The sequence below is a fragment of the Actinoallomurus sp. NPDC052308 genome (assembly GCF_040679195.1).
GTDB classification, from domain to species: Bacteria; Actinomycetota; Actinomycetes; order Streptosporangiales; family Streptosporangiaceae; genus Actinoallomurus; species Actinoallomurus liliacearum.
In genome coordinates, this window is record NZ_JBFAUM010000035.1 from 1 (window position 1) to 56643 (window position 56643).

A 56643-nucleotide genomic window follows, 5' to 3' on the forward strand; every position below is an offset into this window, starting at 1 on the left:
CCAACAACCTGCTCTCCAAGGTCATGATCGAGGCGGCCCATCCCGTACGGGTCCGGGGCCGCCGCCGTACCGGTGATCTCTAGGGGACCCGGACGACGAAGGTCGTCGAGGCGGCCCCCGCACTGGAGTGGACGGTCGCGGTCACGGTCGCCACGCCGGATCCGGCGGTGCGGATGACGCGGTCGCCCTCGATCTTGACCACCCGGGGGTCGTCACTGCGGTAGCTCACCCGCACCCCCGCGGGCAGCGGCGTGCTCTGGCCCTTGGTGACGTAGCCGTAGACGCTCTCGTCCTTCATCGACACCGTGAGCTGCGGGTCGATCACGGCGCCCTTGTCGAAGGTTACCCGCTGGACGATGCCCTGGGCGGCGTCCCCGGCCTGGGCCGGCTTGGCGGTGACGACCGACGGCGACGGCTTGAGGGTGCCGTCGACCTTGACGTCGGCCTTCGCCGCGACGTCCCCGCTGGAGTCGCCGAGCCGCAGCTCGTACGTGCCCGGGTCGACCACGTAGCGGTTCGACGCCTCGTCGAAGAACGCGAGCTTGGACGCCGGGAACGTCAGGTGAACCGTCTTGCTCCGGTGCGGGCCCACATCGACCTTCTGGAACGCCTCCAGCCGCTGGACCGGGCGCTCCTTGGCGGCCGGCTCGAACGGCGTGCTCGCGTACAGCTGCGGCACCGTGGTGCCCCGCGTGTCACCGTGGTTGGTGACCTTCGCGGTCGCGTGAACGGTGCCGTTCGCGTCCACCTTCTTCTCGACGTGCACGTTCGAGTAGGAGAACCGCGTGTAGCTCAGGCCGTACCCGAACGGGTACGTGACGTCCCCGTTGAAGTACATGTAGGTGCGGCCGTGACTGGTGGACGTGGGCCGGATGCCGTAGTCGCCGATCGCGGGGATCTGGCTCTGGTCCGTGTACCAGGTGAACGGCAGCCGCCCGCTCGGGTCGGTGTTGCCGAGCAGCACGTCGGCGAGCGCGGCGCCCTGCTCCTGCCCGTTGTAGGAGCTCCACAGCATCGTCGGCACCTGCGACTGGAAGCTGCCCGTGTCGACCTGACCGACGGTCTCCATGTACGCGATGGTGCGCGGGTTGCGCGCCGCGACCTGGCTGATCAGCGACGCCTGCGCGCCGGGCAGCGCCAGGGTGGTGCGGTCGACGTCCTCACGTGAGTTGCTGGAGTTCGTGCCCGCGATGACGACGACCACGTCGTACTTGTCGGCCGCCGCGACGGACGCGTCGTCGATCGTGTTCAGGGTGCTGCCGGTGACGCCGGGGTAGTAGTCGACCGTGGCGTCCGGGTTGAGCTTCTGGATCGCGGCCTTGATGCCCTGGTAGGGGTTGACCTGCTTGGCGACGCCGGAGGGGCCCTCGTAGGTGGCGTACCCGCCGAGGAAGAGCGAGGACGGGTTGGCGTAGGCGCCCATGACCGCGACCTTGTAGGAGCCCTTGGCGGGAACCTTCAGCGGCAGCAGGCCGTCCTTCGCGCCGGCGGCCGGAGAGTTCTTCAGCAGCACGAGGCTCTGCTCGGCCGCCTGCTGCGCGAGCGCGATCCGCTCCGGGGTCTGGGTGACGGCCTTGTTGGCGTCGGAGTTGACCCAGGGGGTCCCGCCCAGGCGGGCGCGGGCGTCGCGGACCCACGGAACCTGGCCCTCCTGGTCGAACTCGCCGGTCTGGATCCGTGCGGAGAACAGCCGGACGAGGGAGACGTCGACGTCGTTCTCGTTGAAGACGCCGGTCTGGGTGGTGATGTGCTTGGCGACCGCGTCCGGGACGGTGTTCCCATAGTTGTACGCGTCGCGGTAGCCGCCGTTGCAGTCCAGGTCCTCACCCGCGGTGATGGCGTAGGCCGTCCGGCCGTACTGGTCCAGCGGGGCGGACGCGCCCGGCGGCTGCCAGTGGTGGCCGCCCTGGATCTCGTACACCGCGTCGCAGTCGGAGGTGAAGTACCCGCCGAAGCCCCAGGTCTGCCGGGCCAGCGTGTCCATCAACTGGACGTTCGCGGCGGCGGGGACGCCGTTGACCCGGTTGTACGAGCTCATGATCGAGCCGGGGTTGGAGCTCTCGATGATGTTGCGGAACTGCGCGGTGTAGTACTCCCGCAGCGTCCGCTGGTCCATGTCGGACGTGCCGGTGCGGCGGTTGTACTCGCTGTTGTTGGCCGCGAAGTGCTTGAGCGTGGCCACCGCCTTGAGGTAGCCGTTCGCCGACTTCGGCAGCCTCCCGTTCTCGTCCTGGCCCTGCAGACCGTTGACGAACTGGCCGGCGAGGTCGGCGGTCAGCGTCGGGTCCTCGCTCCAGGTCTCGTCGTTGCGGCCCCAGCGCGGGTCGCGGCCGAGGTTGACGGTGGGGGAGTAGAAGTCCAGGTTCTCGGTGTTGTTCGGCATCACCTCGCGGGCCTCGTCACCGATGGCGCTCGCGACCTTGTGGACCAGGTCGGGGTTCCAGGTGCTGCCCATCGCCAGGTCGACCGGGTAGGACGTCGTGTTCGTGGCGGGAGGCGGGTTCGACGTGCTGGTGGTGATCGCGGCGACGCCGTGCGACGCCTCGTTCCACCAGCCCCACGACGCGACACCGAGCCGGGGGACCGCCGGCGCGATGTTGCTGTTCATCTGCTGGGCCTTCTCGGCCAGCGTGAGACGGCCGACCAGGTCCGCGGCGCGCTCGGCGGGCGAGTAGTGAGGGTTGAGGTAGATGGGCGTCGGCGTGCTGTCGTCCGCCGACGCGGCGGGCATGCCGGTCGCGACGACGGCGCACAGCGCCGCCCCCGTCGCGATCAGCGCGAGTGGTCTTCTTCTCACAGATACTCCCAGGACGCACGGGGTGTGTCACGACCGTTCACGCTCTGGTCACTGACACCTGGCGGGACTGTAGGAACGGCGGTTTATCAGCGTCAAGGAATAAAAAAGGCCGACAGCGGCCACCATTAATCCGGAATCCGGACGAACCTATATAGTGCCCCCATGCCGGAAGCTCCAGGGTCACTCACCTCTCTTCGGTCGCGGAACCGCCTGCTCGTCGTCGAGACCGTGCAGCGGCGCGGCCGGATCAGCAGGGTCGGCATCGCCCGGGCCACGGGCCTGTCGCGCACCACGGTCTCGAGCCTCGTCGCGGACCTGCTCGCCGAGGGCGTCCTGACCGAGGCCACCGACGGAGCCGGACACCGCGCCTCGCCCGGCGGCGGCCGCCCCGCCACCCCGCTCACGCTCAACCCGGAGAGCGGCGGCGTCCTCGGCGTCCACCTCCGCCACGCCGGGATCCGGGTGCTGTTCGCCGACCTGTCCGGCGGTGTGCTCGGCGAGCGGTACCACGAGATCGACGTCGACCACCGGCCGGACGACGCGCTCGCCTACGTCGCCGACACCGCGCTCGACCTGGTCGCGGCGGTGGGGCACGACGTCGGCCGCGTCTTCGGCATGGGCGTCGCGGTCTCCGCCCCGATGCAGTCGCAGTCGCACACGCTGCGGGCCCCCTCGGTGCTGGCCGACTGGACCGGCGTCGACATCGCCGCCCGTCTGCGAGAACGCGTCGGGCTGCCCGTGCACGTGGGCAACGACGCGAACCTCGGCGCGCTCGCCGAATGGACCTTCGGCGCCGGCCAGGGCGCCGACGACCTGATCTACGTGATGCTGTCCGACGGCGTCGGCGCGGGGCTGATCCTGGGCGGCGAGCTGTACGAGGGGGCCACCGGATCGGCCGGCGAGCTCGGGCACATCCCCGTGGTCGACGGCGGGTACGTCTGCCGGTGCGGCAACCGGGGCTGCCTTGAGACGGTGGTCGGCCTGCGCGCGCTCACCTCCGCGTTCACGCACACCCGCGGACCGGACACGACGATCGCGGACGTCGTGGCGCTGCTCGCGGCGGACGACCCCGGCGCGCAGCGCGTCACCGCGGACGCCGGGCGCATGGTCGGTCGCGCCCTGGTCGGCATCTGCGCGATGCTCGAACCGCGGCGGGTGGTCGTCGGCGGCGAGGTCGCGGCGGTCGGCCGGTCCCTGCTGGAGGGCGTCCGCGACACGCTCGCCCGGCAGCTGCCTCCATCGATCGGTCAGGAGGTCACCGTCACCGCGGGCCGCCTCGGCGATCGTGCCGAGGCGCTGGGCGCCATCGCGCTCGCCACCCACAGCACGTCGGCGCACCTGCTGACCTCCTGAGCCGTGGAGCCGTGGAGCCGAGGGCGCGGCCCGGTTTCGGTTACCGCGTGCCCGGCTTCGGTTACGGCGGTCCGGTCTCAGGTACGCCGGCTCCGGCTCCGGCTGTGGCCCCCGGACCCCGGCTGCGGCGGCCCGGATCCGGCCGCGCCGGAGCGGCCTCTACGATCGATCTGGACGATCAGGAGGTCGGCAGGATGAAGGTCTGGGTCCCGGACAAGGAGATGGCGGAGGCGCTCGCGGACGTCGCCGGGGCGGAAATCGAGGTCTACCCGGGCGGAGACGATCTCCCCGGTGACCCGGCCGAGGTGGAGTTCTACGTCCCGCCGTTCGTCCCGACGCCGCAGAGCCGCACGATCCTGGCCCGGATGCGCGGGCTGAAGGTCCTCCAGCTCCAGATCGCGGGCGTGGACGCCTTCCGGCCGCACGTTCCGCCCGGCGTCGTGCTGTGCAACGGCCGGGGCGTGCACGACGCGAGCACCGCGGAGTGGACGGTCGGAGCCATCCTCGCCGCGCAGCACGACTTCCCGCGCTTCGCGGCCGCCCAGCGGGAGGGCCGCTGGGACTGGCACATGACGGACGCGCTCGCCGACCGCACGGTGCTGATCGTCGGATACGGCTCGGTGGGCGCGGCGATCGAGCGGCGCCTGCTCCCCTTCGAGACCGAGATCGTCCGGGTGGCCCGGACGCCGCGAGAGGGCGTCCACCCGGTGAGCGCGCTGCCGGAGCTGCTGCCTCAGGCCGACGTCGTCGTGCTGATCGTGCCGTTCACCACGGAGACGACCGGTCTGGCCGACGCGGAGTTCCTCGCGCGGATGAAGGACGGCGCCCTGCTCGTGAACGCCGCCCGTGGACCCGTGGTCGACACCGACGCGCTGGTCGCGGAGGCGTCCCGGGGGCGGCTGCGCGCCGTGCTCGACGTCACCGACCCGGAGCCCCTGCCCACCGGTCACCCCCTCTGGTCCGCGCCGGGCGTCTTCATCACCCCGCACGTCGGAGGCTCGACGCCGGCCTCGCGGCGGCGCGCCGTCGCCCTGGTGCGCCGACAGCTGGAACGTCACATAGGGGACGAACCTCTACATAATGTGATAACTGGATCCTACTAATCTGGTAAAGGCTTCTGTCCAGTGGTTTTGCCGTTCCGAACGGAATTCGGACCGGGGCTTTGCCGATCGGGGGCGATCGCAGCGTGAAAGCGCCCCGAAGCGCTCGGTGTCCGATTACACAACGTCGCGAGTTGTCGCCGGGTGGACGCCCAGCCTCAATCGCTCCGTGACCTACGGACCGTACATTGAGGATCGAGGCTGACCAGAGTGACCGCCGCGTGGACGCTGCCGGAGATCCCGACGCGTCCGCGTTCGGTGCGATCCACCCGGTGGCGTCCCATCCGTGGGCCGTCACCCGTACCGGATGACACGGCATTCGACAGGCAGGTATACGCCACACCTGAGACGGCCTGGTGCCGTCGCCCGAAAAGTCATGCGTTCGGCACCCGGCGCGCGCTGTGCTCCGGAACAATCTGATCAAGAAACTTAGAGAGCGAGTAAGTGATGACCGGCGATCGGACGGAGCGGCGACGCTGGGGGATTCCGGCGGCCGCGCGGCCGTTCTACCCGGTGTTCGCGCTCGCCGTCGTCCACGCGATCGCCTTTCTGGCCGGCCGGGGGATCGACGGCGCCTGGCTCAGCGCCTGGGCGGCGGCGACCGCGGCCACCTCCCTCATGTTCGCGATGCGGCGGACGCCGCAGACCCCCGCGGGGAAGGTCGACCGGGACACCTGGCGCTGGTTCGGCCTGGCGGGGATGGCCTGGTCCGCCGGCGCGGCGGTCCAGGCGATCTCGCGGATCGTCTTCAGCCGGTCCGCGGTGGCGGTCTCCCCGGCGGACCTGTTCTTCCTGATCGCCCTGGGCACGATGACGGCGGGGTTCGTCATGCCCATCGGCCTGCCCCGCAGCGCCCGCCCCTGGCTGCGCTACCTCGCCGACACGTACGTCTGTGCCTGCGCGCTGTTCGTCGTCGCCTGGGTGGCGGTGTTCGACCGGCTCTACCGGATCTCCGGGGAGGGCTGGGCGCAGTTCCTCATCGAACTGCGCTATCCGCTGCTGGACGCCGTGCTGGTCTGCGGGCTGCTGCCGATGGCGGTCGGCGCGCTGCGCGGGCACCGCCGCTCGGCCATGGTCGCCTACTGCGCGCTGGCCGTCCTCACCGCGGCCGACGTCCTGTACGTCGTCGGCCGGCTCAACGGCCGCGGACCGTACGGCACCACCGCCGACCTGGCGCACCTGGCCGGGCTGCTCCTCCTCGGCGCGGCCCCGTGGATCCTGCGCGGGGGCCACGGTGAGGCGACCCGGCGACGGCTGGTCGGGCCCGGACTCGCGCCGAGCGCTACGGCCGCCGCCGCGGCGATCTTCGTGGCCGGGCACACGCTGACCGGCGCGCACGGCCTGCGGCCGGTCGTCCCGATCATCGCCGGCTCCGCCGTCCTCGTCGTCCTCGCCCGGCTCGGCGAACTCGTCCACGACAACGACCGGCTGCGGCACGCCGCCCGGACCAGTGAGAAGCACTTCCGGGCGCTCACCGAGAGCATCAACGACGTCGTGGTCATCTGCGGGCTCGACGGCGTCATCGAGTACGTCAGCGCGGGGGCCCAGCCGTCGTACCACTACACGGCCGAGGACCTGCTCGGCCGGTCGGTGACCGACGTCATCCACCCCGAGGACCTGCCCAGGGTGGTGGCGGCGGTACGCCGGCTGTTCCGCGAGAAGAACGACGAGGTCGTCCGCCTCGCCTGCCGGGTCCGTGCCGCCGACGGAACCTGGCTGCCCACCGAGTGCACGATCTGCCGGTACGGCTCGTCGGGCGGCGGATCCGCGGACCGGCTCCTGGTCACCGTACGGGACTTCAGCGAGCAGGCCGCGCTGCAGCGGCAGGTCACCCACCTGACCTTCCACGACGGGCTCACCGGCCTGCCGAACCGCGCCTACTTCGAAGAACGCGCCCGCGAGCTGGTGGAGCGCTCCCAGGGCACCGTCGCGGTGATCTTCGTGGACCTCGACGGTTTCACCGCCGTCAACGACTCGATCGGCCACGCCGGCGGGGACCAGGTGCTGGCGCAGGCCGCCCGCCGGTTGCGGGCCGGCGTCCTGGCCGACGACACCGTGGCCCGCTGGGGGAGCGACGAGTTCGCGGTGCTCGTGGAGAGCGCCACCGAGGTGCAGACCGTCGTCGACCTCGGCGAGCGGATCGTCCGGACGCTGGCGAGCGGGCCGTACCGCGTCGGCGACCGCAGCATCGTGCTCACCGCCAGCGTCGGCGTCGCCTTCACCGAGGACGGCATCGGCGGCCTCGAACTGATCCGCAACGCCGATGTGGCGCTGTCCCGGGCCAAGGACCTCGGCGGGGGACGGGTCGAGGTGTTCGCCGCCAAGATGCACGCCGACGTCGTACGCCGGCTCGAGCTCGGCGGCGAGCTGCAGCGCGCCCTCGCCGAGCAGCAGTTCACGGTGGAGTTCCAGCCGGTCGTCGAGCTCGGCACGTCGCGGGTCACAGGCGTCGAGGCGCTGGTGCGGTGGTGGCGCGACGGGGAGTTCGTGCCGCCCGAGGAGTTCATCGGCACCGCCGAGGAGTCGGGCCTGATGATCCCGCTCGGCAACTGGGTGCTGCGCGAGGCCTGCTGCCAGGTGGCCCGCTGGCGCGCGTCCGGCTGGGACATCGGGCTGTCGATCAATCTCCGGCCACGGGAGATCGCCGCGCCGCGGTTCGTCGAGTCGGTGGCGACCGCACTCGACGACAGCGGCCTGTGCCCCGAGATGCTCACCCTCGAGGTCGAGGAGGAGGTCCTGGTCGACGGCGGCGACGAGCTGATCGCCCGGCTGTCCGCGCTGCGCGACCTCGGCGTGCGGCTGGCCATCGACGACTTCGGCACCGGCTACGCCTCGCTGGCCTTCCTCCGGCAGTTGCCGGTCGACGTGATCAAGATCGACCCGTCGTTCGTCGCCGGCCTCGGCCGGGACGAGACCCTGACGCTCCTGACCCGCACGATCGTCCGGGTCGGCCGTGATCTCGGGCTGAGCGTCGTGGCCGAGGGCATCGAGCGACCCGAACAGCTCGAACTCCTCAAGGAGATGGGCTGCCCGCGCGGTCAGGGCTTCCTGGTCGCCCGCCCGATGGCGGCCCAGGGGGTCGAGGCGCTCGTGCGCACCAACCCGCGCGGCGAGGCGTCCATCCCCCTCCACGGGTCCGCCCTGTCCGCGGGCTGACCGTTCGCGGTCGACCGTGCGGCAGTCGGCGACGCCGCGGTCGCGTAGTTCGGCGCGAACCCGATGGATCGGGAGATCTGATCCATCGGTCTCTCACTCTCCCAATCGATCGATTGATTGGTCTGTTCGAAGCCCGTAGTCTCCGTCCATGTCTGCGCCTGAGTCCGCGGCCGACGGGAGCCGTGACCGCATCATCGCCGCCGCGACCACCCTGTTCGCCGACTACGGCTATGACGGCACCGGGACTCGCCGGATCGCCGCCGAGGCCGGGCTCAACCTGGCCACCGTCGCCTATCACGTGGGCGGCAAGGCCGACCTGTACCGCGAGGTCATGCGCCGAGCTCACGAGACCGAACAGGCGGTGCTCCACGAGGCCCTGGCGGTCTTCGCCCGCGACGCGATCGAAGATCCGGTCGCAGCCGTCACCGCCTTCGCCGAGCGCTACCTGGACTTCTGCCTGGAGCAGCCGCACATCCCGGCGCTATGGATGCGGCGTTGGCTGTCCGACGCCGCCGAGTTCGCCGATCTGGAGGAGCGCTATGCGCGGCCGCTGATCGAGACCGTGCGGGACGCGGTCGTCGCGGCGATGCCCGCGGTGCCGGAGAAGACGGCGGAAATGGCTGTTTGGACGGTGCTGTGGACCACCCACGGATTCTGCCGCTCGCCGATCCGCGATCAGGTACCTCGGTTCCGCTCCCACTTGCGGGAGCTGGCGATCAGCATGCTCGTACGGCCCCAGTCCCCTGACCTGAACCCTCATCAGGAAACGGAGAACGCTCCATGACCGCGACTCACCCGGGCCTGCCCGAGACCGGCCGGGCGGCCGCCGACCTGCTGGCCGACCTCGCGGCGCTGACCGCGGCCGACCTGCCCACTCGCGGCGAGCGTGTCTCGGCGTACGTCTACGACACCGGCCGTCCGGCGGTGCGACAGGCGGCCCACGAGGCGTATCTGGCGATGCTGGAGGTCAACGGACTGGACCCGACGGCCTTCCCGAGCGTCGTGGCCCTGGAGCGGCAGGTGATCGGGGCGACGGCCACCCGCCTCGGAGGCTCCGACGCCACCCCGGGCATCTTCACCAGCGGCGGCACCGAGTCGATCATCTTGGCGGTGAAGGCCGCCCGCGATGCCCGCTCCGACATCGCCGAGCCCGAGATCGTCGTCCCGATCACCGCGCACGCCGCGTTCCACAAGGCGGGGACGTACCTTCGCGTCCGCGTGATCGCCGTGCCGGTCGACCCGACCACCTTCAAGGCCGACCCGGAGGCCATGGCCGCCGCCTGCACCGATGCCACCGTGCTGGTGGTGGCTTCAGCGCCGTCCTACGCCCACGGCGTGATCGACCCGGTCGAGCGCATCGCCGCCGACGCCGCCGCGCGCGGCATACCGTGCCACGTCGACGCCTGTGTGGGCGGCTACCTGCTGCCCTGGCTGGCCGAAGCCGGCGCGGACGTGCCGCCGTTCGACCTGTCCGTCCCGGGTGTCACGTCGCTCACGGCCGACCTGCACAAGTACGGATACGCGCCCAAGGGCGCGTCGGTGCTGCTGTTCCGCGACGAGGCCATGCGCCGCAGCGCCTACTTCGTGTGCGCGTCCTGGCCCGGCTACCCGGTCGTCAACTCCACGGTCCAGAGCAGCAAGGGGGCCGGGCCCCTCGCAGGAGCCTGGGCCACGATGCAGGCCCTCGGCGCCGAGGGCTACCGCGAACTGGGAAGAAGCACGCTGTCCGCGACCCGGCGCCTCATCGCCGGCGTGGAGGCGATCGATGGCCTGGTCGTCCTCGGCAAGCCGGAGGCGGCCCTCGTCGCCATGGGCGCCGACCCGGCCTCGCCGCTGGACCTGTGGGCGCTGGCCGACGAGTCCCGGTCTCGTGGCTTCTTCCTCCAGCCGCAGCTCAGCGCGGCCGGCCTGCCCGCCAGTCTGCACCTGACCCTCACCGGAGCGAGTGAGCAGGGGATCGAGGAGATACTGGCGGTCCTGCGAGCGAGCGCTGACGCCGTCCGCCCGCTCGGTCCCGGTACGCCGCCGGCGGACTTGATCGCGTTGATCCACGAACTCGACTTCAGCACGTTGGACGACGCGGGGTTCGCGGCTCTCCTGCCGATGGCCGGGATCGAGGTGGGTGGGGAGTCGTCCGGCCGGATGGCCGGGGTGAACCGGCTACTGGACGCGCTGCCGGTGGAAGGGCGGGAGCTGATCGTCAACCGGTTCCTTTCCGCGCTCTACAGCCCGTATCTCGGGCAGTGAGCCGCCCAGAGGACCAGCGTCGTCGTCGGTGGAAATTTTCCATTCGATCACGGTTGCGGAAAGTTCTTGTCTCCGGCTGGGCCCTCTGAGATCGTTACGGCGACTTCACCCCGTAGCGCGGAGGCTGCCGATGAGCCTGCGAGGTCGTACCCTCGTCGCGGCGACCGTGGTCCTGGCCGGTCTTGGCACCGGACAGGCCCACGCCCAGCAACACGCCGGTCCTTCTCCCACCACCCGCCAGCAGGTCTACGCCCAGGCGGCGCAGACCTACCACGTCCCCGAGAACCTGCTGCTCGCCGTCTCGTACCTGGAGTCCCGCTGGGACGCGAACCAGGGGCGGCCGAGCACGAGCGGGGGCTTCGGGCCGATGCACCTCGTCGACGGCACGCTCGTCCCGAGCGCCGAGCACCTCGCCGGCGGCCAGGAAGATCCGCGTGGTGACACCGCGCGCCCGGCCCTGCACCCCACGGCCCCGGCGGCCGCCGCCCGGACCACGCGGACCGCCCAGACGCTGCAGGAGGCGGCCCGGATCACCGGGGACTCGCCGAACGCGCTGCGCACCGACCCCGCCGCCAACATCCGGGGCGGCGCCGCGCTGCTCGCGCGTTACCAGCGGGACCTGGGCAGGTCGCTCAGCGCCGACCCGGCCGCCTGGTACGCGGCCACGGTCCGGTACGGCGGCGGCGACTGGTTCGCCGGTCAGGTCTACGACGTGATCCGTACGGGCGCGTCCCGGACCACCGACGACGGCCAGCGGGTCGCCCTGGCCGCCGACCCGGCCGTACGGACCGAGGCCAAGGCCGCAGGCGACCCCGAGACCGAGTGCCCGAAGGACCTCGGCTGCGAGTGGCTCCCGGCGCCGTACCAGCTCCTGGACCCGAACGACCAGACGAACTACGGCAACCACGACCTGGGCGACCGGCCGAAGAGCCAGAAGATCGACTACATCGTCATCCACGACACCGAGGGCTACTACCCCAACGACGTCCAGATGGTGCAGGACCCGACGTACCTGGGCTGGAACTACACCGTCCGGTCCGCCGACGGGCACGTGGCCCAGCACCTCAAGGCCAAGGACGTCGGCTGGCAGGCCGGCAACTGGTACATCAACTCCAAGTCCATCGGCATCGAGCACGAGGGCTTCCTGGCCCAGGGCGGCACCTGGTACACCGAGGCGATGTACCGCAGCTCGTCGGAGCTGGTGCGCTACCTCGCCCGGAGGTTCCAGATCCCGCTGGACCGGGCGCACATCATCGGTCACGACAACGTTCCGGGGACCACCCCGAGCGGCGTGTCGGGCATGCACGAGGACCCCGGCCCGTACTGGGACTGGGCGCACTACTTCGACCTGCTGCACCGGCCGCTGCACGCGACCGCCGGCAAGAACTCCGGCGAGGTGATGATCCTCCCCGACTACGACAAGAACGTCGTGCCGTACACCGGCTGTGACAGCAAGAACCCGTCGGCGCTCTGCCCGCCGCACGGCGGCGGCTCGATCATGCTGCGCACCGAGCCCAGTGACGACGCGCCGCTGGTCAAGGACATCGGCAAGCACCCGACGACCGGCGGGACCGCGACGATGAGCGTGTACGACCACAGCGCGCGCGCGGCCACCGGCCAGAAGTACGCCGTGGCGGACCGGCAGGGCGACTGGACGGCGATCTGGTACCTCGGCCAGAAGGCGTGGTTCCACAACCCCGCGCAGCAGCGCACGGCCGTGGGCGTCCGCGGCCTGGTCGCCGTGGCCAAGCCGGGGGCGACGTCGGTCCCGGTCTACGGCCGCGCCTACCCGGAGCCGGAGGCCTACCCGGCCGGCGTCCCCGTCCAGAGCCTCACGCCCATGCAGTACACCTTCGCCGCGGGACAGGCGTACGCCGTCGTCGGCTCCGAGCGCGGGGAGTACTACTACGCGAAGAACTTCGACCGGTCGGGTTCGACGGTCGTCAGGGGCGAGCTGAAGTACTACGAGATCCAGTTCGGCCACCGGGTCTACTTCGTCAAGGCGGACGACGTCGACCTCAAGCCGGTCTGGTAGCGGTCCTCAGGTCCGCGCCCACTTCGGGAGCCACGCATCGGGCCCCGAGGTGGGCGCGGCCGTCTCGGGCAGGTGGTCGCGCAGCGTTCCCAGCGCGGGGTGGCGATTGACCGAGTGCCACGCCAGCGACCACGGGTAGATGGGCGTCGGGCGGCGGATCGGAATCCGCCGCAGTTCGTGCCGCTGGGGCCACGCGATGCGCATCCGCGGGCCGATGAAGGTCGTCAGGGTCGCCGAGTCGGTGATGGTGTCGAGCAGGTGCTCCATCCCGAAGTCGGGCCCCGTCGCGTCGATGCCGATCCGGAAGTCCTCGGCCATCGCCTCGTAGTAGTCGCCCCACTCGGTGCCCACGACGATGCCGGGCACCCACACCCGGTACGCCGCGAGGTCGACCAGGCGGATCTCGCGGGCGGTGGCGAGCGGGTGCCGGGGCCCCACCAGCAGTTCCAGCGGCTCGTCGTGGACGCGTCGATGGGAGATCACGGCCGGCAGGGCGCTCGCGTCGCGGACACAGCAGAACGCCGCGTCGATCGAGCCGTCGAGGAGCGCGTCGAAGGCCGCCTGCGCCCCGCCGAGATCGACGAGGTCGATCTCCACCTCGGGGTGGCGCCGGTGAAAGTCCAGCACGAGATCGGCGGAGACCAGGCGCCGCCTGAGAACGTCGACGCGGAGGGCGCGCCGGTCCGGCTGGACGGACTCGACGGCGCCCCGCACCGCCAGGAGCACCGCCTTGGCGTGCGGCAGGAAGGCGCGGCCGTCCACGGTGAGCTCCGCTCCGTGCCCGCCCCGGGTGAACAGCGGCACGCCGAGGAACCGCTCCAGCGCGGCGATCCGCTTCGACACGGCCTGCTGGGTGACGCGAAGCTCGGCGGCCGCGTCCTGGAACCGGCCGTGTTCGGCGATGAGGACGAACGCCCGGACCGCTTCGATGTTCACCGAACGGAGCGTACAACCGCCGGTTCTGCCGACGACCGCACGGTTGTTTGTGGCATGGCGGTCCGCGGGTGTTGGATCGCTGGCGGTCGGCGAGGGCCTGCGGCGAGGGGAGTACGGGATGGCACGGGGCGAGGGGCTGGGACGGGACTTCGCGTGGCTGTGGCGCGCCTTCGCGGTCAGCACGCTGGGCACGTGGTTCGCGTTCGACGCCTTGCCCATCCTCGCCGTCCGGGTCGTCCACGCGAGCGCCGCGCAGGTGTCCCTCCTCGCCGCGGCCGGTGGAGCGGCCGCGGCGGCGCTCGCGGTCCCACTGGGGCCCTGGGTGGAGTACCGGCCGAAACGGCGGCTGATGATCCGGGCCGACCTGGTCCGGTTCCTCGCGCTCCTCACCGTGCCGATCGCGTACGCGACGGGAACGCTGTCCTACCTTCAACTGGTGTGCGTGGCCGTGGTCGTCGCCGTGGCCGACATCGTCTTCACCGCGGCCGCCGGCGCGAACCTCAAGGCGCTGGTGCCCAGACGGGACCTGCTGGAGGCCAACCGCCGCTTCGAGACCGTCTCGTGGGTCTCGACGGCCATCGGTCCTCCGGCGGGCGGGGCGCTCATCGGAGTGCTCGGCCCCGTCGTGACGGTCGTCCTCGACGCGGTCAGCTACCTGCTGTCGGCGCTGGGGATCCGCACCATCTCCAAGTCCGAGCCCGCGCCTCCCGCCCGGACGGGGAGCGGGTCGCGCCTGGCCGAGATCGGGGAGGGCTGGCGGGCGATCGCCGCCGACCGGGAACTGCGGCTGTTGTTCGCCAACAACGCGCTCGTCGGGGCGCTGATCATGGCGACGGGCCCGCTGCTGATGTACCTCATGCTGCACGACCTGAGGTTCAGCACGCTGGAGTACGGGCTCGCGTTCGGCGTGCCCTGTCTGGGCGGCATCCTGGGCGCCAGGCTGGCCGTGCCGCTGACCCGCCGGTACGGGCAGCGGAGGATCCTGCTCGGCTTCGGCGTCGCGAGGGCCGTCTGGCTCGTAGGACTCTCCTTCACCGGGCCGGGCACGGCCGGCCTCCTCGTCGTGATGGCGACGGAACTGGGGATCATCACGTGCATGGGGGTGTACAACCCCGTCATGGCCACGCGCCGTCTCGAACGGACCGCCGACGACAGGCTGGCCCGCGTCCTCACCACCTGGCGGGCCGGCTCCCGTACGGCCACCGCGGGGGCGACCGCCCTGTGGGGCGCCCTGGCCGGCCTGACGAGCGCCCGGACCGCCATCGCCACGGCGGGCGTCCTACTGATCGCGACCTCGATCCTCCTGCCGTGGCGCGCGGGGGAGGAGCCTCCCGTCCAGGGCGCCGAGGGTCACGACCCGGCGGGTGTCGCGGGTGCGGCGCAGAGACAGCAGGCCTCGGCGAAGACGCGCACGGCCTCCCGGTAGTCGCCGGCCCGCCAGACGACCGCGAGCTCGCCGGGGGACAGGCCGCTGACCGGCCGGTAGACGATGTCGTCGCGGCGGTGGATCTCGGCGTTGCCCGCCGCGAGCAGCACGACGCCGAGACCGGACGCGACCGCCTCGAACGTCTCGTCGGCGGTCTCCACGGCTGCGGTGACCCGGGGCGGCGTCGCCCGGTGGTCCTCGGCGAGCCAGAACCCGCGCAGCGCCCCCGCCTCGGGCGGGAGGGCGATGAACGGCTCGTCGACGAGGTCCGCGAACGGCACGACCCGCAGCGCCGCCAGCCGGTGACCGGCCGGCAGCGCGACCCACCGGTCCTCCCGGGTGATCACCTTCCAGGCGAAGGCGTCCTCCGGCACCGGCAGCCACGCGACGGCGACGTCGACGCCGCCGTTCGCCAGTCCGGCCGTGGGGTCGGACCAGGCGACCTGGCGGAACCGCAGGCGCCAGCCGGGCAGGAGGCGGGCCATCGTCGCCCGCACGGCGGGGATCAGCCCGCGGCCGATGCTCGTCTGGAAGCCCACCGTCAGGACGGCCTCCTGCGCGGACGCGGCGTCGGCCACCGTGTTCCGGGCCTGCTCCCACTCCTCGATGAGCCGCCGGGCGTGGGGGAGCAGGGCGCTGCCCGCCGGGGCCAGCGCGACCGACCGCCGGTCCCGTACGAAGAGCGGGGTCCTGAGCTCCAGCTCCAGGCGGTGGATCTGCTTGCTCAGCGCCGGCTGGGAGACGAAGAGCCGCTCGGTCGCGGCCCGGGTGAAGCTGAGCTCCTCCGCGACGGCGACGAAGTACCGCAGATCCCGCAGGTGGACGTCCATAGCCAGAGGTTATGACAGCAGGTCTTGGACGGCCGGAGGGATCCTCCGGAAGCCTGTGGGCGAGGACGCGGCCGGTGGGCCGTGGCGAAACCGGGGGCGCCGCCCCCTGTTCGAGCAGGAGTGACATGCGAGCCGTTGTTCATGATCCCGAGGCCTCGGCCGGCCTGAGCCTGAGGACCGTCCCGGACCCCGTCCCGCGCCGGGATCAGGCGCTGATCGAGGTCCGCGCCGCCTCGCTCAACTTCGTGGACATCGGGTTCCCGGCCGACCGGGGCCGGCCGTGGAGCGTTCCGGGAATGGACGCCGCAGGGGTGGTGGTCGAGGCGGCGGCCGACGGCTCCGGCCCGCCGCCCGGCACCCGTGTCGCGAGCTTCGGCTGGGAGGCGGGCGCCTGGGCCGAGCTTCGCGCCGCCGACACGGCGGACCTCGCCGTCGTCCCCGACGCCGTCGACCTAGGGGCCGCGAGCGCGCTCCCGGCCGCGGGCGTCACCGCGCTGCGCGCGCTGCGGGCGCTCGGCCCGGTGGTCGGCCGCAGGGTGCTCGTCACCGGGGCGTCGGGCGGCGTCGGCCGGTTCGCCGTCCAACTCGCCGCCCGCGCCGGCGCGTACGTCATCGCGGCCGTGGGCGGACCGGACCGCGCCGCGGGACTGCGCGAGCTCGGCGCCGACGAGGTCGTGACCGACCTGCGGGACGTCACCGCGCCGGTCTTCGGGGTGCTGGAGAACGTGGGCGGCGCGCTCCTCGCCGAGGCCTTCGGCCTGGTGGAGCCCGGCGGATGCGCGCAGAGCATCGGCATGGCCTCCCGCGAGCCGACGACCATCGACTTCGAACAGGAGCGTCTGGCCGGCGGGCGGAAGCGGCTGGAGCCCTTCAACGTCGGCCGGGAGGCGTTCGGCCCCGACCTCGCCTACCTGGTCGATCTCCTCGCCCAAGGCGCGCTCGACCCGCAGATCGGCTGGCGCGGGTCCTGGGAACGCGCTCCCGAAGCCGCTGAGGCACTCCTCGCCCGGCGGGTGCGGGGCAAGGCCGTGCTCGACATCGGATCCGCGTAGCCAGGCCGACGGGTCGTCAGTGCTCCTCCTCGTTCTTCTCGATGACCAGGTCGGCGATCTCCGCCAGCAGGGTGACCTGACCGGGCGTGAGATGGTCCAGGAAGTAACGCCGGACGTCCTCCACGTGACGTGGTGCGGCGGCGGTGATCGCCGACCGGCCCGCGGGGGTGACGACCACGAACGCCCCACGCCGGTCGTCCGCGCATTCCTCGCGGGCGACCAGGCCGCGCTTCACCATGCGGGCGAGGTGGTGCGACACTCTGCTCTTCTCCCAACCCAGGAGCTGAGCGAGCTCCTGGATGCGCAGCCGGTCGTCGGGCGCCCGGGTCAGCTCGGCCAGAACCGTGTAGTCGGTGGCGGACAGCCCGAATCCCTCCTGCATCGACCGGCCGGCCCGGTTGACCAGCAGATCGTGCATCCGCAACAGGCCGCGCCACGCTCGTTCCTCGGTCATCGTCAGCCAGCGGGCTTCTGCGCTCATGAGCCCACCGTACGGGGAAGTTGACGTGTCACGCACTGTCTTCCGGGGGGAGCGTCCATCACCGGGCCCGCGCGAGTGTCGTGCGGGCCGTGGCGCGGGCCGGGCGGGCCGGGCGGGCCGGATGTCGGCCGGCCCGGCCGCCGCGGTCAGACCTGGGCGGCGCCGCCGTCGACGTAGAGCTCGGTGCCGGTGACGAAGCTGCTCTCGGACGAGGCGAGGAAGACGGCGGCGGAGGCGACCTCCTCCGGCCGGCCCATGCGGCCCAGGGGCACGGTGCTAGCCAGGTGGCCCCGTAGCTGCGCGGCCTGCTCGTCGTCGGGGGCGAGCCCGTCGATGCCGGGAGTCTGGATCGGGCCCGGGGCGATGGTGTTGACGCGGATGCCGCGGCTCTTGAGCTCGTTGGCCCAGGTGCGCGCGAAGGACCGCACCGCCGCCTTGGAAGCGCCATAGACGCCGAACGCCTCGCTGCCCGCCGTCCCCGCGATGGATCCGGTCAGGATCACCGACGCGCCGTCGTTCAGCAGCGGCAGCGCCTTCTGGACGGTGAACAGCACACCCTTGACGTTCGTGCCGAACGTCGCGTCGAAGTGCTCCTCGGTGACCTGTTCGAGCGTCGCGAACTCACCGCCGCCGGCGTTGGCGAACAGGACGTCGATGCGCAGTCCCTGGTCGGCGACGGTCGCGTAGAGGCGGTCCAGGTCCGCCAGGTCGGCGCTGTCGGCCTGGACCGTGGTCACCGGCCCCCCGATGGCGGCGGCGGCCTCGTCCAGGGCCTCCTTGCGGCGCCCGGTGATGATGACGCGGGCGCCCTCCTGCGCGAACCGGCGGGCCGCGGCCAGTCCGATGCCGCTGGTGCCGCCCGTGACGACGGCGGTCTTTCCGTCGAGCTGTCCCATGGTTCTCTCCTGTTCCGAAGTCGACCCGGTCCGGGTCGTTCAACTTTCAATTAACGTACGCGTGGTTAGGTGACGTGTCAACTAACTCGCATCCCCGACGAACGGGCAGTTCGCACTGTTCAGTTCAAACTGGACAGTTTGGACTGAAGGTTCTAGCGTGGTCGGCATGACAGAGATCGATTCGGTCGTCTCCGAATCGGCCGTCCGCGCGGCGCGCGAGGTCCGCGTGGTGGTCGGCCGCCTGCGCCGGCGGTTCAGGGAGACCTACGACACGGAGGGGCTCACTCCGTCCCAGACGTCCGTGCTGAGCAGGATCAGCAAAGAAGGGCCGGCGTCGACGAGCGACCTGGCCGCCGCCGAGCGCGTCCGGCCGCAGTCGATGGCCGCCACGCTGGCGGTGCTGGTGGAGCGCGGCCTGGTCGAGCGCCGGCCGGACCCGGGCGACGGCCGCCGGCAGTTGCTCTCGGTGAGCGAGGCCGGCCAGGTGTACCTGGAGGACAAGCGGCGCGCGGGCGAGGAGTGGCTGGCCCGCTCCCTCCAGGACCACTACACCGAGGACGAACGGCAGACCGTGCTCGAGGCGCTGGCCCTGCTGGACCGGCTCACGCGCCAATGACCGAGCGCAGCGAGGGAATCGAGAGCGCAGCCCTTACGGGTCGCCCCTCCGACGAAGGAGGATCCCCGAGCGATACGGAAGTCGACCGCTCGGGGAGCGCCGGCGGCGGGAGCGGCCCGCGCGACGCCTTCGACCGCAGGCTGCTCGCCCCGATGATCCTCGGGTCGATCCTCAACCCGGTCAACTCCTCGATCGTCTCGGTCGCGCTGGTGCCGATCGGCGCCGCGTTCGGGGCGCCGCCGTCCCAGACGGCCTGGCTGGTCTCCGCGCTCTATCTCGCCACCTCGATCGGGCAGCCCGTGGTCGGGCGGCTGATCGACCTGTACGGGCCGCGCCGGCTGTTCCTCGCCGGCACCACCCTGGTCGGGGTCGCCGGACTGGTCGGCGTCCTCGCCCCGAACCTGGGCGTGCTCGTGGTCGCGCGGGTGCTGCTCGGGTTCGGGACCTGCGCGGGCTACCCCGCCGCGATGTACCTCATCCGCAGCGAGGCCGAACGCACCGGCAGGGGAAGCCCCGCCGGCGTACTGACCGTGATCGCGGTCAGCACCCAGACCATCGCCGTCATCGGCCCTACCCTGGGCGGGCTGCTGATCGCGGTGGGCGGCTGGCGAGCGACCCTCGCCGTCAACATCCCGCTCGCGGCGGCCGGTCTGATCATGGGCATGTGGCGGCTGCCGAGGACGCCCCTGCCCGAGCGGACCGGGCAAGGGCGGCCGGTGGCGAGGCTGGACCTGTCGGGCATGGTCCTGTTCGCCGCGACGCTCGTCGCGCTGCTGCTGTTCCTGATGAGCCCGAAAGCCGGTCACTGGTACCTCCCGGCGCTCGCCGTCGTGGCGGCGGCCGGGTTCGCGTTCCGGGAGTCGCGCGCGGCCGAGCCGTTCATCGATCTCGGGGTGCTGGGGGGCAACGTTCCCCTGCTGCTGACCTACCTCCGCGCGCTCCTCGCCTACGTCGTGTCGTACTCCTTCCTGTACGGCTACACGCAGTGGCTGGAGGACGGACGCGGGCTGTCCGCCTCGCAGACCGGGCTCGCGTTGTTGCCGATGTTCCTGACCGGCATCGTCGTCTCCTCCCTGACCGGACGCCACAAGGAGATCCGCGGCAAGCTCCTCGTGGGCGCGGCCGGCCAGGTCGCCGCCTGCGCCCTGCTCCTGCCGCTCCACCGGGGCAGCGCGGTGTGGCTGCTCGTCGCCGTCGCGATCGTCTGCGGCGTCCCGCAAGGGCTGAACAGCCTCGCCCTGCAGAACTCGGTGTACTACCAGGCCGACCCGGCGCGGATCGGCTCGTCCGCCGGGCTGCTGCGCACCTTCATGTACCTGGGCGCGATGGTCTCCTCCGCCGCCTCCGGCGCCTTCTTCTCCCGCCGCGCCGACACGGGCGGGCTGCACCATCTGGCCTGGTTCATGCTCGCGGTCGGGGGCGTGTTCCTCCTGATCACCGTGCTCGACCGCTCGCTGCGCAGGGCCGGTACCGACAAGGACGACATCTCACCTCGGTCCGGCGCCGGCCGGGCCTGATCTCGGAACTGGAAACGGAAAAGACACCATGAAGAACGCCGCCCTGCTCGTGATGGACGTCCAGCACGGCATCGTGAGCCGCGTGCCGGACGCCGACTACCTGCCGCGCCTCATCCGCGCGCTCGACGCGGCCCGTACCGCCGGCGTCCCCGTCATGCACGTCGTCATCGGCTTCCGCTCCGGACACCCGGAGACGACCGACCGCAACAAGGCGTTCGGGGCCCTGCCGCCGGGAGCCTTCACCGCGGAGGACCCCGGCGCGGCCATCCACCCCGACGTCGAGCCGCGGCCGGAGGAGGTCGTGATCACCAAGAGGCGGGTCAGCGCCTTCGCCGGCAGCGACCTCGAGCTCGTCCTGCGGGCCCGCGGGATCGACCACCTGATCCTCACCGGGATCGCCACCAGCGGCGTCGTCCTGTCCACCCTCCGTCAGGCCGCCGACCTCGACTACCGGCTCACGGTCCTGGCGGACGGCTGCGTCGACCCGGACCCCGAGGTCCACCGGGTCCTCACCGAGAAGGTGTTCCCCCGGCAGGCGGACGTGGTCACCGTGGACGAGTGGGCGTCGGCCCTGGCGTGAACCGCGACCCCGGCCGTCGGACGCGTCGATGGCGCGTCCGACGGCCGGGGTCCGGCGGGCGCGGTCACGGTGGGCGAACCACCGCATTCATCTCGTATACTGAGACATACCGTCCAGGGATTTGACGCGGGCCGGGAAACCCACCATGGTTGACACCATGAACCGCAACCTGATTCTCGTACTTGGTCGGCGCGCAAGCTGACCGAGTAGATCGCTTGCGCGCTCCCCTCGACCGCCATCCGGCGCGAGGGGTTTTTTGTTGGCCATAACCCCGGCCCCGCGCACCGCGTCCCGGACGGCACCGTCCGCACGGGCACGCCAGGGGCAGAGCCCAGCGCTCAAGACCACCAAGGATGAAGCAGATGACCGAACGGATGACCGGATCCCAGGCGCTCATCAGAGCCCTGGAGGAGGTCGGCGTCGACACCGTCTTCGGGATCCCCGGCGGGGCCATCCTCCCCGCGTACGACCCCCTCTTCGACTCGCAGAAGATCCGCCACATCCTTGTACGGCACGAGCAGGGCGCCGGGCACGCCGCTCAGGGTTACGCGCAGGCGACCGGCAAGGTGGGCGTGTGCATGGCGACCAGCGGTCCCGGGGCGACGAACCTCGTGACGCCGATCGCCGACGCGTACATGGACTCGGTGCCGATCGTCGCGATCACCGGCCAGGTCGCGAGCGGCGCGATCGGCACGGACGCCTTCCAGGAGGCGGACATCTCCGGCATCACGATGCCGATCACCAAGCACAACTTCCTCGTCACCGACCCGGCCGAGATCGGCCGGACGATCGCCGAGGCCTTCCACATCGCCTCGACCGGCCGCCCGGGTCCCGTCCTCGTCGACATCTCCAAGGACGCGCTGCAGAACCAGGTCGACTTCGTCTGGCCGCAGCCGATGCAGCTGCCCGGCTACCGGCCGGTGACGCGGCCGCACGCCAAGCAGGTGCGGGAGGCCGCCCGCCTGCTGATCGAGGCGAAGCGCCCCGTGCTGTACGTCGGCGGCGGGGTCCTGAAGGCGCGGGCCGCCGCGGAGCTGCGCGCCCTCGCCGAGCTGACCGGCGCGCCGGTGGTGACCACGCTGATGGCCAAGGGCGCGCTGCCCGACAGCCACCCGCTGCACATGGGCATGCCCGGCATGCACGGCAGCGTCGGCGCGGTGGGCGCGCTGCAGCGCTCGGACCTGCTGATCGCGCTGGGCGCGCGGTTCGACGACCGGGTCACCGGCAACCTGGACAGCTTCGCCACCGGCGCGAAGATCGTGCACGCCGACATCGACCCGGCAGAGATCTCCAAGAACCGCCACGCCGACGTGCCGATCGTCGGGGACGCCCGTGACGTCCTCACCGACCTGGTCAACGCGGTGCGCGCCGAGCACGCCGCGGGCCGTAAGGGCGACTACGAGGACTGGTGGCGCCAGCTCAACGCCTGGCGCGACACCTACCCGCTGGGCTACGACCAGCCGGAGGACGGCAGCCTCGCCCCGCAGTACGCCATCGAGCGCATCGGTAAGGTCGTCGGCCCGGACGCGCTGTACATCGCCGGGGTGGGCCAGCACCAGATGTGGACCGCGCAGTTCATCGGCTATGAGAACCCGGGGTCGTTCATCAACTCCGGTGGCCTCGGCACGATGGGCTTCGCCGTGCCGGCCGCGATGGGCGCCAAGCAGGGCCGGCCCGAGACGCCGGTCTGGGCCATCGACGGCGACGGCTGCTTCCAGATGACCAACCAGGAGCTGGCCACCTGCGCCATCGAGGGCATCCCGATCAAGGTGGCGATCATCAACAACGGCAACCTCGGCATGGTCCGGCAGTGGCAGACCCTGTTCTACGACGGGCGCTACTCCAACACCGACCTGCAGTCCCGCCGGATCCCCGACTTCGTCAAGCTCGCGGAGGCGTACGGCTGCGTCGGGCTGCGCTGCGACAACCCCGCCGACGTGGACGCCACGATCGCCAAGGCCATGGAGATCAACGACGTCCCGGTCGTCATCGACTTCGTGGTCCACCAGGACGCGATGGTCTGGCCGATGGTGGCGGCCGGCACCGGCAACGACGAGATCAAGATCGCCCGGGACATGGCGCCCGACTGGGAGAACGGTGACTGACTGAGATGAGCAGGCACACGCTTTCGGTGCTGGTCGAGAACAAGCCCGGCATCCTCGCCAGGGTCGCCGCGCTGTTCTCCCGGCGTGGATTCAACATCGACTCCCTCGCCGTCGGCACGACCGAGCATCCGGACATCTCCCGGATGACGATCGTCGTCAACGTCGAGGAGCTCCCGCTGGAGCAGGTCACCAAGCAGCTGAACAAGCTGGTCAACGTCATCAAGATCGTCGAGCTGGACTCCTCGGCCTCGGTGCAGCGCGAGCTGGTGCTGATCAAGGTCCGCGCCGACGCCGAGACCCGCTCGCAGGTCCTGGAGACCGTCCAGCTCTTCCGCGCGAAGGTCGTCGACGTGGCCACGGACGCGGTCACGGTCGAGGCCACGGGAAGCAGGGACAAACTGGAGGCCCTGATCAGGGTCCTGGAGCCCTTCGGTATCAAGGAACTGGTGCAGTCGGGCATGGTGGCCATCGGCCGTGGCGCCCGCTCCATCACCGACCGCTCGTTGCGCGCCATCGAGCGCAGCGCGTGAATTTCAGAGAGGCAAAGGCAAGTGGCTGAGATCTTCTACGACAACGACGCCGACCTGAGCGTCATCCAGGACCGCCACGTCGCGGTGCTCGGGTACGGCAGCCAGGGACACGCGCACGCGCTGTCGCTCCGCGACTCCGGTGTGGACGTCCGCGTCGGCCTGCCGAAGGACTCCAAGAGCCGGGAGAAGGCCGAGAACGACGGCCTGCGCGTCGTCACGCCGGAGGAGGCCTGTGAGGAGGCCGACCTCACGATGGTGCTGATCCCGGACCACCTGCAGCGGCAGGTGTACGCCGACGCGATCGCGCCGTCGCTCGTGGAGGGCGACGCCCTCTTCTTCGGGCACGGCCTGAACATCCGCTACGGCCTCATCGAGCCGCCGGAGGGCGTCGACGTGGCCATGGTCGCGCCCAAGGGCCCGGGCCACCTCGTGCGCCGCCAGTACACCGAGGGCCGCGGCGTGCCGGTGCTCGTCGCCGTCGAGCGCGACGCCAGCGGCAACGCCTGGCCGCTCACCCTCTCCTACGCGAAGGCCATCGGCGGCACCCGGCCGGGCGCGCTGAAGACGACCTTCACCGAGGAGACCGAGACCGACCTGTTCGGCGAGCAGGCCGTGCTCTGCGGCGGCGTGTCCGAGCTCATCAAGGCGGGCTTCCAGACCCTCGTCGAGGCCGGGTACCAGCCCGAGGCCGCCTACTTCGAGTGCCTGCACGAGATGAAGCTGATCGTCGACCTCATGTACGAGGGCGGCCTGTCCAAGATGCGCTGGTCGATCTCGGACACCGCGGAGTTCGGTGACTACACCCGCGGCCCGCGCATCATCACCGACCAGACCCGCGAGGAGATGCGCAAGATCCTCAAGGAGATCCAGGACGGCACCTTCACCAGGGAGCTCGTGGAGGAGTTCGACGCCGGCCGGCCGAACTTCCTCAAGCGCCGCGAGGAGGAGCAGAACTCCCCGATCGAGCAGACCGGCGCCAAGCTCCGCCCGATGATGTCCTGGATCCAGGACTGAGCTCCGGGATTGAGCTCCGGGACCTGAGCTGCGGGACTGAGCTCGCGGCCTGAGCCTCGACGGCCGATCCTCGCCCCGGCGCGTGCGTCCGCACGCGCCGGGGCGACGTCGTTCGGGGGGTTCGTGAAACTCGGCAACCGCCGGACCCTCGTGGGTGGTCAATAGCACTTTGTAAGTCAGTGCTACGAATGCCGATTCGGGACGCGCCTCAACGTGATTCCGGCGCAGACCGGTGGCGGGAAGGAGGATACTGAGGGCGGCGAAATGGGCGGTTTCGACTCCGGTGGCATGGTTGGCCGGAGCCGTGCCTTGAGGCGCGAGAGCGGGACGGGCTCATGCGTAAGACATCTTTAGGATCTCCCAAGACCGAACTCCACGTACGCCGGGCCGACATCGACCCGACCGACTTCATTCCCCTCCTTGCCACCGACTTCGGCGGCATCTACCAGGTCTACCTCGCAGCCTCGGACGAGCGGCTGAAGATGCTCCGGTTCGCGATGAGCCTGCTGGCCGCGCCGTTCGCCGCGGTCGTCGCACTGGCGAGCGCCAAGGTCCTCGACCCGGCCGCGCTGACGTCCTGGCATCGCATCCCGCCGTACGTCTTCGCCCTCACGGCGATCTTCGGGGCGATGGGCGTCCTGCCGTACCTCCGCCTGATCGAGGCGACGTCCCGGCACCTGCGCACGGCGCGCGCGGTCAACAACTTCCGGCTGCTGTACGTCGAGGAGCTCCGCGACCACTTCAGCCAGGTCGGCTGGGCGCCGAACCTGCCGGTGGACCCCGCCTACCCGGAGGCGTTCGCGCCGACGTCGAGCTCCGGCCTCACCGCCATCGGGCTCGCGGTCGTCGACGCGGCGTACATCTCGATCGGGCTGCTCGGACTGTCGGGGGCGCGGCCGACCGCGATCGTCGTGACGATCTGGATCGTGGTCACCGCCACGCTGCTGTTCCTCATCTACCACGTCCGCCTCGGCGCGGCCCGGCGGCGTCAGGGCCCGGCCAACCCGTACGGCTTCCCGTCGGTGGAGTCCTGAGGTGGAACGCTGGCACACGTGCGGAGAGGCGTGGATCGGCCTCATGCGGCACGTCTGGACGACGGGTGTGGCCGGCCTCGACGACCGCGGCCCGGTCATCGAGGCGCCACCCCGGCTGTTCGAGATAGCGACGCTCGGCTGGGACGATCCGATCGTCCGCGCGTACGGCGACACCGAGGCCGTCGCCCGCTACACGGCGAAGTTCACCAGAACGGACGTCGTGCCGCCGTTCAAGTACAGCTACGGCGCGCGGCTGCGCGACGCGCTCGGCGTCGACCAGATCGACTGGGTGATCGAGCTGCTGCGGTCCCGTCCGTGGACGAAGAGCGGATGGATCTCCCTGACGGTCCCCGGCGAGCGGCAGGACGCCGTGCCGTGCCTCGCCGCCCTGGCGTTCCGCGTGCGGTCCTCGCGCGTCTCGGTGACCGCGACGTTCCGCTCGCAGAACGCCTACACGAGCTACCTGAACTACCTGCCGCTGCGCGCGGTGCAGCTCGAGGTGGCCGGGGCGGTCGGCCTCCCCGCGGGGACGATGCGGGTCTTCGTCGACGTGCCGCACGTGTACATCGCCGACACCGGCGCGGTCACCGCCGTCCTGGCCCGTACCGCGATGCGCAGCGCCGCGTGAGGAATCGTTCGGTCAACGGCAGTCGTCCGGCGCGGGATCGCTGTGGAAGCGTGCCCTGATCCAGGCGTTCAGGTCCGACGCCGCCGATGGGACGACGTTGTGGTGTGCGTGCGGGTAGACCCGGTAGGCGATGACGCTGCCACGGCCGCACATCCGCCGCACGACGGTCTTCGTCACGCCGGGCGGGATGATCGGGTCGCGCCCGCCCTGCAGGATGAGGACGGGGACGGCCCGTGGGAGCGCACCGACGCTGTCGACGACCAGATCGATGGACCAGGGCGGTGTCGTGCGCGGATCGCGGGTGAAGACCTTGTCCGCGGACAGCTTGGAGTACGCCTTGAGCACCTGATCGTCACAGCCCGCCTCCAGGACGCCCAGCCGGGCCCGGCCGGCGGCGGTCATGATCGACTCCAGCCGTGCCGAGGGGTCGACCGCGCTGTACCCGGCGGCCACCTCGACGAGCCGCCCGGTGCCGTAGTCGAGATCCGTGAGGTGGCGCGTCAGCGCGGGGAGGCCGATGGGCGGTGACGCCGCCGCCACGCCGACGAGGCGGAGGCCGGGCGCGTAGGACGAGGCGACCTCACCGGCGAACAGCGCCGCGTGCGCCCCCTGCGAGTGGCCGAACGCCACGAACGACCTGCCGAGACCGGCGCTCGGCAGGTGGGCGGCGGCTCGGACCGCGTCCAGGACGGAGTGCGCCTCGCTCGTCCCGGCCAGGTAGGGATGGGGCCCGGGGGTGCCCAGGCCCTCGTAGTCGGTCGCGACGATCGCGTCGCCCGCCGCCAGCAGCGCGCGGCCGTCTTCGATCCCGCCGATCGGCTCTGGGTCGGTGGACGGCGCGCAGGAGTCGCCCAGTCCCGTCGTGCCGTGGGCCCAGGCGACGACGGGCCGCCCTCCGGGCGGCCGCGTGCCCGCTGGGACGAAGACCGCGCCGGACACGGCGATGTCCCGGCCCGCCGTGTCGCGGGAGTGGTAGAGGATGCGCCAGCCGCGCGTTCCCGTCGGCGCGGCGACCGGTTCGCTGCGGATCAGCGTGCCGGGCGCTCGCCGCGGCAGGGGCAGCGGCGGGCGGTAGAACGCCCAGGCGGGGCGCGGATGCGGGCTTGCCTCGCCCGCGTCGGGATCCGTGCCGGAAGCGGAGCACCCGGTCAGCAGGATCGCTCCGGCGGCCGCGACGGACATCAACCGTTTCATGCGCCCTGACGCTAGGAGCGGCGCGGCCGCCTGTCCTCGTCCCGGCGGCCGATCCGTGCCTCCCCGTTCGACGACACGGCCGGCCGGTGAGCTGCTGGGAATCCGGTGCGGCGAGGCCGCTCTGTCGTCGAATGGACGACCTCCGGTTCCGCCCGCAGGGGGAGGACGGAGCGGTCGGGGTTTCCTACGGTCGGTGCCATGCAGGTGATCCGATGTGAAGGACTGACCAAGCGGTACGGCGACACCGTGGCGGTTGACCGGCTGGACCTGGCGGTCGGGGGCGGTCAGGTCTTCGGCTTCCTGGGGCCGAACGGCTCGGGCAAGACCACGACGATGCGCATGCTGCTCGGCCTCATCACACCGACGGCCGGGCGGGCCTGGGTGAACGAGCGGCCGCTCCCGGATCCGGACGGCCTGGCCCGGATCGGCGCGATGATCGAGGAGCCGGCGTTCTATCCGTGGCTGACCGGACGGCGCGCCCTTGAGGTGCTCGCTCTGCACGGACCGCCGCCGCGACGCCGCGACGCCGTCGCGGCGGCCCTGGATCGGGTCGGCCTGTCCACCGTCGCGGACCGGAAGGTCAAGGCGTACTCGCAGGGGATGCGGCAACGGCTGGGACTGGCGGCGGCGCTGCTGCGCGACCCGGCCCTGCTGGTGCTGGACGAACCGACGAACGGCATGGACCCGGCCGGCATCCTGGAGTTTCGTGCCCTGCTGCGCGCTCTCGCGGACGACGGCATGACCGTCTTCCTGTCGAGTCACCTGCTCGCCGAGGTGGAGCAGGTCTGCGATCGGGTCGCGGTGATGAACCGGGGGCGTCTGGTCGAGCAGGGGCCGGTCGCCGGGCTGTCCACCGTACGACGGCGGGCGCGCGTCGTCCTCGACGAGGCCGACCGGGATCGCGCGCGGGAGGCCCTGGCGGGGCGGCGATTCCGTACCGACGCCCCCGGGACGCTGCTGGTCGAGGAGGCCGACGGCCGCGAGGTCAACGAGGTGCTCGGACGCGCCGGCGTGTGGGCCCGGGAGATCCTCGTCGAGCGTCCCGGCCTGGAAGAGGCGTTCCTGACCCTCACCGTCGCGGAGGAGGACGGCCATGCGACTGCTGCGCGCTGAACTCCGCAAGCTGAACCGCCCCCTGCTGTACGGCGTGGCGTTCGCGGCGATGCTGTTCTGCGTCCTGCTGGCGGTGGGCGGCGCGTCCAACGCCGCGAACGCCGCCGCCGACGCCGGACGCGTGCCCTCGTCGTGCGCCGGGCTGAGGCTGCCGGAGGGACCGGCGTGCGCGGCCACGAAGGCGAGCCTTCGGGCAAGGGCGGCGCTCGACCGGACGCGGTGGTCGGAGGACGCGAAGCGGACCGCGGCGCAGCTCGACCCGGCGGCCGCGGGCGCGGAGGCGGCGGGGCTCATGGCGTCGCTGCCCGGTGTGCTGGCCGTCGCCCTGCTCGCCGGTGGCCACGTCGGAGGGGAGTGGTCCGGGCGGACCCTGAAGGCCGTGCTCACCTGGTGCGGCCGCCGCGAACGGGTGCTCGCGGCGAAGCTGGTGAGCCTGTGGCTGGCCGGCGCGGGCCTCGTCGCGGCGTGCTGGGCGGCGCTCGCCGTCGCGGGCCCGATCCTCAACCGGGCGTACCACCTGCCGTCGCCGCACGCCTCGGCGGTCGACGAACTGCGACACTCGGCCGGGCAGTTCGGGCGGGCGCTGGCGGTCATCGCCGTGTTCGCCGTGATCGGGGTGCTCGCCGCCGTCGTCACACGCGGCTCGATCGGCACGATGGCCGCCACGGCCGGAATCTTCGTCACGATGCTGGCACTGGCCGGGCTGCCGGGTACCGGGCGCTGGACGCCCGCCACCTGGGTTCAGGAGTGGATGGGCTTCGCGGCCGGGCTCGGGTCGGTCACCACGCTGCCGGACAACTTCTGGTCGCGGTTCATCCCGGCGACCGGCGCCCCGGGGCCGTCGGCCGGCCTCACCGGCCTCGTGGCCACCTTCCTCGTCGGAGCGCTCGCGGCCGTCGCCCTGTTCCGCCGGTCCGACGTCAGCTGATGAGATCGTGTGGAGACATGCGAGCGGGAGGCGACGGTCATGTCCGCCGGGACGTGACGCCGCGCCGGGTGGACGGGGAGGAGCCGGTCATGCCGGATGGGGTGGTGACGCCGCGCCGGGTCGACGCCGCCGTCGCGGCGGGCCTGTTCGCCTGGGGCGCGCCGGACGTCCCGTGGTGGTGGAAGCCGGCCTCGCACGTTCCGGCGACGCCCGTGGTGCTCGGCTACCTGGGCCTGGAGCTGGCGGCCTCCGTCCCGTTCCTCTGGCGGCGGCGTGCCCCGGTGCCCGTCCTGCTGATCGCGGGCGGTGTGCTCGCGGTCCGCACGGCCCTGCACCAGCACGCGATCGCGGCCTTCGCCGCAGTGCTGGTCGCGGCGTACGGGGTCGGCGCGTACGGCGCGCAGACGCGAAGGCACGCGCGGTGGCTCGGTTGGCTCAGCCTGATCGTCGGAGCGGTCATCGGCGTCACGGTCAACCTGCACCGCCTCGCCGGGGTGCCGTTCGCGCTGCTCGGCGCGGCCTTCCTCGTCGGGGACGCGGCGACCGCACGGCGAGCCGAGGCCACCCTCGCCGTGGAGGCCGCGCACCTGACCGAGCGCACCCGGATCGCACGTGAGCTGCACGACGTCCTCGTGCACCAACTCTCGGCGATCACTGTCCAGGCCGGGGCCGCCCGCCTGACCGGCTCCGCCCCGGCAGAGGTGTTCGGCACGGTCGAGCGGCTCGCCCGCGAGGCGCTGGGCGAGCTGAACCACCTGCTCGGCACACTGCGGCGGGACGACGAGACGGGCACCCCCCGGCGCCCGGTTCCGTCCCTGGCCGAGATCGGCGCGCTGATCGCGACGGCACGGGACGCCGGTGTCCCCGCGGACCTGGAGGTGACCGGCAGGGTCCGGGAGCTCAGTCCCGGCCTGCAGCTGTCGGCGTACCGCATCGTCCAGGAATCGCTCACGAACGTCGCCCGGCACGCGCCGGGCGCCGCTACCCGGGTGACGCTGCGCTACCTCGACGACCGCCTCGCCGTCGAGATCGCCAACGGACCGCCGGGCCGGGGCCGCCGGAGCGGCCGGTCGGTGACCGACGGCCGGGGGCTGCTGGGCATGCGCGAGCGCGCGGAGTCGCTGGGCGGGGACCTGCGCGCCTCGGCCTCGGACCGGGGATTCCGGGTGACCGCCGCGCTCCCGTACGACGTGTGGAAGAGCGGATCATGAACCCGAGCGCGCCGATCAGCGTGCTGATCGCCGACGACCAGGCGCTCGTGCGCGCGGGCCTTGTCGCGCTGGTGGGCGGACAGCCGGACCTGACCGTGGTGGCCGAGGCGGCCGACGGAGCAGAGGCGGTGGCGTGCGCCCGCGAGGTCCATCCGGACGTCGTCCTGATGGACATCAGGATGCCCGTGCTGGACGGCCTGACGGCGACCCGCCGGATCCTCACCAGTTCGGTCGGCCCCGCCCCGCGCGTCGTCGTCCTGACCACCTACGACCTGGACGAGTACGTCTACGACGCGCTGTGCGCGGGGGCCTGCGGGTTCCTGCTGAAGCACGCGCCGCCGGAGGAGCTGCTCCTGGGCGTCCGCGCCGCTGCCGACGGCGGCGCGTTGATCTCACCGGCGGTGACCGGACCGCTGATCGAGGCGTTCACCGGCAGGCGGCGTGCCAGGGCCCGGCCGCCGGCGGCCCTCGTCCGGCTCACCGCCCGCGAACGCGAGGTCTTCGACCTGGTGGTCGGCGGCCGCACCAACACGGAGATCGCCCGGACCTTGTCCATCGCCGAGACGACGGTCAAGACGCACCTCCGCCGCGTCCTGGACAAGCTCGGTCTGCGCGACCGCGTGCACGCCGTGATCTACGCGTACGAGAAGGCGCTCGTCCCGCCCGGCACCCGGCGGTGAGCGGACGGCCGGTCAGCGCCGGACGACGTCGGCGTTCATCTCGGCGAGGAACTCCTCGCTCTCGGCGTCGGCGACGTGGGCGAACACGGGAACGTCGCTGCTCGGCAGCTTCTCCATGATCGCCTGCAGCAGTTCGTTGGCCAGCTGCGGGTCGGCGCCCTCGGAGAGCACGACGTGCAGCATGATGCCCTCCACACCGCTCGGCATCCGGACGTCGGAGATCCAGACCCGCTCGACCGCGGGGTAGTCCGCCAGTCGCTCGGCGACGCCCGTCTTCAGGGGCGCGACCAGCTCGTGCTCGCTGGCGCGGAACGCCACCTCGACGTCCTCGTCGACGCCCATGCCCTGGGTGACGAGGTAGCCCTGGATGTCACTGAACGGGATGAGCGCGGCGTCGTCGCTCTCCGGGTCGATCACCATCGCCTGGACCTCGCCGCTGCGGGCGATCTCCAGCAGCAGGGCCGCGTCGGCGTGCTGGAACTCCTCAGCGTCGGACTTCTCGCTGTACGCCTCCGGGCGGGTGAAGGCGGCGAGCGCGACGCTCTCGTCCTCGAGCTGCCCCACCAGGACCGAGCCGTCGGGGTTCGTCACGATGAGGACCCCGCCGTCGACGAGCGAGCGCAGGATCTCCTCGGGTTCACCGCGCTGAGCGAGCACGTCGGCCAGCTTCGGGTTTCCATTAGCCATACGCCCGACACTAGTGCGTGGGGGGTACCCCATGGGCCGATCCTGGCCACGGGACCAGGTATCGGCCCGATCCCACTGGCGTGTTCACCGCCTGTAATTACCATCGTGTAGGGCGAGGTCACGCCACGCACGCTCCGGCGGACGCATGCCCCCACGCCGTGCAGCCACACGTAGGGGGTCGTGCCGTGACCGAGCGGGCACAGCACCGTGGTCATGAGGCCGACGAAGGAGGTCCCATGACCAGACCGGTGGTCCTCATCGCCGAACAGCTCTCGCCCGCCGGCCTGGCGCTGCTGGAGCCGGATTTCGAGATCCGCCACGTCGACGGCGCCGACCGCGACGCGCTGCTCGCCGCGGTGGCGGACGCGGACGCGCTGATCGTCCGCAGCGCGACGACGGTCGACGCGCCGGTGTTCGCCGCCGCGCCCCGGCTCCGCGTCGTCGCCCGCGCGGGGGTCGGCCTCGACAACGTCGACGTCGAGGCGGCGACCAGGGCCGGCGTCATGGTCGTGAACGCGCCGACCTCCAACATCGTGACCGCCGCCGAGCACGCGATCGCGCTGCTGCTGGCCACCGCCCGGAACGTCCCGCAGGCCCACTCCTCGCTGAAGCGCGGCGAGTGGCGGCGCGCCGCCTACACCGGCGTCGAACTGCAGGACAAGACGCTCGGCGTGCTCGGGCTGGGCCGCATCGGCGTGCTCGTCGCGCAGCGGCTCGCCGCGTTCGGCATGCAGGTGATCGCCTACGACCCGTACGTCCAGGCGGCCCAGGCGGCGCAGTACGGCGCGCGGCTCGTCCCGCTCGACGAACTACTGCGCGCCAGCGACTTCATCACCGTGCACCTGCCGAAGACCCCCGAGACGCTGGGCCTGCTCGGCGACCGGGAGCTGCGGCTGGTCAAGCCGTCCGTGCGGATCGTCAACGCCGCGCGCGGGGGCATCATCGACGAGGACGCCCTCGACCTCGCGCTGAAGGAGAGGCGTGTCGCGGGCGCGGGCCTCGACGTGTTCGGCACCGAGCCGTGCACGGACAGCCCCCTCTTCCAGCACGACAACCTCGTGGTCACCCCGCACCTGGGGGCGAGCACGCACGAGGCGCAGGAGAAGGCCGGCACGCAGGTGGCGCGGTCGGTCCGGCTGGCGCTCGCCGGCGAGTTCGTGCCGGACGCGGTGAACGTACGCGGCGGCGTCGTCGCGGAGGACGTCAAGCCGGCGCTGCCGCTCGCGGAGAAGCTCGGGCGGATCTTCACCGCGCTCGCCGGCGGCCTGCCCGTGCGCGTCGAGGTCGACGTACGCGGGGAGATCACCGCCCATGACGTGAAGGTGCTGGAGCTGGCCGCGCTGAAGGGCGCGTTCACCGACGTCGTCGAGGAGGCGGTGACGTACGTCAACGCGCCCCTCCTGTCCCGCGCCCGCGGCGTCGAGGTGACCCTGACCACCAGCGCGGACAGCCCGGACTGGCGCAACCTCCTGGCGGTCCGCGGCACGATGCCCGACGGCGCGGTCGTCTCGGTGTCCGGCACGCTGACCGGACCGCGGCACGTGGAGCGGATCGTCGAGGTCAACGGCTACGCCATGGAGATCGCCCCGGCGGCGCACATGGGCTTCTTCACCTATACCGACCGGCCCGGGATGGTCGGCGTGGTGGGCCGCCTGCTCGGCGACGCGGGCGTCAACATCGCCGGGATGCAGGTGGGCCGGCACGAGAAGGGCGGCCGGGCGCTGATCGCGCTGACCGTCGACTCCGCGCTGGCACCCGAGCTCGTCGACGCGATCGCCGAGGAGATCGGCGCCGACCAGGGCCGCCGGGTCGATCTTTAGAAGGGAGATCCATCGTCAGGGGAGGGGCGGAAGAGTCCGCAGGTGGCAGGGGATCGCTCGGCAACGTGTCTTGAGATGTGAGATTCCTGGCCGCGACCCGAGACAGGGCGGGGCGCAGCGGGTAGCGTCGAGAAGGTCATGCGGCGCTGCGTACTTCTCATTCGCTGCCGCGGCGGGGCCTGATCTTCGGGCAGGCCGGCGACCCGCCGCGGAGTTCGCCGCTGGCCGTGAGTCCCACCTGATCCGTTCGCCCTGATGACGATCTTCACGGAGACGAATCCCATGGACGCCACTTCCGCCTGGACCCCCGCCGACGACGCCGCCGAAGAGGCGGCCAGAGCCGTGCAGACCGCGCTGGACCGCCGCGACAACGGCGGCGCCGCCGGTCGCTAGGGTCTGATTTCAAAGCCCCGCCGTCCTCCTACGGACGGGGGCTTCGAGACCGGCCCTCGCCCTTCTCGCGTGCGGGTGCCCCGACGGACCCGCACGCGCCCGTACCCGTGTCCGCGACGGACCCGTACCTGTGTCATCGACGGACCCGCACGCGCCCGCACTCGTGTCCGCGGCGGAGCGTCGCTCCGTCAGGTCGCCTGGAGGCCGAGCGCGACGGCGCCGATCAACGCTGCGTCGTCGACGAAGCGCGCGGCCTCGACCGGCGGCGGGAAGGGCACGGCCCGGTCGACCGCCGCACGTACGGCGGGCAGGAACGCCTCGGCCATCCCACCGCCGACGACGACGCGCTGTGGGTCCAGGAAGGTCGTCAGATTGGCGACCGCCATCCCGATCGTCGCGGCGGCGTCGTCGAGCAGCGCCGCCACCGCCGGCTCGTCGCGCCGGGCGAACAGGCCCTCGGCCGTGACCTGCTCGCCGAGCAGTGCGGAGCCGCGGGCGGCCAGGCCGCTCCCGGAGGTGTACTCCTCCAGCGGCGCGCGCCCGTCCGCGTACCCCGGCTCGGCCGGGTCGCCCAGCAGGTAACCGATCTCACCGGCCGCGCCGTGCGTGCCGGGCACCACCCGGCCGCCGACCACGAGCGCCGCGCCGGTCCCGGTGCCGAAGTTGACGTAGAGGCCCACGTCGGCGCCCTGGAGCCGCCCCCAGCGCAGCTCCGCGGCCGCCGCGGCGTTCACGTCGTTGTCGACGCGCACGGCCGGCACGCCGAGCCCGTCCCGGAGCAGGGCGGGCAGCGGCAGGTCGTCCCAGCCCGGCACGTTCGGCGCCAGGCGGACCCGGCCCTCGCGGATCACCCCGAACGTCGACACGCCGGCCGCGACGAGGCGGCCGGGCGTCTCGGCGATGAGGCCGTGCGCCGCGTCCAGGACGCGGCGCACCACCTCCTTGGCGCCGTCGGCCGCGCGTGTCGGCAGGCGGGTGCCGCGCAGCCGGTCTCCGGTGACGCTCGCCGTCGCGAGCGCCACCTTCGTTCCCCCGAAGTCGATCCCGAGCACGAACTCGCCGACCGACGTTTCCCCCATCGTCATGCGGCGGCCTGCCCCTGAGGCTCGGCGGCCTCGACGAAGGACTCCCGGATCTCCTTCGGCCCGAACGGCCAGGTCCCCTCGGCGCGGGCCCAGATCAGGTAGGCGACGACGCCCAGGGCGAGCCAGCCCAGCGAGAGCAGGATCGGCTTGAGCCCGGCGGCCTGGTAGATGTAGATCCAGCCGGCCAGTGCGACGATGCTCGGCAGCGGGTAGAGCCACATCTTGTAGGGGCGGGGCAGGTTCGGCTGACGCCGCCGCAGCACGGTGAGCGCGACGATCTGCGCCACCGACTGAACGAGCACGAACGCCGTCGTGAGCATGCTGATCACATCGGTGAGGGTGAAGAGCGAGCCGATCGCCGTGATGACGCCCATCGCGTACAGGCCGGCGGTCGGGAAGTGCAGGCGCGGGTGCAGCCGCCCGAACCACGGCAGGAACACCTTGTCGCGCGCCGCGTTGAACGGCACCCGCGAGCCGCCGAGCAGCCCGGCGAACACGGACGCGAAACCCGTGATGATGATGCCGATCGTGAACACCTGGGCGACGCCCTTGCCCCAGGAGCGTTCCAGCACCAGTGACGCGACCGAGCTGGACTCCTTGGCCTCCTGCCACGGCACGACGCCGAGCACGCCGACCTGGAGCAGGAAGTACAGCCCCATGATGCCGAGGATCGCGTAGACGATCGAGCGCGGGATGACGCGGCCCGGGTCGCGCACCTCCGCACCGAGGTAGGCGCTGGTGTTATAGCCGAGGTAGTCGTAGACCGCGATGACCAGGCCCGCGCCGAGCCCGCTGAAGAACTTCGAGCCCGCGTCGTGCGGGAAGCCGAAGGCCACGCTGCCGTGGAAGTGGGTGAACGCCGCGACGATCACGCCGAGCACCGTGACCAGCATGACGACGAAGAAGACCGAGGTCAGGCGGCCGATGTCGCCGATCCGGCGGTACAGCGCCAGGACGACGAGCACGACCACGCCGACCGCGAACACGTGGCCGAGGCCCGACAGCCCGTTGCCGTGGACGAGCGCGGGCCACAGGTAGCCGGCGTACTGCACCACGCCGATCGCCCCGGTCGACATGATCAACGGGATGAACAGCACCGCCGACCACACGAAGAGGAACGGCATCAGCCGGCCCGTGCGGTACTGGAACGCCTCACGGAGATAGAGGTACGTGCCGCCGGCGCCGGGCATCGACGCGCCGAGCTCGGCCCACACGAGGCCGTCCGCGACCACGATGATCGCGCCGATCAGCCAGCCGAACATGGCCTGTGGGCCCTGCAGGGCACTGATCATGGCGGGGATGGTGAGGAACGGCCCGATGCCGCACATCTGAGTCATGTTGACGGTGGTGGCCTGGAACAGTCCGAGGCGTCGTTCGAACCCCGGCGCTGTGGGAGACGACATGGGCTCCCCACTCCCTTTCGTGGCGCGTGTTCCGCCTTCTCGCTGGTGAGCGACGTCTCAGAGAATGTAAGAGAGGCTCCCTAACAAATCAAGCCCGAGGGGGCATGGGACACTCTGTGCAGCAGACTACGGGGAGAGGATGACGGTGCCCAGCGGCGGGGAGACGGCCAACACCACGAGCGTGTTGCGCATCATGAACGAGCGGGCCGTGTACGAACGGATCCGCCTGCTCGGCCCGGTCTCACGACCGCAGCTGGCCGAGGCGACCGGACTGTCCAAGCCCACGATCTCGCTGGCCCTCGCCGACCTGGAGCGGGCCGGGCTCGTGCGCCCGGTGGGGCACCGGACCGGCAACGCGGGGCGGGCCGCGCTGCTGTACGAGATCCGCCCCGAGGCCGGCTGGGTGATCGGCCTGGACGTCGGCCGGCAGTGGGTGCGCGCCGCCCTGGTCGACCTCGGCGGGGAGATCGCCGTACGGGAGGACGTCTCCGCGCGCTCCGGCGACGCGGGCGAGCTGATCGACCAGCTCGCGGAGATCGTCGACAGCCTCGCCGCGGCGTCCGGCGGGCAGATCACCAACATCGTGCTCGGCACGCCGGGCGTGTACGACCCGGACAACGAACGCCTGCACCTCGCCCCGAACATCCCCGGCTGGAACGAGCCGGGCGTCACCGCGAAGCTCGCCGAGCGGCTGCCCGCGCCGTTCGCGATCGAGAACGACATCGCCCTGGCCGCGCTCGGCGAGCAGGGCTACGGCCTCGGCGCCGACCTGCGGCACTTCGTCTACGTGTCGATCGGCACCGGCATCGGGATGGGGATCATCGTCGACGGCCGGCTCTACCGCGGCTCGCGCGGCGCGGCCGGGGAGATCGCGTTCCTGCCGATGGGGGAGACCGACCCCCTCGCGCAGGCCGCGGACTCCCGGAGGCACGGCATGCTGGAGTCGGTGGCCTCCGCTCCCGCGGTGGTCGCCACGGCGCGGCGGCTGGGCATGACCGGCGAGATCACCGCCAAGCGCGTCTTCGACGAGGCCCGCGACGGCGATCCGGTCGCGGTACGCGCGGTGGCGCGGGAGGCCGACCACGTCGCGCACGCGCTGGCCGGTGTGGTCGCGCTGCTCGACCCCGAGCTCATCGTCCTCGGCGGCGGGATCGGCGGCCACGGCGCCGACGTCCTCCTCGACGAGGTCCGCGACCGGTTGGAGACGATGACCCCGCTGGGGACGCCGCGCGTCGAGGTGTCGCCGCTGGGCGACGACGCCGTCGTCCTGGGCGCGCTGGCGACCGGGCTGGCGACCGCCCGCGCGCTGGTGTTCGACCGGGCCATCGCCGGCGCGGGCGAGGGTCCGGGACGCGCGAATCGCCCATAGTTTGAGACGAGTTCTCATGAGGTGAGACGAACCGCTAAGGTACGTGCATGGCTTCCCGCAGCATCCGGCTGGCCGTCGTTCCGGGCGACGGCATCGGCCCCGAGGTCGTCGCCGAGGGGCTCAAGGTCCTCGGCGCGCTCGGCCTGAAGATCGAGCAGACGGCGTACGACCTGGGCGCGGCCCGCTGGCACAAGACCGGCGAGACGCTCCCCGACTCCGTGCTGGAGGAGATCCGGCAGCACGACGCGATCCTGCTGGGAGCCGTCGGCGACCCGAGCGTGCCGAGCGGCGTGCTGGAGCGCGGCCTGCTGCTGCGCCTGCGGTTCGAGCTCGACCACTTCGTCAATCTGCGGCCGGTCCGGCTCTACCCGGGCGTCGAGACGCCCCTCGCCGACACCCGGCCCGAGGACATCGACATGCTGGTCGTCCGGGAGGGCACCGAGGGGCCGTACGCCGGCGCCGGCGGCGTCCTCCGCAAGGGCACGCCGCACGAGGTCGCGACGCAGGAGAGCCTCAACACGGCGTTCGGCGTGGAGCGCGTCGTGCGCTACGCGTTCGAGCAGGCGGCCCGCCGCCCGCGCAAGAAGCTCACCCTCGTGCACAAGAACAACGTCCTGGTCTACGCGGGCGACCTCTGGTCGCGTACGGTCGACGCCGTGGCCGCCGAGTACCCCGACATCGAGGTCGACTACTCCCACGTCGACGCCGCCACGATGTTCTTCGTCAGCCAGCCGGAGCGCTTCGACGTGATCGTCACCGACAACCTGTTCGGCGACATCATCACCGACCTGGGCGCGGCGGTGGCCGGTGGCATCGGGCTGGCCGCCAGCGGCAACATCAACCCGACCGGCGCGGCCCCGAGCATGTTCGAGCCCGTTCACGGCAGCGCCCCCGACATCGCGGGTCAGAGCAAGGCCGACCCGACCGCCACGATCCTCTCCGTCGCGCTGCTCCTGGACCACCTTGGCCTGACCGAGGAGTCCCGCAAGGTCGAGCAGGCCGTCGCCGACGACCTCATCGAGCGCCAGGGCGCCTGGGCCGCGCGCTCCACCCGCGAAGCGGGCGACGACATCGCCGAGCGAGTAGCCGGCTAGGGCGCGCCTTTCCCCCTAAGGAAACCCTCCGGGCGCGCCCCACGGCGCGCCCGTTTTGGGCTGCCGTGCGGTAAGGAGACATGAACGCGACATAAGGCGACAATGGGTACGGAGCGGCGACGAGGCCGTACCGCGAGAGGACCTCAGATGAGCATCGAGTTCGACATCCGGCTCTCCGACCACCGCACGCCGGCGGACGAGCGCGAACGACTGCTGGAGAACCCGGGCTTCGGCCAGATCTTCACGGACCACATGATCACGATCCGGTGGGACGCGGAGCACGGCTGGCACGACGCGCGCCTTGAGGCGTACGCGCCGCTGACACTCGACCCGGCGACGGCGGTGTTCCACTACGCCCAGGAGCTGTTCGAGGGCCTGAAGGCCTACCGCCGGGCCGATGACGGGTCGATCGTCGCCTTCCGCCCGTACGCCAACGCCGCCCGCTTCAACGCCTCCTGCGAGCGGATGGCGATGCCGCCGGTCCCCGAGGAGACGTTCGTCCGCTCCCTCGAACTCCTCGTCGACGCCGACCGTGACTGGGTCCCGACCCAGGAGGGGCACAGCCTCTACTTGCGGCCCTTCATCATCGCCACCCAGCGGGGCCTCGGCGTGAACAGCCCCTCGTCGTCCTACCTGTTCATCGTCATCGCCTCGCCCTCGGCCGCGTACTTCACCGGCGGGATCAAGCCGGTCTCGGTCTGGCTCTCGGAGGAGTACACCCGGGCCGCCCCCGGCGGCACCGGCGCGGCCAAGTGCGGCGGCAACTACGCCGCCGCGTTCGTCGCCCAGGCCCAGGCCGTCAAGGAGGGCTGCGACCAGGTCGTGTGGCTCGACGCCAACGAGCACCGCTGGGTCGAGGAGATGGGCGGCATGAACCTCTTCTTCGTCTACGGCTCCGGCGCGGAAGCCCGCGTGATGACGCCCTCGCTGACCGGCACGCTCCTGCCCGGCATCACCCGGGACTCGCTGCTCAAGCTCGCCCCCGACCTCGGCGTCCCGGCCGCCGAGGGCCGCATCTCCACCGACCAGTGGCGCGAGGGCAACGCCTCCGGTGAGCTGACCGAGGTGTTCGCCTGCGGCACCGCCGCGGTGATCACTCCGGTCGGCCGGGTCAAGAGCGCCAAGGGCGAGTGGCTGATCGGCTCCGGCGAGCCCGGCCCGGTCACCATGCGGCTCCGTGAGGAACTCGTCGGCATCCAGTACGGCGACCGTCCCGACCCGTACGGCTGGATCCACAAGATCGCCTGACCCGGACCTTGCGAGGGCGCGCCCGGTGAGGCGCGCCCTCCTTCACGTCAGCCGACCGGTGTCGATCGTCAGATCCCACGGCTCCGGCAAGGGCAGCGGCTCGCCGAGCTCGACGACCAGCTCCTGCGCGTACCCGTCCTTGCCCGGGTGGCTGAGCAGCCGGACCTTCCCCGCGAAGGCGTCCACCACCAGGTAGAGCGGGACGCCCCCACGCGCGCAGGTGCGCGGCTTCACCTCGTGGTCGTCATGGACGCTGCTCTTCGACACGACCTCCACCACGAGATAGGTGGCGTTGCCGTAGACGTGATCGTCGCCCCACTTGGGCGGATCCGGCGGCACGACCAGCAGATCCGGCCGGTACCGATCAACTTGTGGCCCGAGGAAGAGGGCGACCTCCTGCCAGATCTTCCAGCCGCGCTTGGTGACGTAGGGCATGAGCTGGATCAGAAGTCCGAAGATGATGTCGGCGTGATCAGTGGTGGGCACCTCCCTCACCACGATCCGGCCATCGATGATTTCGACCTTGTAGTCCGGCCAGCGTTCGCTGAGTTCCTGGTAGCGGCGCTCGACGTCGGTCCGCCCGCCGGTCTCCGAATCGATCGAGTTCTCCAGCACGATGGACATCGTCCCATCATCCTCTCCCGTCGTCCAGAACGTAAAGTACGTGACAAGTCACGGAAGGTAGTCGATGATGATGATGATCGCGCGCAGGGGAATCGGCCGATAGTCAGTTCGATTGGAGTCGCGGGGTATGGTGATTTCGGCTGGTTGGCGGCGTGCGTCTCGGGGGGTGAGACGGATGTGTCCGTCGCGGCGGGGGTGTGGCAGACTCGGTGTCATCATGCGCAGCAGCCTGATCATTATCGGCTGGCGCGCCGGCACCTAGACGAGCATTACGCCGGCGCGCAGACCTCTCACGTCCCGTGAGGGGTCATTTTGTTTTACGGCGTCGGCGCACCATCGGGACTACCAAGGGGATACGACCCATGCGTGATGACGGCTTCCACGTCTACGACACGACGTTGCGCGACGGGGCCCAGCAGGAGGGCCTCAACCTCACCGTGGCGGACAAGCTGATCATCGCGCGCCGCCTCGACGAGCTGGGCGTCGGATTCATCGAGGGCGGCTGGCCCGGGGCCAACCCCAAGGACACCGAGTTCTTCCGGCTCGCCCGGACCGAACTCGATCTCAAGCACGCGCAGCTCGCCGCGTTCGGCGCGACCCGCCGGGCCGGCGCGAAGGCCGCCGACGACCCTCTGGTGGCCGCGCTGCGCGAGTCCGGCGCGCCGGTCGTGACCCTTGTCGCCAAGAGCCACGACCGGCACGTCGAGCTGGCCCTCCGCACGACGCTGGAAGAGAACCTCGCGATGATCCGCGACACGGTCTCCCACCTGCGTGCGGAGGGCCAGAGGGTCTTCCTCGACGCCGAGCACTTCTTCGACGGCTACCGGTCCAACCCCGCCTACGCCCTGGAGGTCGTGCGTACCGCCGCCGAGGCGGGCGCGGACGTCATCGCCCTGTGCGACACCAACGGCGGGATGCTGCCCGACGAGCTGGCCGACGTCGTCGCCGAGGTCGCGGGGGCCGGGGCGCGGCTGGGCATCCACTGCCACGACGACAGCGGCTGCGCCGTGGCCAACACCCTCGCGGCCGTACGCGCCGGCGTCACGCACGTCCAGGGCTGCGCCAACGGCTACGGCGAGCGCAGCGGCAACGCGAACCTCTTCACGGTCGTCGGCAACCTCCAGCTCAAGCGGGGGTACGACCTCGGCGTCGAGCTGCGGGAGATGACGCGGATCGCGCACGCGGTCTCCGAGGTGACCAACGTCGCGCCCAGCTCCCAGCAGCCGTACGTCGGCATGTCGGCGTTCGCCCACAAGGCCGGGTTGCACGCCTCGGCGGTCAAGGTCGACCCGATGCTGTACCAGCACATCGACCCGGAGCTGGTCGGCAACGACATGCGCATGCTGATCTCCAGCATGGCGGGCCGGGCGTCGGTGGAGCTCAAGGGCCGGGAGCTGGGGTACGAGCTGAGCGGCGACAAGGCGCGGGAGGTGGTGGAGCGGGTCAAGGAGCTCGAGTCGGCCGGCTACACCTTCGAGGCGGCGGACGCGTCGTTCGAACTCCTGCTCCGCGAGGAGCTCGACGGGGAGCGCACCCGCTACTTCGACGTCGAGTCCTGGCGCACGATCGTCGAGCGCCGGCCGGACGGCGTCATGGTGAGCGAGGCGACGGTCAAGCTGCACGCCAAGGGCGAGCGGATCGTCGCCACGGGCGAGGGCAACGGCCCGGTCAACGCCCTCGACCGCGCCCTGCGGCTGGCCCTGGAGCGGATCTACCCGGAGCTGTCCGCTCTGGAGCTCGTCGACTACAAGGTGCGGATTCTGGAGGGCGCGCACGGCACGGACGCGCGTACCCGGGTGCTCATCGAGTCCAGCGACGCCTCGGGCGAGTGGGGCACCGTCGGCGTCGAGGACAACGTCATCGCCGCCTCGTGGGAGGCCCTCGCGGAGTCGGTGACCTACTGCCTCCTCCGCGCGGGGTACACCGCCTCCTGACGCGCGGCCGGGCGGGTCACTCCTTCGGCGTGGCCCGCTCGACGACCTCGAAGGACCAGAGCTCGGAACCGCTCGCGGCCGGGCCACCGTGGCCGTGGCCGTGGCCGTGCCCGTGTCCTTCTCCGCGCTCCGCCGCGGCCTGGGCGTGTCCCTCCGTGAACGCGCGGCTCTCCGTCCAGCGCTGGAAGTCCTCTTCGCTGCGCCAGCGCGTGTAGACGAGATACCGGTCGGTCCCCTCGACCGGGCGCAGCAGCTCGAAGCCCTCGAATCCGTCGGCCTCCTCGACCAGCCCGGCGCGGCCGGCGAACCGGCGCTCCAGCTCCTCCCGCATCGGCTCCGGCACGGTCAGTACGTTGATCTTCACGACGCTCATGGGGAGATCCTCTCTCGGAGTGCCCCGCTGGCCCGCACCAGGGGGCTTCCGAAGGCCCGGCGTGTCGTCCGTGTGGCGCACCTGCCGGGAAATTGAAACGTGCTTCTGCACGTGCAAATGAACGCCCGAATAGGGCGGTCAGATCGGCGGTATGTCGGGGTTCCGCCTCTTTGTAGGTCCGTATCATGATCGCAATGGGCGATCGCTCTGAGCGAAGGAACCGTTCGGAATCTAATTCTGTTTCCGGTGGATCGCCGCAGGTGAGATGATCGCCCTTCCGTTAGCGTCTTCGTGAAGAGACCTTCGGGACACGGGAAAGTCACCCGAGGTTGGAGAATCGGTGGCGGACGAAGGTCATTAAGCGCCACACTCTCCCCGTACGGCCAGGGTCGTCGCCGCGGAAAAAAGCGACGGCCCCCTGCTGCAACAGGAGGCCGTCGACTTCGGAAAGTCCGAACTTTATGGAGGTTCAGACAGCCATGACTGTACGTGTCTTCGGCCGCGGTGGCCAGAGGAACGAGGCGACGGAGCCCGGTGAATCGGTTGCTCCGCGCGGCCTGCACTTCTCGCCGCGGACGGGGCTGATCGCCCTGTACGCCGTCGTCATCGCCGTGCTCGCCGGCGTGCTCACCTTCATCGGTGAGCACCGGCCGGCGGCGTCGGTGGCGGCGGGAGGAGTCGCCTTCGTCAGCGCCTTCATGTTCTTCGACAAGATCATCGGCGATTAGGAGGTCGCATGCTTTCCAAGCGACGTACGAACTCGCTGCGGTACGACCGCGACGCCGAGCTACGGCTGATCGCCGAGGCCGGTCACTGGCTGGCGGACGCCGGCCGCCGGCGGCCTGACGCCGTCCGGTCGATCACGGCGATGCTGGACCGGCAGCAGCGGCTCGCCGCCTGCCGGGCCCTCGACCGGCCGCTCGAGTCCTCGTAACCGATGGACCGGCGAGCGCCCGCGCGGAACCCGACCGCGCGGGCGCTCGCGCGTACTGAACCAACCCGGCCCGCCGATCGTCGAAATCCATGAGGAGAGGGAGGTGTCATGGCGATGGGTGACAGGGACGGCGAGGAGGTTCTTCCGCACCTGCGGACGACCGAGGAGATTCAGCGCCCCGCGCGGCCCGTACCGGCGACCGACGTCCAGGTCGTGCCGGCGCCCGAGCCGCCGTCGGCCCCGCCCGCCGCGCCGGTGACCGTACAGGAGCGCGTCTCCATCCCGCCGCCCCCGTACGGCGCGCCGCCGACCGTGGAGCAGAGCGTCCCCGCCCCACCGGGCGGACCGCGGCGACCGGCGGGTCCTCCGCGGACGGGCCGCCGGGTCCCGCGCCGGCTCGTCGTGATCGCCGCGGCCGTCGTCGGTGTCCTGCTGGTGGCCGTCGTGGCCCTCCTGACGGTGTCCGGCACGTCGGCCGACGATCCCGATCAGCCGTCGACCACCCCCTGCCGGCACCTGCCGTGCGTGCCCTCGCCGAACCCGAGCACGGCCGCCCCGGCCGCGCAGGTCGCCTACCGCACCGTCGAACGCGACGCGGGCTACTTCGAGGGCACCGTCACGATCGCCAACCACGGGGACCGGCCGATGCCGTCCTGGACGCTGTCCTTCACCTATCCGGGCGCCGACATCCGCAACACGTGGGACGCCGTGCTGCAGCGGAGGGGAACGGAGACGGTCCTCACCGGGAAGACGACGTCGCCGCCGCTCGCGCCCGGAGCGACGCTGCAGGTCCGCTTCGGCGGCTCCGGCTCGCCGTCCATGCCGACCGGCTGCCGTCTCAACGGGGCACCCTGCGCGTTCGTCGCCGGCTGAGCAGCCGCTCCCGGTGACCGGGCCTGGTCAGACCGAGGGCGGGGGCGGTCGCACTGCCGTGGTGTCGATAGCCTCGTATCGTGCGTATCGCGAGGTTCACCAAAGACGGCGGCCTGTCCTTCGGCGTGGTCGAGGACGACGAGACCATCGCCACCATCGCCGCCCACCCGTTCGGTGAGATCCAGCTCACCGGGGAGCGCCAGCCCCTGGCCGACGTGCGGTTGACGGCGCCGATCCTGCCGAGCAAGGTCGTCGCGATCGGCAAGAACTACGCCGAGCACGCCCGTGAGATGGGCGGCGAACCGCCCGCCGAGCCGGTCATCTTCATGAAGCCGTCCACCGCGGTGATCGGCCACCGCGAGACGATCTCCTACCCGAGCCTGTCCGAGCGGGTCGACTACGAAGGCGAGCTCGCCGTCGTCATCGGCCGGCTCTGCCGCGACGTTCCCGCGGCGCGGGCCGCGGACGTCATCCTCGGCTACACCTGCGCCAACGACGTCACCGCGCGCGACCTGCAGCAGCGCGACGGGCAGTGGACGCGGGGGAAGGGCTTCGACACGTTCTGCCCGCTCGGCCCCTGGATCGAGACGGACCTCGACCCGTCGGACCTGGCCATCACCACCACGGTGAACGGCGAGACCAAGCAGTCGTCCCGCACGAAGCAACTGCTGCACGGCGTCCCCGAGCTGATCGAGTACGTCAGCCAGGTCATGACCCTCCTGCCCGGCGACGTCATCCTCACCGGCACGCCCGAGGGCGTGGGGCCGCTGCAGGTCGACGACGAGGTGTCCGTGGCGATCGAGAACATCGGCACGCTCAGCAATACAGTGGTGTCCCGTGACTGACCCTTCTTCCCCGGAGCACGCCTCCGGCACCGTCAGAGTCCGGTTCGCGCCGTCGCCGACCGGCATGTTCCACGTCGGGGGAGCGCGTTCGGCGCTGCACAACTGGGTGTTCGCCCGCCAGCACGGCGGCGCGCTCGTGCTGCGCATCGAGGACACCGACGCCTCCCGCAACCGCCCGGAGTGGACCGAGGGGATCATCCGCGCCCTCGCCTGGCTCGGCATCGACGAGGATCAGTACGAAGGGCCGTTCTTCCAGTCGGCCAACGCCGACAAGCACCGCGAGGCCGTCGAGCGGCTGCGCGCGGCCGGCCGCGCGTACTTCTGCGACTGCACGCGCGACGACGTGATCGCGCGGACCGGCGACTCCTACCGCGGCTACGACGGCCACTGCCGCGACCGCGGCCTCGAGCCCGGCCCCGGGCGGGCGCTGCGCTTCCGCACCCCGGACGAGGGCACGACCACGGTCGTCGACCTGATCCGCGACAAGCCGACGTTCGAGAACGCCACGATCGAGGACTTCGTCATCGCCCGCGGCGACGGCTCGGTGCTGTTCATGCTCGCCAACGTCGTCGACGACATGGTCCAGGGCATCACGCACGTCATCCGGGCCGAGGAGCACCTGTCCAACACGCCGAAGCAGCAGTTGCTGTGGGAGGCGCTCGGCGAGCAGCCGCCGATCTGGGCGCACGTGCCGGTCGTCGTGAACGAGAAGCGGCAGAAGCTCTCCAAGCGCCGGGACAAGGTCGCGCTGGAGGACTACCAGGCCGAGGGCTTCCTCGCCGAGGCCATGCGCAACTACCTCATGCTGCTGGGCTGGGCGCCGTCCGGTGACCGCGAGATCGTCCCGTGGAGCGTGGTCGAGGAGGAGTTCCGGCTGGAGGATGTCAACCCGTCGCCGGCCTTCTTCGACGTCAAGAAGCTCCGCGCGTTCAACGGCGAGTACATCCGGGCGCTGCCGGTCGAGGAGTTCACCGAGCGGTGCGCGCCATGGCTCCGCGAGCCGTACGCCCCGTGGTCGCCCGAGCAGTACGACCCGGCGGTGTTCGCCCGGCTCGCGCCGCTGGCCCAGACGCGCGTCGCGGTGCTGTCGGAGATCACGGCGATGGTCGACTTCGCGTTCCTCGACGAGCCGGTGATCGACGAGGCGTCCTGGAACAAGGCGATGAAGGAGCCCGCCGCGGACATCCTCCGGGGCGCCCTCGAGGCGTTCCAGGACGCGGAGTGGACGGCCGAGGAGCTCAAGGCGCGGGCCGAGGAGATCGGCGCCCGCCACGGCCTGAAGCTCGGCAAGGCGCAGGCCCCGATCCGCGTCGCCGTGACGGGCCGTACGGTCGGCCTGCCGCTGTTCGAGTCGCTTCAGATCATCGGCCGGGACCGCACGCTCGCCCGCGTACGGGCGGCACTCGACCGGCTCACGGCGGCATAGCCGGACTCCTCACCGGGCATGGACGGTCTCGCCACGACCGTCCACGCCCGAAGGCCCGGTCCCGGGCCCGATCGAGGAGTGCCATGAGCGACCGGCCCGAGTTGTCGTTGATCGGCTTCGTCCTGGACGCGCCCGACGCCCGTGAGCTCGCCGACTTCTACCGGCGGCTGCTGGGCTGGGAGACCGTGCACGACGATCCCGAGTGGGTCAAGCTGGCTCCGCCCGGCGGCGGCCCGAGCGTGTCCTTCCAGACCGCCAAGGAGTACGTCCCGCCGACCTGGCCGGCCGAGCCGGACCGCCAGCAGATGATGGCCCACCTGGACATCCGGGTGCACGACCTGGGCGCCGCGGTCGCGTACGCGCTCGCGGAGGGCGCGGTCCTCGCGGAGCACCAGCCCCAGGAGCGCGCCCTCGTCTGCCTCGACCCCGCCGGCCACCCCTTCTGCCTGGCCCTGCCCGGCTCCTGACCCCGTGGACGGCGTGCCGCCCGCCGGGTACGAGCCGACGGCGGCGGAATGGCTCAGCCGGTGGGGCATGACGGTCTCGCCCTGATCACCGCCCACGCCCCGGGCCGACACGAGGAGTGCCATGAGCGACAGGCCACGACTGAAGCTGACCGGAGTCGTCCTCGACTCGCCCGACGCGCGGAAGCTCGCCGACTTCTACCGGCGGCTGCTCGGCCGGGAGGCCGTGGAGGACGAGCCCGAGTGGGTGGTGCTGACCGCGCCCGACGGCGGGGCCGGCCTGTCCTTCCAGACGGACCAGGACTACGTGCCGCCGGCTTGGCCGGCCGGGCCGGACCAGCAGCGGATGATGGCCCACCTGGACATCGAGGTCGACGACCTCGACGCCGCCGTCGCGCACGCCCTCGCGGAGTACCAACCCCAGCAGCACGTACGCGTCTGCCTGGACCCGGCCGGCCACCCCTTCTGCCTGTACCTTCCCCGCGCGTAGGAGCGCCGCCGGCACTTGTGCCCGAGATTTCGGTCGTCAGAACGACCAAAATCCTCGGCGTTGAGCCGCGCGGCGCCGCCGCCGCCTCAGCGGCGGGACGTGAGCGTGCGGGCCACCAGGGCGATCAGCAGCGCGGGGACGATCAGGTAGGCCGTGCGCAGGCTGACCGTGTCCGAGAGCCGCGCGAGGAGGAAGGGCGCGCCCCCGATCGCCAGCCCGGAGGCCATGGCCGCCCGCGCCGCCGCCTTGTCCGGCGCGTGCGGCCAGGCGGCGACCGTACGGCTCACGGTGGTCGGGTAGAGCAGCGCGACGCCCAGCCCCGCGACGGCGAGGCCGGCGCCCGCCAGCGGCAGCGTCGGGGCGGCCCAGAACAGCGCGAACCCGGCCGCGGCGACGGCCGTGCAGCCGAGCAGCAGACTCCGGTGACCGCGCACCCGCCGGGTGATCGGAACGGCGAAGGAGCGGCCGGTGGCCATGCCGACCAGGAACAGCGCCGCGACCGCCGGGGCGAGGCCCGCCGAGGCGTGGTGCCAGTCGCCCATCGCCGAGGCCGCCCAGAAGACCATGCAGAACTCCACGCTGACCGCGAGCAGGACCTCGATCCACGGCCCGATCAGCGCCGCTCCGGAGCCCGTCGGCGCGTCGTCCGAAGCGTCGGCCGCGTTCGGCATTGGTACGTTCCAGGACAGCGCCGCCACGATGGCCATCAGCATCAGCGGAGCCACCAGATAGCCGGCCCGCCAGCCGAGCCCGGCGGCGAGCGCACCGGCCACCGCCAGCGGCGCCAGCACGGACGCGGCGCTCGCCAGCCCGTTGGCCTCGCCGACCGCGGCGGCCGGGGCATGCGGGTGCAGCGCGCCCAGCAGCGCGGGGATCAGCTGAATGAGCAGCGCCCCGCCGATCCCGAGGAGCAGCGCGCCGGCCATGGTCGACGACCGTACGGGCGTGGCCAGCAGCAACCCGCCCGCGATCATGCCCCCGATCGACACGCGGAGCGTCACCGCCCGGCCGAGGCGGCCGACGATGGGACCGCCCACCAGACCGATCAGGAGCAGCCCCGCCGCGAACAGCGTGGGGTAGAAGGCCACCTGCGCCCGGTCCACTCCGAGGTCCTTCTGCAGCGGCGCCAGCACCGCTCCCATCCCGTTGAGCAGGAAGCTCATACAGCTCAACACGGCGTACAGCACCCAGGTCGCGGTGTCGCGCGTCAACCCGCCCGTTCGATCCACATTGGAGATTATCCGCGCCGCACGCTCTCCGGCAGAAGGGGCATCTCGCCCCCGCCGGACCCGCCGCGGAGCCCGCCGCGCCGGATCGCGTTCGCGAGCACCGCGAAGGTCCGCTAAACTTCCTGAGGCGCTGGAGATCGGAAGATCCGCAGGCCAGTGGGGTATGGTGTAATCGGCAGCACGACTGATTCTGGTTCAGTTAGTCTAGGTTCGAGTCCTGGTACCCCAGCAAGCACCTGACCTGGGCGGGGAGTCTCACAGAGACCCCCGCTTTTGTCGTTTCTGGGTCCGCGGCAGCCTGCGTCGGCCGTACGCTACGGCGCTGGTGGACCTGGCTTACGACGAGCTCCCCGCCGACGTCGAGATCGTTGAGAACGCGCAGGGCGCTTTGCGGCGAAGAGCGCGGAGCGAGACGTCCGGATGGGGGTCGGTCCCCGGGACGACACCTGAACTGGCCCGTGTGGCGTGCCTGACGTACTTCTACGTGCGAGTGGCCATGGATCGTGTCGGCGCTGCCCTCCCCCGATTCGAGCCGCCTGACCACGATGCGGAGACGATCGTCATGGGCTCCCTGGCAGAGCGTCGACGCTCGGGACTCTTGGTCGAGGAGCGCCGGCAACGCCAGGACTTCGAGAAGGATCTCGTCCGCCTGCCTGGGTTCTACTCCCATGGATTGACCCGCGAGCAGTACGAGAGGGAGTGAGCACTCTGTCCACCAACCGCCGTGCTCATTGTCGGCTGACGGCTCGGGTGATGCCGGCGACCACGGTTGTGGCCAGGATCCAGCCTGCCGCGATCAGTAGATAGGCGAGCCACTGGTAGAGGCCGTGGGGGTTGAACGCCTTCTCCTGGCCGAAGTCGATGATCGGCAGGAGTAGGTCGAGCGTGTAGATCAGGGCGTTGAAGTCTGGTGCCTTGCCGGGTTCGACCGGCTGAGGGTGGTGGAGGCCGTAGACGACCGTTCCGGTGAGGAGGAGCGCTAGAAGCCAGGCCATGGCGCGTGTTGGTCTATAGCCGTAGCCGACGGCCACGTCTTGAACGGTGCCCCAGAGCTTGGCGTACCAGGACAGCGTTTTGCGGTGGCGGCGTTGCTTGGCCAGTTGCACGGCGCGGGCGCCGGCGTCGTCACCGACACGTCGGTACGCGGCGGAGAGTTGTTCGTAGGAGTGCGGCACGTAGCCGTCCTCGTCGCGCTCCAGCAGCTCTAGCCGCTCATCGGCGGGAAGCTGTGGACTAAGCGAGCTGAACGTAAGACCGTCGAGCTTGACGCTGGTGGGCCATGCGTCCGGAGTGGCGTGGATCAGGTCGAACTGTGAGCGACGCAGCCTCACTGAGCCGTCGATGGGTGCCGCGTTGTGCAGCCAGAGTTCGCCGATCGCGCAACCGCTAGCCCACAATGCCATTCCGTCGGGGTTGGACAGGCGAGCCTCGGTGAGGTCGAGGTGTCCGGGGATCTTCGCCCCGCGCAGATTGACCGCGCCGCTGGTGCGGAGCCGCGAGGCGCTCAGATTTGATCCGACCTTCAGATTCTCGGCGTCCAAGGCGGTACGGCCTGGCTCGCTCAGTTCGGCCTCGTCCAGGTAAACGGCCCCAGCGATGGTTGCTCCGGCCAACCTGACCGTTCCGTGCGCCACAAGGTGCGATCCCGAGACGTCATCGTTGATGGTGGCGTGGTTGAGCTGCAGGGTCGGTTTGCGTTCCAAGTCGTCAGAGCGTGCCCGACCGAGGTGTGCTTCGTCGAGGAAGAAAGCGCCAGAGATGCGCGCACCACCGAGCCGTACTTCGCCGGGGATACGTGAGCCGGTGATCCGGAGGACGCCGTCAACGCGGATGGTGGCAGCGTCTAGAGCTGGGAGGTAGCACTCGCTGAAGTTGAGCTGGCGGACCGCCATGGCGTACAGGAGCGGAGCGCGTTCGAAGTAGCAGCCCCAAAAGCGAACCGCGTAGGGGACCGCCGCGAACCTCAAATCCAGCTGGCCGGAGATACGTACGCCCGCCAGGCGCAATGCCGCGACCTCCCCGTCAGCGGGACGGCCGGTGAGAAGGAGCTTCCGGAGCACCTCGGCGCGTACGGTCCGATCGGGACCCCAGGAACGGCCTTCCTCGGCCTTATCGTTGCCGGCGTCAGGGGACTCGACGTCCCGGCCGCGTGGAAACGCATCCCACACTTCCCGCTCGAAAGGTGTCAGATTGGCGATCTTCATCGGCCGGACCTTCTCGCGACGACGGCTGTCATGTCAACGGATCGGCAGTGGACATGTGGGACCTGAACAGATCACGAGGTGGAACTCTCATACGCCACGATCATGGATGGCCCGACCACCGCGGCGACTTCAGGGAGAAGATTCGCGCTCGCGACGGACGTAGTCGAGGTATTCGTCTTGAACCACGCCAAGGTTGACCCATCGGCCTCGCATCGCTGAGGTGAGCTCTTCGGCCAGCGATATCGCTGTCCCAGCGCCCTCCGATTGCGCGCTAGGCGGGGCGTGCCGATGGCGGCGCGCGGGATGGTTCGGTAGTAGAGCCCCGTGGTAGGGATGGCGGGCATGAGCGAGACGCCCATCCCATACGCCGGCTACCACGACGGCCCCACTCGGGTCCTGCGGCTCCACACACGCCGCGGGGTAGTTGCCAAGGCCGGCGTCACCGTCGGTATCGACGGCGCCCATTACCATCAGCGTTGGGGTAGGGCGGCCTTCGAGATCCCGGCGGACAAGCCAGTGCACGTTGTCGTTTCACAGGGAGGCGGCCAGATTGGCGTCGCCGCCACGGTACTCACCCCCGAGCAGCCATCTGAGCTGGAGTACCGCGGTCCTGCGGCCCTGTACCTCGCAGGCACCATCGGAGCTCCCGGCACTGTGAAGCAGCGAGGCTGCCTGGTACAACTCGCGATCTTCGCTCCTCTTTCCCTTATGGCGCTGACGCTCGTGATCACGATCGGCATCCTTCTGTCCCGATGACCGCCGACCCGGCTCTGATGCCGCACCCACCGCAGATTCGTGGGAAGTCCATAGAGAGGCCTGGGCGGACGCTTCGAGCTTCGCTCCTGGACCGCGCCCCTGCCGACCCATCGGCCTCGCACCGCTGAGGTGAGCTCTTCGGCCGGCGACATCGCTGTCCCAGCATCATCGGTCTGGCCGATCTGAGGCTGTAACCAGCATGATCAGGATGGGATCGGCTCATTGGCGCCCCCGACCGGGTGGGCTGCCGCACGTGCCCATAGCCAGGTGATCTTGGTCGCTGCTACCGTGCCTGCGGCAGATCCTGGGCAGGGACGCACGAAACGGAGTCTCATGCGCAAGTCGAAGCGGACGATGGCCCTCGCGCTCAGCGGTTTGGGCATGGCCGCGGCAATGGTGTCCGTGACCGCTCCGGCCGAAGCGGCCACCACGCCGAGCGGGGCGTGCGGTAGCGGTTATTACCAGATCGATCACCACGCCCTGGGCACGGTGGCCGACATCTACCTGTTCTACAACGGGTCGTCCAACTGCGCCGTCACCTGGGTGAGGAACCCGACCGGGACCAAGAGATACGACCTGCGAGTGCATATCGATCGGCAGAGTGACCTCGTATCGGCCCCCGATGCCGGCTATTACTATTACTACGCCGGCCCGGTCAAACTCAGCGCTGCGAAAACGTGCATTTCGTGGGGTGGCTTCGCCGAAGGCATTCAATGGGCGTCCGGCTGGTCGCACTGTGGCTGATCGATGAACGGCCAGGTGCGGCCGACCCCGGGACGATGATCGTGGAGGCCGCGGGGAGCGGTATGGCCGGCGGAGAGTGAGTCAGTGGAGCCGGGCGGGTGCGCTGCCGAGGATGCTCGCGGCCGCGTACCCTTCTACCGTCCCGACCTGGAGGACGGAATGCTGTTGCCGCTCACTCGGAACAAGGCCGAGCTCATCGAGGTCGTCCGGATCACGGACCCCGCCCGACACCTGATGTCCGATGAGCTGACGGGCGACACCGTCGCCGTCTGGGAGGGGGACGACGTCACGCAGGCTTTGGCGCTTGTGGCGGAGCTACCGGGCAGCGAGCCCTACCGCTGTTTCCTCCCCGGCTGGGGGATCCGGGCACACGGGTCCACCGATCTGCTCTTCGAGATCGCCTTCTGTTTCCGCTGCCACGGCGCCCGCCTCTGGGGCCCGGATCTTCCTCCCGAGCAGCGAGGGCAGACGTTCGACGGAGGAAGCCCCACCGCCCTGGAACTCCTACGACGGTTCCGCTCCTGTCTGCCCGACTGAAGAAAGCAGGCGGTTGAAAGAGCCGGCCCGCCCCTCTTGAGGCGGACCGGCTCGTTGTCATCCGCGCCAGGGCGTGGATGGGATTGGGTCAGTTGCCCTGACGCCGGAGGCGCGTGGCCTGTGTGCTGGCCCGCCTGGCCCGCTCCATGGCGAAGCCCTCCGCCTCGTAGTCGCCGATGCCGCGCATGATGTCGGCGTGCCTGCGGTGATGCGCCGCTTCCTGGCCCTTTTCGACTGAGGGCCGCGTTTCGTTCGGTCGACTCATGGCCGATTCCTTTCTGCTCTTCTTCGCCCGCTCGGGCGTTGTGCCGCCGGGCGGCCGACCCTGTTGGGCCGGCATGGATGACCGTGCGAAAGCAGAGGGAATCGGCAAGTGTTCGCGCTGGTAGGCGGACGGCCCGCCGGGATTCCCGGCGGGCCGTCGCTTGAGTTGCGCTCAGGTCAGTCGTTGTCGGAGGACGGGATGTACGCGCCGGGGACCTGGTCCGGGGCGTAGATCTTGGTCTCGCCCGGGTAGGGCTTGGTCCACCCGTGCGCCTCGTACCAGGAGAAGTGGTTCATCTGCTCGGGGTTGGCGGAGTCGGCCTTGGCGTTCGGCCCGGTGAACGGCTGCTTCGCCTTCCAGGCCTGCCACTTCGCCGCCACCGGCTGCTCGGCCGCCGGCACCTTCGCCGACGGTACGGCCGCGGCCTTGGGGTTCTGCGCCGCCGGGGTGTCCAGGCCACAGCTCGGCGGGGTCGACAGACCCAGGGTCAGCGAGGTCCGGTTGGGCAGCGCGGTGAACGGCGTGAAGTCGGGCTTGTTGGTGAACGCCGCGCTCATCGGGGTCGCGGCGCTGTCCTTCTGGTTCATCGGGTGGATCCCGAGGATCTGCTCGATGGTCCGGATCATCGTGATCTGCGAGTAGTAGTGGCTGTCGACGGTGCCGTGCTGGGACCAGGGGCTGATGATCTGGATCGGGGCCCGGTGGCCGTCGACGTGGTCGGTGCCGGCCTGGGAGTCGTCCTCGACCACGAAGATCGCGGAGTCCTTCCAGTACTTGCTGTGCGTGATCTCGTCGACGATCCGGCCGACGGCGAGGTCGTTGTCCGCGACCTGGGCGGGCCCGCTCGGCGGACCGCCGGTGTGGTCGCTGGAGAGCCAGAACATGTTGAGGTTGGACGGCCCGTTCTGCTCGAAGTCACGCTTCCAGATCTCGTACCGGTAGATGTCCGGGACGCTGGTGTCGAACTTCGGGAAGCCGTGCACCGACACGTTGTTGAGTGACGGGATCGGCGAGGTCGAGTCCAGGGGGTAGGTCGTGTCCTGGCCGGTCGTCGCCATGGTCTTGGTGTCGCAGTACAGGTTCTGCCAGGTCGCTCCGGACGGCTTGGTGAGGAACTGCTGGAACTCACCGAAGTCCCGTACGGTCTTGCCCGCCGCCTGCGCACCGGTCCAGAGGAAGCCGGTCCGCTGGTGGCCGAGGGCGTCGTCCTCGGTGTCGTAGCTGCGGGCGTACTCACCGGCCGAGGACTCGGTGTACTCCGGGTTGTCGGCCTGCATGAGCCAGTTGTGACCCTCGGCGGAGTTCGTGCCGATGTCGTAGGTGTTGTCGTACAGTCCGAACTGCTTGGCCAGCGCGTGCTGGTTCGGCGTCACGTTCTCGCCGTACTGGGCCAGCGTCGGATCGCCGTTGCCCTCCGGGATGTCACCGTAGACCTGGTCGTAGGTCCGGTTCTCCTTGACGAGCATGAAGACGTGCTTGATCGTCGAGGGGTCGCCGAGCCGCTGTGGGACGGCCACGGCGTGCGCGGAGTGGCCCTTGGCGATCTTGACGTCGTTGTTGCCCCAGCCGTTCTGCTGGAAGACCTTCCACGTCTCGGACCTGATGGCCCTGTCGCTCGGCAGCTTGAACCGCTGCAGGCTCGACGTGGTGTCGTGGGTGGCGTGCCCGGCGGCGGTGGTGGGGCGGCGGGCGTCGATACCGCGGGTGTTGGAGACCAGCACGTCGTCGCCGACGGTGGTGATCTCCGCGGGGAAGTAGTCCGTCGGGAGCAGGCCGACGTAGCTGACCGGCTCCAGCGGCTTCCGGAACCGGTAGACGGCGACGGCGTTGGCGCGGCCGAGCGTCACCAGCAGGTGGCCGTCGCCCGTGAGCGTCACCGCGTCAGGCTCGTAGCCCACCGACGCCTCCGGCCACGGCTGGGTGGCGATCGTCTGGACGACCTTGTTCTTGGCCGTGTCGATGACGGACACGCTGTTGGTGGCGGTGTTGGTGACGAACAGCGCCCCGTTCTTGGCGTACAGGGCGGTCGGGTGCAGGCCGACGTCGATGCTCGAGGGGGCGGCGGCCGGGTTCGCCAGGTCGATGACGCTGACCGTGCCGGTGGTGGTGGCACCGGTCGCCGGGTTGGCCAGCACCTGGGTGTTGTAGGAGTTGATCGTGGTCTCGCCGGGCTTCGCCGGGCGGCCGCCCTCGTTGCTGACGTAGAGCCTGCCGCCCACCAGCGCCAGGCCGCGCGGGGCGTTGCCCACGGTCCAGCTCTGCTGGATCGCGCCGGTCGCCGCGTCGATGGCGACCACGCGGTTCTGGCCGTTGACGGCGGAGTACACGGTCTTGCCGTCGGCCGAGAACACCGCCTGAGCCACCAGCGCGTGCTTGGGCCCGTCCAC

The 56643-nt window shown here is 71.1% G+C and carries 50 protein-coding genes, 1 tRNA gene and 1 pseudogene (1 of these 52 only partly in view); 37 read left to right on the forward strand and 15 right to left on the reverse strand.

Features of this window, described 5'->3' with window-relative positions; all coding sequences use genetic code 11:
* Positions 1-79: 79 nt before the first annotated feature.
* Positions 80-2797 (reverse strand): glycoside hydrolase family 3 C-terminal domain-containing protein, encoded by a 2718-nt coding sequence (locus tag AB0L00_RS40740; protein ID WP_364443018.1) that lies wholly within the window; start codon positions 2795-2797, stop codon positions 80-82.
* A 162-nt stretch (positions 2798-2959) separates the two neighbouring features.
* Here AB0L00_RS40740 and AB0L00_RS40745 point away from each other — a divergent pair, with 162 nt between their 5' ends.
* The 6 genes from AB0L00_RS40745 (at position 2960) to AB0L00_RS40770 (ending at position 12688) form a co-directional block, all read left to right on the forward strand.
* Positions 2960-4150: an ROK family transcriptional regulator gene (locus tag AB0L00_RS40745; RefSeq protein WP_364443019.1), complete on the forward strand. Its 1191-nt coding sequence runs from the start codon at positions 2960-2962 to the stop codon at positions 4148-4150.
* A 194-nt stretch (positions 4151-4344) separates the two neighbouring features.
* Positions 4345-5253, forward strand: coding sequence for a 2-hydroxyacid dehydrogenase (locus tag AB0L00_RS40750; RefSeq protein WP_364443020.1), 909 nt, complete (start codon positions 4345-4347; stop codon positions 5251-5253).
* Between the two features lie 444 nt (positions 5254-5697).
* Positions 5698-8406, forward strand: a complete 2709-nt coding sequence (locus tag AB0L00_RS40755; protein ID WP_364443021.1) for a bifunctional diguanylate cyclase/phosphodiesterase — start codon at positions 5698-5700, stop codon at positions 8404-8406.
* Positions 8407-8554: 148 nt separating this feature from the next.
* Entirely contained in the window at positions 8555-9190 is a 636-nt protein-coding gene (locus AB0L00_RS40760) for a TetR/AcrR family transcriptional regulator (protein ID WP_364443022.1), read from the forward strand.
* Positions 9187-10653: an aminotransferase class V-fold PLP-dependent enzyme gene (locus tag AB0L00_RS40765; protein ID WP_364443023.1), complete on the forward strand. Its 1467-nt coding sequence runs from the start codon at positions 9187-9189 to the stop codon at positions 10651-10653. The genes AB0L00_RS40760 and AB0L00_RS40765 overlap by 4 nt, the downstream gene beginning before the upstream one ends.
* Before the next feature lie 130 nt (positions 10654-10783).
* Entirely contained in the window at positions 10784-12688 is a 1905-nt protein-coding gene (locus AB0L00_RS40770; protein WP_364443025.1) for a peptidoglycan recognition family protein, read from the forward strand.
* A 6-nt stretch (positions 12689-12694) separates the two neighbouring features.
* Here AB0L00_RS40770 and AB0L00_RS40775 read toward each other — a convergent pair whose 3' ends face one another.
* On the reverse strand, positions 12695-13624 hold the full coding sequence (locus tag AB0L00_RS40775) for a LysR family transcriptional regulator (RefSeq protein WP_364443026.1): 930 nt from the start codon (positions 13622-13624) through the stop codon (positions 12695-12697).
* 118 nt (positions 13625-13742) lie between these two features.
* On the opposite strand from AB0L00_RS40775, the gene AB0L00_RS40780 reads away from it, so the two are divergent.
* Positions 13743-15050, forward strand: a complete 1308-nt coding sequence (locus AB0L00_RS40780; RefSeq protein ID WP_364443028.1) for an MFS transporter — start codon at positions 13743-13745, stop codon at positions 15048-15050.
* On the opposite strand, the gene AB0L00_RS40785 is transcribed toward AB0L00_RS40780, so the two are convergent.
* Entirely contained in the window at positions 14975-15880 is a 906-nt protein-coding gene (locus tag AB0L00_RS40785; protein WP_364443029.1) for a LysR substrate-binding domain-containing protein, read from the reverse strand. The genes AB0L00_RS40780 and AB0L00_RS40785 overlap by 76 nt on opposite strands.
* A gap of 125 nt (positions 15881-16005) precedes the next feature.
* On the opposite strand from AB0L00_RS40785, the gene AB0L00_RS40790 reads away from it, so the two are divergent.
* The gene (locus AB0L00_RS40790) at positions 16006-16932 is read left to right on the forward strand and encodes a zinc-binding dehydrogenase (RefSeq protein ID WP_364443031.1); all 927 of its coding nucleotides are present in this window, start codon (positions 16006-16008) and stop codon (positions 16930-16932) included.
* A 16-nt stretch (positions 16933-16948) separates the two neighbouring features.
* On the opposite strand, the gene AB0L00_RS40795 is transcribed toward AB0L00_RS40790, so the two are convergent.
* Positions 16949-17413 carry a MarR family transcriptional regulator gene (locus AB0L00_RS40795; protein WP_364443033.1) on the reverse strand — a complete coding sequence of 155 codons (465 nt, stop codon included), beginning with the start codon at positions 17411-17413 and terminating at the stop codon, positions 16949-16951.
* A gap of 146 nt (positions 17414-17559) precedes the next feature.
* On the reverse strand, positions 17560-18309 hold the full coding sequence (locus AB0L00_RS40800) for a glucose 1-dehydrogenase (RefSeq protein WP_364443034.1): 750 nt from the start codon (positions 18307-18309) through the stop codon (positions 17560-17562).
* A gap of 166 nt (positions 18310-18475) precedes the next feature.
* Here AB0L00_RS40800 and AB0L00_RS40805 point away from each other — a divergent pair, with 166 nt between their 5' ends.
* From AB0L00_RS40805 to AB0L00_RS40840, 8 genes and pseudogenes are all read left to right on the forward strand, one after another.
* Complete coding sequence (locus AB0L00_RS40805; RefSeq protein WP_364443036.1) at positions 18476-18925, forward strand: MarR family transcriptional regulator; 450 nt, start codon at positions 18476-18478, stop codon at positions 18923-18925.
* Between the two features lie 152 nt (positions 18926-19077).
* Complete coding sequence (locus AB0L00_RS40810; RefSeq protein WP_364443038.1) at positions 19078-20442, forward strand: MFS transporter; 1365 nt, start codon at positions 19078-19080, stop codon at positions 20440-20442.
* A gap of 28 nt (positions 20443-20470) precedes the next feature.
* Positions 20471-21022, forward strand: a complete 552-nt coding sequence (locus AB0L00_RS40815; protein WP_364443039.1) for an isochorismatase family cysteine hydrolase — start codon at positions 20471-20473, stop codon at positions 21020-21022.
* A gap of 341 nt (positions 21023-21363) precedes the next feature.
* Positions 21364-23127: pseudogene (locus AB0L00_RS40820) on the forward strand (acetolactate synthase large subunit); the annotation flags it as partial.
* 5 nt (positions 23128-23132) lie between these two features.
* Positions 23133-23657 carry an acetolactate synthase small subunit gene (gene ilvN / locus AB0L00_RS40825; RefSeq protein ID WP_345357370.1) on the forward strand — a complete coding sequence of 175 codons (525 nt, stop codon included), beginning with the start codon at positions 23133-23135 and terminating at the stop codon, positions 23655-23657.
* Between the two features lie 30 nt (positions 23658-23687).
* Entirely contained in the window at positions 23688-24671 is a 984-nt protein-coding gene (ilvC, locus tag AB0L00_RS40830) for a ketol-acid reductoisomerase (RefSeq protein WP_345357520.1), read from the forward strand.
* A 335-nt stretch (positions 24672-25006) separates the two neighbouring features.
* The gene (locus AB0L00_RS40835) at positions 25007-25705 is read left to right on the forward strand and encodes a hypothetical protein (protein ID WP_364443040.1); all 699 of its coding nucleotides are present in this window, start codon (positions 25007-25009) and stop codon (positions 25703-25705) included.
* Position 25706: 1 nt separating this feature from the next.
* Positions 25707-26333: a thymidylate synthase gene (locus tag AB0L00_RS40840; RefSeq protein ID WP_364443041.1), complete on the forward strand. Its 627-nt coding sequence runs from the start codon at positions 25707-25709 to the stop codon at positions 26331-26333.
* 12 nt (positions 26334-26345) lie between these two features.
* On the opposite strand, the gene AB0L00_RS40845 is transcribed toward AB0L00_RS40840, so the two are convergent.
* The gene (locus AB0L00_RS40845) at positions 26346-27527 is read right to left on the reverse strand and encodes a lipase family protein (protein WP_364443042.1); all 1182 of its coding nucleotides are present in this window, start codon (positions 27525-27527) and stop codon (positions 26346-26348) included.
* Positions 27528-27725: 198 nt separating this feature from the next.
* Between AB0L00_RS40845 and AB0L00_RS40850 the strand changes: the two genes are divergently transcribed.
* The 4 genes from AB0L00_RS40850 to AB0L00_RS40865 all read left to right on the forward strand — a co-directional run bounded on the left by AB0L00_RS40850 (position 27726) and on the right by AB0L00_RS40865 (position 31459).
* A complete protein-coding gene (locus AB0L00_RS40850) occupies positions 27726-28640 on the forward strand; it encodes an ABC transporter ATP-binding protein (protein WP_364443043.1) in 915 nt (304 codons plus the stop codon).
* Positions 28621-29568, forward strand: coding sequence for a hypothetical protein (locus tag AB0L00_RS40855; protein WP_364443044.1), 948 nt, complete (start codon positions 28621-28623; stop codon positions 29566-29568). The genes AB0L00_RS40850 and AB0L00_RS40855 overlap by 20 nt, the downstream gene beginning before the upstream one ends.
* 89 nt (positions 29569-29657) lie before the next feature.
* Complete coding sequence (locus AB0L00_RS40860; RefSeq protein ID WP_364443045.1) at positions 29658-30779, forward strand: histidine kinase; 1122 nt, start codon at positions 29658-29660, stop codon at positions 30777-30779.
* Positions 30776-31459, forward strand: coding sequence for a response regulator transcription factor (locus AB0L00_RS40865; RefSeq protein WP_364443046.1), 684 nt, complete (start codon positions 30776-30778; stop codon positions 31457-31459). The genes AB0L00_RS40860 and AB0L00_RS40865 overlap by 4 nt, the downstream gene beginning before the upstream one ends.
* A gap of 12 nt (positions 31460-31471) precedes the next feature.
* Here the strand turns inward: AB0L00_RS40865 and AB0L00_RS40870 are convergent, their stop codons facing one another.
* A complete protein-coding gene (locus AB0L00_RS40870; protein WP_364443048.1) occupies positions 31472-32146 on the reverse strand; it encodes a hypothetical protein in 675 nt (224 codons plus the stop codon).
* A gap of 236 nt (positions 32147-32382) precedes the next feature.
* Here AB0L00_RS40870 and serA point away from each other — a divergent pair, with 236 nt between their 5' ends.
* On the forward strand, positions 32383-33966 hold the full coding sequence (gene serA, locus AB0L00_RS40875) for a phosphoglycerate dehydrogenase (RefSeq protein WP_364443050.1): 1584 nt from the start codon (positions 32383-32385) through the stop codon (positions 33964-33966).
* A 581-nt stretch (positions 33967-34547) separates the two neighbouring features.
* Here the strand turns inward: serA and AB0L00_RS40880 are convergent.
* Positions 34548-35444 carry an ROK family protein gene (locus AB0L00_RS40880; protein ID WP_364443051.1) on the reverse strand — a complete coding sequence of 299 codons (897 nt, stop codon included), beginning with the start codon at positions 35442-35444 and terminating at the stop codon, positions 34548-34550.
* Positions 35441-36847: an APC family permease gene (locus AB0L00_RS40885; RefSeq protein WP_345357386.1), complete on the reverse strand. Its 1407-nt coding sequence runs from the start codon at positions 36845-36847 to the stop codon at positions 35441-35443. Before AB0L00_RS40885 ends, AB0L00_RS40880 begins: the two co-directional genes overlap by 4 nt.
* Before the next feature lie 139 nt (positions 36848-36986).
* Between AB0L00_RS40885 and AB0L00_RS40890 the strand changes: the two genes are divergently transcribed.
* From AB0L00_RS40890 to AB0L00_RS40900, 3 genes are all read left to right on the forward strand, one after another.
* On the forward strand, positions 36987-38216 hold the full coding sequence (locus AB0L00_RS40890; protein ID WP_364443052.1) for an ROK family transcriptional regulator: 1230 nt from the start codon (positions 36987-36989) through the stop codon (positions 38214-38216).
* A gap of 47 nt (positions 38217-38263) precedes the next feature.
* Entirely contained in the window at positions 38264-39310 is a 1047-nt protein-coding gene (locus tag AB0L00_RS40895; protein ID WP_364443053.1) for a 3-isopropylmalate dehydrogenase, read from the forward strand.
* A 147-nt stretch (positions 39311-39457) separates the two neighbouring features.
* Positions 39458-40558: a branched-chain amino acid aminotransferase gene (locus AB0L00_RS40900; protein WP_364443055.1), complete on the forward strand. Its 1101-nt coding sequence runs from the start codon at positions 39458-39460 to the stop codon at positions 40556-40558.
* Positions 40559-40600: 42 nt separating this feature from the next.
* Here AB0L00_RS40900 and AB0L00_RS40905 read toward each other — a convergent pair whose 3' ends face one another.
* Positions 40601-41182, reverse strand: coding sequence for a Uma2 family endonuclease (locus AB0L00_RS40905; RefSeq protein ID WP_364443056.1), 582 nt, complete (start codon positions 41180-41182; stop codon positions 40601-40603).
* A gap of 362 nt (positions 41183-41544) precedes the next feature.
* On the opposite strand from AB0L00_RS40905, the gene cimA reads away from it, so the two are divergent.
* Positions 41545-43116 (forward strand): citramalate synthase, encoded by a 1572-nt coding sequence (cimA, locus tag AB0L00_RS40910; protein WP_364443058.1) that lies wholly within the window; start codon positions 41545-41547, stop codon positions 43114-43116.
* 16 nt (positions 43117-43132) lie between these two features.
* Here the strand turns inward: cimA and AB0L00_RS40915 are convergent, their stop codons facing one another.
* Entirely contained in the window at positions 43133-43489 is a 357-nt protein-coding gene (locus AB0L00_RS40915) for an antibiotic biosynthesis monooxygenase (protein WP_364443059.1), read from the reverse strand.
* A 479-nt stretch (positions 43490-43968) separates the two neighbouring features.
* Between AB0L00_RS40915 and AB0L00_RS40920 the strand changes: the two genes are divergently transcribed.
* From AB0L00_RS40920 to AB0L00_RS40950, 7 genes are all read left to right on the forward strand, one after another.
* On the forward strand, positions 43969-44217 hold the full coding sequence (locus AB0L00_RS40920; protein WP_364443061.1) for a hypothetical protein: 249 nt from the start codon (positions 43969-43971) through the stop codon (positions 44215-44217).
* A gap of 8 nt (positions 44218-44225) precedes the next feature.
* Positions 44226-44423, forward strand: a complete 198-nt coding sequence (locus AB0L00_RS40925) for a hypothetical protein (RefSeq protein ID WP_364443062.1) — start codon at positions 44226-44228, stop codon at positions 44421-44423.
* A gap of 108 nt (positions 44424-44531) precedes the next feature.
* Positions 44532-45296: a cellulose binding domain-containing protein gene (locus AB0L00_RS40930; protein ID WP_364443064.1), complete on the forward strand. Its 765-nt coding sequence runs from the start codon at positions 44532-44534 to the stop codon at positions 45294-45296.
* An 80-nt stretch (positions 45297-45376) separates the two neighbouring features.
* Positions 45377-46141, forward strand: coding sequence for a fumarylacetoacetate hydrolase family protein (locus AB0L00_RS40935; protein WP_345357414.1), 765 nt, complete (start codon positions 45377-45379; stop codon positions 46139-46141).
* Entirely contained in the window at positions 46134-47567 is a 1434-nt protein-coding gene (gltX, locus tag AB0L00_RS40940; protein WP_364443066.1) for a glutamate--tRNA ligase, read from the forward strand. The genes AB0L00_RS40935 and gltX overlap by 8 nt, the downstream gene beginning before the upstream one ends.
* An 83-nt stretch (positions 47568-47650) precedes the next feature.
* Positions 47651-48034 carry a VOC family protein gene (locus AB0L00_RS40945; protein WP_364443067.1) on the forward strand — a complete coding sequence of 128 codons (384 nt, stop codon included), beginning with the start codon at positions 47651-47653 and terminating at the stop codon, positions 48032-48034.
* A 121-nt stretch (positions 48035-48155) separates the two neighbouring features.
* Positions 48156-48521, forward strand: coding sequence for a VOC family protein (locus tag AB0L00_RS40950; RefSeq protein ID WP_364443068.1), 366 nt, complete (start codon positions 48156-48158; stop codon positions 48519-48521).
* An 86-nt stretch (positions 48522-48607) separates the two neighbouring features.
* Here the strand turns inward: AB0L00_RS40950 and AB0L00_RS40955 are convergent, their stop codons facing one another.
* Complete coding sequence (locus tag AB0L00_RS40955; protein WP_364443069.1) at positions 48608-49750, reverse strand: MFS transporter; 1143 nt, start codon at positions 49748-49750, stop codon at positions 48608-48610.
* A gap of 157 nt (positions 49751-49907) precedes the next feature.
* On the opposite strand from AB0L00_RS40955, the gene AB0L00_RS40960 reads away from it, so the two are divergent.
* Together AB0L00_RS40960 and AB0L00_RS40965 are read left to right on the forward strand one after the other, a co-directional pair.
* A tRNA-Gln gene (locus AB0L00_RS40960) sits at positions 49908-49979 on the forward strand.
* Positions 49980-50075: 96 nt separating this feature from the next.
* Positions 50076-50453, forward strand: coding sequence for a hypothetical protein (locus AB0L00_RS40965; protein WP_364443070.1), 378 nt, complete (start codon positions 50076-50078; stop codon positions 50451-50453).
* Between the two features lie 25 nt (positions 50454-50478).
* Here AB0L00_RS40965 and AB0L00_RS40970 read toward each other — a convergent pair whose 3' ends face one another.
* On the reverse strand, positions 50479-51954 hold the full coding sequence (locus AB0L00_RS40970) for a hypothetical protein (RefSeq protein WP_364443071.1): 1476 nt from the start codon (positions 51952-51954) through the stop codon (positions 50479-50481).
* Between the two features lie 342 nt (positions 51955-52296).
* Here AB0L00_RS40970 and AB0L00_RS40975 point away from each other — a divergent pair, with 342 nt between their 5' ends.
* The 3 genes from AB0L00_RS40975 (at position 52297) to AB0L00_RS40985 (ending at position 53991) form a co-directional block, all read left to right on the forward strand.
* Positions 52297-52710, forward strand: a complete 414-nt coding sequence (locus AB0L00_RS40975; RefSeq protein WP_364443072.1) for a hypothetical protein — start codon at positions 52297-52299, stop codon at positions 52708-52710.
* A gap of 333 nt (positions 52711-53043) precedes the next feature.
* On the forward strand, positions 53044-53454 hold the full coding sequence (locus AB0L00_RS40980) for a hypothetical protein (protein WP_364443074.1): 411 nt from the start codon (positions 53044-53046) through the stop codon (positions 53452-53454).
* Positions 53455-53613: 159 nt separating this feature from the next.
* Positions 53614-53991, forward strand: coding sequence for a hypothetical protein (locus AB0L00_RS40985; protein ID WP_364443075.1), 378 nt, complete (start codon positions 53614-53616; stop codon positions 53989-53991).
* Positions 53992-54079: 88 nt separating this feature from the next.
* Here AB0L00_RS40985 and AB0L00_RS40990 read toward each other — a convergent pair whose 3' ends face one another.
* A complete protein-coding gene (locus tag AB0L00_RS40990; protein ID WP_364443076.1) occupies positions 54080-54256 on the reverse strand; it encodes a hypothetical protein in 177 nt (58 codons plus the stop codon).
* A 176-nt stretch (positions 54257-54432) separates the two neighbouring features.
* Positions 54433-56643, reverse strand: the 3' portion of a protein-coding gene (locus AB0L00_RS40995; RefSeq protein ID WP_364443077.1) for an alkaline phosphatase family protein. The gene runs 534 nt beyond the window's last position; only the last 2211 of its 2745 coding nucleotides appear in the window; its start codon lies beyond the right edge, outside the window; its stop codon occupies positions 54433-54435.

Coding starts and splice junctions, on each gene's coding strand:
- AB0L00_RS40745 (WP_364443019.1), top strand. CDS start 2,960: ATGCCGGAAGCTCCAGGGTCACTCACCTCTCTTCGGTCGCGGAACCGC.
- AB0L00_RS40750 (WP_364443020.1), top strand. CDS start 4,345: ATGAAGGTCTGGGTCCCGGACAAGGAGATGGCGGAGGCGCTCGCGGAC.
- AB0L00_RS40755 (WP_364443021.1), top strand. CDS start 5,698: ATGACCGGCGATCGGACGGAGCGGCGACGCTGGGGGATTCCGGCGGCC.
- AB0L00_RS40760 (WP_364443022.1), top strand. CDS start 8,555: ATGTCTGCGCCTGAGTCCGCGGCCGACGGGAGCCGTGACCGCATCATC.
- AB0L00_RS40765 (WP_364443023.1), top strand. CDS start 9,187: ATGACCGCGACTCACCCGGGCCTGCCCGAGACCGGCCGGGCGGCCGCC.
- AB0L00_RS40770 (WP_364443025.1), top strand. CDS start 10,784: ATGAGCCTGCGAGGTCGTACCCTCGTCGCGGCGACCGTGGTCCTGGCC.
- AB0L00_RS40780 (WP_364443028.1), top strand. CDS start 13,743: ATGGCACGGGGCGAGGGGCTGGGACGGGACTTCGCGTGGCTGTGGCGC.
- AB0L00_RS40785 (WP_364443029.1), bottom strand. CDS start 15,880: ATGGACGTCCACCTGCGGGATCTGCGGTACTTCGTCGCCGTCGCGGAG.
- AB0L00_RS40790 (WP_364443031.1), top strand. CDS start 16,006: ATGCGAGCCGTTGTTCATGATCCCGAGGCCTCGGCCGGCCTGAGCCTG.
- AB0L00_RS40795 (WP_364443033.1), bottom strand. CDS start 17,413: ATGAGCGCAGAAGCCCGCTGGCTGACGATGACCGAGGAACGAGCGTGG.
- AB0L00_RS40800 (WP_364443034.1), bottom strand. CDS start 18,309: ATGGGACAGCTCGACGGAAAGACCGCCGTCGTCACGGGCGGCACCAGC.
- AB0L00_RS40805 (WP_364443036.1), top strand. CDS start 18,476: ATGACAGAGATCGATTCGGTCGTCTCCGAATCGGCCGTCCGCGCGGCG.
- AB0L00_RS40810 (WP_364443038.1), top strand. CDS start 19,078: ATGATCCTCGGGTCGATCCTCAACCCGGTCAACTCCTCGATCGTCTCG.
- AB0L00_RS40815 (WP_364443039.1), top strand. CDS start 20,471: ATGAAGAACGCCGCCCTGCTCGTGATGGACGTCCAGCACGGCATCGTG.
- ilvN (WP_345357370.1), top strand. CDS start 23,133: ATGAGCAGGCACACGCTTTCGGTGCTGGTCGAGAACAAGCCCGGCATC.
- AB0L00_RS40835 (WP_364443040.1), top strand. CDS start 25,007: ATGCGTAAGACATCTTTAGGATCTCCCAAGACCGAACTCCACGTACGC.
- AB0L00_RS40845 (WP_364443042.1), bottom strand. CDS start 27,527: ATGAAACGGTTGATGTCCGTCGCGGCCGCCGGAGCGATCCTGCTGACC.
- AB0L00_RS40850 (WP_364443043.1), top strand. CDS start 27,726: ATGCAGGTGATCCGATGTGAAGGACTGACCAAGCGGTACGGCGACACC.
- AB0L00_RS40855 (WP_364443044.1), top strand. CDS start 28,621: ATGCGACTGCTGCGCGCTGAACTCCGCAAGCTGAACCGCCCCCTGCTG.
- AB0L00_RS40860 (WP_364443045.1), top strand. CDS start 29,658: ATGCCGGATGGGGTGGTGACGCCGCGCCGGGTCGACGCCGCCGTCGCG.
- AB0L00_RS40865 (WP_364443046.1), top strand. CDS start 30,776: ATGAACCCGAGCGCGCCGATCAGCGTGCTGATCGCCGACGACCAGGCG.
- AB0L00_RS40870 (WP_364443048.1), bottom strand. CDS start 32,146: ATGGCTAATGGAAACCCGAAGCTGGCCGACGTGCTCGCTCAGCGCGGT.
- serA (WP_364443050.1), top strand. CDS start 32,383: ATGACCAGACCGGTGGTCCTCATCGCCGAACAGCTCTCGCCCGCCGGC.
- AB0L00_RS40880 (WP_364443051.1), bottom strand. CDS start 35,444: ATGACGATGGGGGAAACGTCGGTCGGCGAGTTCGTGCTCGGGATCGAC.
- AB0L00_RS40885 (WP_345357386.1), bottom strand. CDS start 36,847: ATGTCGTCTCCCACAGCGCCGGGGTTCGAACGACGCCTCGGACTGTTC.
- AB0L00_RS40890 (WP_364443052.1), top strand. CDS start 36,987: ATGACGGTGCCCAGCGGCGGGGAGACGGCCAACACCACGAGCGTGTTG.
- AB0L00_RS40895 (WP_364443053.1), top strand. CDS start 38,264: ATGGCTTCCCGCAGCATCCGGCTGGCCGTCGTTCCGGGCGACGGCATC.
- AB0L00_RS40900 (WP_364443055.1), top strand. CDS start 39,458: ATGAGCATCGAGTTCGACATCCGGCTCTCCGACCACCGCACGCCGGCG.
- AB0L00_RS40905 (WP_364443056.1), bottom strand. CDS start 41,182: ATGTCCATCGTGCTGGAGAACTCGATCGATTCGGAGACCGGCGGGCGG.
- cimA (WP_364443058.1), top strand. CDS start 41,545: ATGCGTGATGACGGCTTCCACGTCTACGACACGACGTTGCGCGACGGG.
- AB0L00_RS40915 (WP_364443059.1), bottom strand. CDS start 43,489: ATGAGCGTCGTGAAGATCAACGTACTGACCGTGCCGGAGCCGATGCGG.
- AB0L00_RS40920 (WP_364443061.1), top strand. CDS start 43,969: ATGACTGTACGTGTCTTCGGCCGCGGTGGCCAGAGGAACGAGGCGACG.
- AB0L00_RS40925 (WP_364443062.1), top strand. CDS start 44,226: ATGCTTTCCAAGCGACGTACGAACTCGCTGCGGTACGACCGCGACGCC.
- AB0L00_RS40930 (WP_364443064.1), top strand. CDS start 44,532: ATGGCGATGGGTGACAGGGACGGCGAGGAGGTTCTTCCGCACCTGCGG.
- AB0L00_RS40945 (WP_364443067.1), top strand. CDS start 47,651: ATGAGCGACCGGCCCGAGTTGTCGTTGATCGGCTTCGTCCTGGACGCG.
- AB0L00_RS40950 (WP_364443068.1), top strand. CDS start 48,156: ATGAGCGACAGGCCACGACTGAAGCTGACCGGAGTCGTCCTCGACTCG.
- AB0L00_RS40970 (WP_364443071.1), bottom strand. CDS start 51,954: ATGAAGATCGCCAATCTGACACCTTTCGAGCGGGAAGTGTGGGATGCG.
- AB0L00_RS40975 (WP_364443072.1), top strand. CDS start 52,297: ATGAGCGAGACGCCCATCCCATACGCCGGCTACCACGACGGCCCCACT.
- AB0L00_RS40980 (WP_364443074.1), top strand. CDS start 53,044: ATGCGCAAGTCGAAGCGGACGATGGCCCTCGCGCTCAGCGGTTTGGGC.
- AB0L00_RS40985 (WP_364443075.1), top strand. CDS start 53,614: ATGCTGTTGCCGCTCACTCGGAACAAGGCCGAGCTCATCGAGGTCGTC.
- AB0L00_RS40990 (WP_364443076.1), bottom strand. CDS start 54,256: ATGAGTCGACCGAACGAAACGCGGCCCTCAGTCGAAAAGGGCCAGGAA.